Origin of the sequence: Flavobacterium amniphilum (assembly GCF_023634845.1) — a bacterium.
In the GTDB taxonomy this organism is placed as follows: Bacteria; Bacteroidota; Bacteroidia; order Flavobacteriales; family Flavobacteriaceae; genus Flavobacterium; species Flavobacterium amniphilum.
In genome coordinates this window covers 54,694-106,075 of record NZ_JAMLJL010000014.1, presented here as the reverse complement: position 1 = coordinate 106,075, position 51,382 = coordinate 54,694, and the positions used below count along the sequence as shown (strand labels likewise).

At 37.2% G+C, this 51,382-nt stretch carries 41 protein-coding genes (1 of these 41 cut by a window edge); 20 read left to right on the top strand and 21 right to left on the bottom strand.

Annotation, left to right across the window (positions count from 1 at the left end; all coding sequences use genetic code 11):
- Nucleotides 1-396 precede the first annotated feature (396 nt).
- The 16 genes from NAT51_RS15295 to NAT51_RS15220 all read right to left on the bottom strand — a co-directional run bounded on the left by NAT51_RS15295 (nucleotide 397) and on the right by NAT51_RS15220 (nucleotide 16,966).
- A complete protein-coding gene (locus NAT51_RS15295) occupies nucleotides 397-870 on the bottom strand; it encodes a hypothetical protein (protein WP_250600169.1) in 474 nt (157 codons plus the stop codon).
- Nucleotides 871-876: 6 nt separating this feature from the next.
- Nucleotides 877-4,836 (bottom strand): T6SS effector amidase Tae4 family protein, encoded by a 3,960-nt coding sequence (locus NAT51_RS15290; RefSeq protein WP_250600167.1) that lies wholly within the window; start codon nucleotides 4,834-4,836, stop codon nucleotides 877-879.
- 15 nt (nucleotides 4,837-4,851) lie between these two features.
- Nucleotides 4,852-8,307 (bottom strand): RHS repeat domain-containing protein, encoded by a 3,456-nt coding sequence (locus tag NAT51_RS15285; protein ID WP_250600165.1) that lies wholly within the window; start codon nucleotides 8,305-8,307, stop codon nucleotides 4,852-4,854.
- A gap of 282 nt (nucleotides 8,308-8,589) precedes the next feature.
- Nucleotides 8,590-9,072, bottom strand: coding sequence for a hypothetical protein (locus NAT51_RS15280; protein ID WP_250600163.1), 483 nt, complete (start codon nucleotides 9,070-9,072; stop codon nucleotides 8,590-8,592).
- A 41-nt stretch (nucleotides 9,073-9,113) separates the two neighbouring features.
- The gene (locus tag NAT51_RS15275; protein ID WP_250600161.1) at nucleotides 9,114-9,797 is read right to left on the bottom strand and encodes a hypothetical protein; all 684 of its coding nucleotides are present in this window, start codon (nucleotides 9,795-9,797) and stop codon (nucleotides 9,114-9,116) included.
- 98 nt (nucleotides 9,798-9,895) lie between these two features.
- Complete coding sequence (locus NAT51_RS15270) at nucleotides 9,896-10,696, bottom strand: DUF5984 family protein (protein ID WP_250600159.1); 801 nt, start codon at nucleotides 10,694-10,696, stop codon at nucleotides 9,896-9,898.
- A gap of 18 nt (nucleotides 10,697-10,714) precedes the next feature.
- The gene (locus NAT51_RS15265; RefSeq protein WP_250600157.1) at nucleotides 10,715-11,227 is read right to left on the bottom strand and encodes a hypothetical protein; all 513 of its coding nucleotides are present in this window, start codon (nucleotides 11,225-11,227) and stop codon (nucleotides 10,715-10,717) included.
- A 72-nt stretch (nucleotides 11,228-11,299) separates the two neighbouring features.
- Nucleotides 11,300-11,677, bottom strand: coding sequence for a hypothetical protein (locus NAT51_RS15260; protein WP_250600155.1), 378 nt, complete (start codon nucleotides 11,675-11,677; stop codon nucleotides 11,300-11,302).
- Nucleotides 11,678-11,704: 27 nt separating this feature from the next.
- The gene (locus tag NAT51_RS15255; protein ID WP_250600153.1) at nucleotides 11,705-12,304 is read right to left on the bottom strand and encodes a hypothetical protein; all 600 of its coding nucleotides are present in this window, start codon (nucleotides 12,302-12,304) and stop codon (nucleotides 11,705-11,707) included.
- Between the two features lie 150 nt (nucleotides 12,305-12,454).
- Nucleotides 12,455-13,006: an HD domain-containing protein gene (locus NAT51_RS15250; RefSeq protein ID WP_250600151.1), complete on the bottom strand. Its 552-nt coding sequence runs from the start codon at nucleotides 13,004-13,006 to the stop codon at nucleotides 12,455-12,457.
- A 174-nt stretch (nucleotides 13,007-13,180) separates the two neighbouring features.
- On the bottom strand, nucleotides 13,181-13,846 hold the full coding sequence (locus NAT51_RS15245; protein WP_250600149.1) for a hypothetical protein: 666 nt from the start codon (nucleotides 13,844-13,846) through the stop codon (nucleotides 13,181-13,183).
- 107 nt (nucleotides 13,847-13,953) lie between these two features.
- A complete protein-coding gene (locus NAT51_RS15240) occupies nucleotides 13,954-14,418 on the bottom strand; it encodes a hypothetical protein (RefSeq protein WP_250600147.1) in 465 nt (154 codons plus the stop codon).
- Between the two features lie 347 nt (nucleotides 14,419-14,765).
- A complete protein-coding gene (locus tag NAT51_RS15235) occupies nucleotides 14,766-15,278 on the bottom strand; it encodes a DinB family protein (RefSeq protein ID WP_250600145.1) in 513 nt (170 codons plus the stop codon).
- 60 nt (nucleotides 15,279-15,338) lie between these two features.
- The gene (locus NAT51_RS15230) at nucleotides 15,339-15,851 is read right to left on the bottom strand and encodes a hypothetical protein (RefSeq protein ID WP_250600143.1); all 513 of its coding nucleotides are present in this window, start codon (nucleotides 15,849-15,851) and stop codon (nucleotides 15,339-15,341) included.
- A gap of 127 nt (nucleotides 15,852-15,978) precedes the next feature.
- A complete protein-coding gene (locus NAT51_RS15225) occupies nucleotides 15,979-16,506 on the bottom strand; it encodes a hypothetical protein (protein ID WP_250600141.1) in 528 nt (175 codons plus the stop codon).
- Complete coding sequence (locus NAT51_RS15220) at nucleotides 16,499-16,966, bottom strand: N-acetyltransferase (RefSeq protein WP_250600140.1); 468 nt, start codon at nucleotides 16,964-16,966, stop codon at nucleotides 16,499-16,501. Before NAT51_RS15220 ends, NAT51_RS15225 begins: the two co-directional genes overlap by 8 nt.
- A gap of 900 nt (nucleotides 16,967-17,866) precedes the next feature.
- On the opposite strand from NAT51_RS15220, the gene guaA reads away from it, so the two are divergent.
- The 8 genes from guaA to proC all read left to right on the top strand — a co-directional run bounded on the left by guaA (nucleotide 17,867) and on the right by proC (nucleotide 28,855).
- The gene (guaA, locus tag NAT51_RS15215; protein ID WP_250600138.1) at nucleotides 17,867-19,396 is read left to right on the top strand and encodes a glutamine-hydrolyzing GMP synthase; all 1,530 of its coding nucleotides are present in this window, start codon (nucleotides 17,867-17,869) and stop codon (nucleotides 19,394-19,396) included.
- A gap of 109 nt (nucleotides 19,397-19,505) precedes the next feature.
- Complete coding sequence (locus NAT51_RS15210; RefSeq protein ID WP_250600136.1) at nucleotides 19,506-21,410, top strand: LysM peptidoglycan-binding domain-containing protein; 1,905 nt, start codon at nucleotides 19,506-19,508, stop codon at nucleotides 21,408-21,410.
- A 39-nt stretch (nucleotides 21,411-21,449) separates the two neighbouring features.
- Complete coding sequence (locus NAT51_RS15205) at nucleotides 21,450-23,441, top strand: PBP1 and LysM peptidoglycan-binding domain-containing protein (protein WP_250600134.1); 1,992 nt, start codon at nucleotides 21,450-21,452, stop codon at nucleotides 23,439-23,441.
- Nucleotides 23,441-23,845, top strand: coding sequence for an OsmC family protein (locus tag NAT51_RS15200; protein WP_250600132.1), 405 nt, complete (start codon nucleotides 23,441-23,443; stop codon nucleotides 23,843-23,845). The genes NAT51_RS15205 and NAT51_RS15200 overlap by 1 nt, the downstream gene beginning before the upstream one ends.
- A gap of 44 nt (nucleotides 23,846-23,889) precedes the next feature.
- The gene (locus NAT51_RS15195; protein WP_262921819.1) at nucleotides 23,890-24,117 is read left to right on the top strand and encodes a DUF3820 family protein; all 228 of its coding nucleotides are present in this window, start codon (nucleotides 23,890-23,892) and stop codon (nucleotides 24,115-24,117) included.
- Between the two features lie 190 nt (nucleotides 24,118-24,307).
- Entirely contained in the window at nucleotides 24,308-25,924 is a 1,617-nt protein-coding gene (locus NAT51_RS15190; RefSeq protein WP_250600130.1) for a CTP synthase, read from the top strand.
- A gap of 158 nt (nucleotides 25,925-26,082) precedes the next feature.
- Nucleotides 26,083-27,960 carry a membrane protein insertase YidC gene (yidC, locus tag NAT51_RS15185; RefSeq protein ID WP_250600128.1) on the top strand — a complete coding sequence of 626 codons (1,878 nt, stop codon included), beginning with the start codon at nucleotides 26,083-26,085 and terminating at the stop codon, nucleotides 27,958-27,960.
- Nucleotides 27,961-28,054: 94 nt separating this feature from the next.
- Entirely contained in the window at nucleotides 28,055-28,855 is an 801-nt protein-coding gene (gene proC / locus NAT51_RS15180) for a pyrroline-5-carboxylate reductase (RefSeq protein WP_250600126.1), read from the top strand.
- A gap of 279 nt (nucleotides 28,856-29,134) precedes the next feature.
- Here the strand turns inward: proC and NAT51_RS15175 are convergent, their stop codons facing one another.
- The gene (locus tag NAT51_RS15175) at nucleotides 29,135-31,465 is read right to left on the bottom strand and encodes a TonB-dependent receptor domain-containing protein (RefSeq protein ID WP_250600124.1); all 2,331 of its coding nucleotides are present in this window, start codon (nucleotides 31,463-31,465) and stop codon (nucleotides 29,135-29,137) included.
- Nucleotides 31,466-31,727: 262 nt separating this feature from the next.
- On the opposite strand from NAT51_RS15175, the gene NAT51_RS15170 reads away from it, so the two are divergent.
- The 9 genes from NAT51_RS15170 to pafA all read left to right on the top strand — a co-directional run bounded on the left by NAT51_RS15170 (nucleotide 31,728) and on the right by pafA (nucleotide 45,145).
- Nucleotides 31,728-32,744, top strand: coding sequence for a sensor histidine kinase (locus tag NAT51_RS15170; RefSeq protein ID WP_250600122.1), 1,017 nt, complete (start codon nucleotides 31,728-31,730; stop codon nucleotides 32,742-32,744).
- Nucleotides 32,734-33,447: a LytR/AlgR family response regulator transcription factor gene (locus tag NAT51_RS15165; protein ID WP_250600120.1), complete on the top strand. Its 714-nt coding sequence runs from the start codon at nucleotides 32,734-32,736 to the stop codon at nucleotides 33,445-33,447. Before NAT51_RS15170 ends, NAT51_RS15165 begins: the two co-directional genes overlap by 11 nt.
- Before the next feature lie 210 nt (nucleotides 33,448-33,657).
- Nucleotides 33,658-34,371 carry a toxin-antitoxin system YwqK family antitoxin gene (locus NAT51_RS15160; RefSeq protein WP_250600118.1) on the top strand — a complete coding sequence of 238 codons (714 nt, stop codon included), beginning with the start codon at nucleotides 33,658-33,660 and terminating at the stop codon, nucleotides 34,369-34,371.
- Nucleotides 34,372-34,430: 59 nt separating this feature from the next.
- The gene (locus tag NAT51_RS15155; protein ID WP_250600116.1) at nucleotides 34,431-39,176 is read left to right on the top strand and encodes a PKD domain-containing protein; all 4,746 of its coding nucleotides are present in this window, start codon (nucleotides 34,431-34,433) and stop codon (nucleotides 39,174-39,176) included.
- Nucleotides 39,177-39,287: 111 nt separating this feature from the next.
- Nucleotides 39,288-40,475, top strand: coding sequence for a tRNA 2-thiouridine(34) synthase MnmA (gene mnmA, locus NAT51_RS15150; RefSeq protein ID WP_250600114.1), 1,188 nt, complete (start codon nucleotides 39,288-39,290; stop codon nucleotides 40,473-40,475).
- 62 nt (nucleotides 40,476-40,537) lie between these two features.
- A complete protein-coding gene (locus NAT51_RS15145) occupies nucleotides 40,538-42,151 on the top strand; it encodes a S8 family serine peptidase (protein WP_250600112.1) in 1,614 nt (537 codons plus the stop codon).
- A gap of 3 nt (nucleotides 42,152-42,154) precedes the next feature.
- Nucleotides 42,155-43,093, top strand: coding sequence for an NAD(P)H-dependent flavin oxidoreductase (locus tag NAT51_RS15140; RefSeq protein WP_250600110.1), 939 nt, complete (start codon nucleotides 42,155-42,157; stop codon nucleotides 43,091-43,093).
- A gap of 7 nt (nucleotides 43,094-43,100) precedes the next feature.
- Nucleotides 43,101-43,505 carry a hypothetical protein gene (locus NAT51_RS15135; protein WP_250600108.1) on the top strand — a complete coding sequence of 135 codons (405 nt, stop codon included), beginning with the start codon at nucleotides 43,101-43,103 and terminating at the stop codon, nucleotides 43,503-43,505.
- The gene (pafA, locus tag NAT51_RS15130) at nucleotides 43,505-45,145 is read left to right on the top strand and encodes an alkaline phosphatase PafA (protein ID WP_250600171.1); all 1,641 of its coding nucleotides are present in this window, start codon (nucleotides 43,505-43,507) and stop codon (nucleotides 45,143-45,145) included. The genes NAT51_RS15135 and pafA overlap by 1 nt, the downstream gene beginning before the upstream one ends.
- Before the next feature lie 28 nt (nucleotides 45,146-45,173).
- On the opposite strand, the gene NAT51_RS15125 is transcribed toward pafA, so the two are convergent.
- The 3 genes from NAT51_RS15125 to NAT51_RS15115 form a co-directional block, all read right to left on the bottom strand.
- A complete protein-coding gene (locus tag NAT51_RS15125) occupies nucleotides 45,174-45,599 on the bottom strand; it encodes an SRPBCC family protein (protein WP_250600106.1) in 426 nt (141 codons plus the stop codon).
- Nucleotides 45,600-45,746: 147 nt separating this feature from the next.
- On the bottom strand, nucleotides 45,747-46,952 hold the full coding sequence (gene lysA, locus NAT51_RS15120; protein WP_250600104.1) for a diaminopimelate decarboxylase: 1,206 nt from the start codon (nucleotides 46,950-46,952) through the stop codon (nucleotides 45,747-45,749).
- A gap of 98 nt (nucleotides 46,953-47,050) precedes the next feature.
- Nucleotides 47,051-47,455 carry a hypothetical protein gene (locus NAT51_RS15115; protein WP_250600102.1) on the bottom strand — a complete coding sequence of 135 codons (405 nt, stop codon included), beginning with the start codon at nucleotides 47,453-47,455 and terminating at the stop codon, nucleotides 47,051-47,053.
- 171 nt (nucleotides 47,456-47,626) lie between these two features.
- Between NAT51_RS15115 and sucC the strand changes: the two genes are divergently transcribed.
- Nucleotides 47,627-48,820 carry an ADP-forming succinate--CoA ligase subunit beta gene (sucC, locus tag NAT51_RS15110; protein WP_250600100.1) on the top strand — a complete coding sequence of 398 codons (1,194 nt, stop codon included), beginning with the start codon at nucleotides 47,627-47,629 and terminating at the stop codon, nucleotides 48,818-48,820.
- 309 nt (nucleotides 48,821-49,129) lie between these two features.
- On the top strand, nucleotides 49,130-49,465 hold the full coding sequence (locus tag NAT51_RS15105) for a hypothetical protein (RefSeq protein WP_250600098.1): 336 nt from the start codon (nucleotides 49,130-49,132) through the stop codon (nucleotides 49,463-49,465).
- 52 nt (nucleotides 49,466-49,517) lie between these two features.
- On the opposite strand, the gene nhaA is transcribed toward NAT51_RS15105, so the two are convergent.
- A complete protein-coding gene (gene nhaA, locus NAT51_RS15100) occupies nucleotides 49,518-50,660 on the bottom strand; it encodes a Na+/H+ antiporter NhaA (RefSeq protein WP_250600096.1) in 1,143 nt (380 codons plus the stop codon).
- 57 nt (nucleotides 50,661-50,717) lie between these two features.
- Here nhaA and NAT51_RS15095 point away from each other — a divergent pair, with 57 nt between their 5' ends.
- A protein-coding gene (locus NAT51_RS15095) for an ion channel (protein ID WP_250600094.1) crosses the window boundary here: on the top strand, nucleotides 50,718-51,382 show its 5' portion. 292 nt of this gene lie beyond the right edge of the window; the window shows 665 of its 957 coding nt (coding positions 1-665); the start codon lies at nucleotides 50,718-50,720; its stop codon lies beyond the right edge, outside the window.

Below are 51,382 nucleotides of genomic sequence, written 5' to 3'. Positions count from 1 at the left end.
ATGCCAATCCATAATTGGGGATTAATACTTAATCAGTTCTTAACGATATTTGAAAAAAGGGTTCAACTTTAAGTAAAAAGTCAAACCCCGTTATTTTTAAACTTACACACTTTTTGGGATAGTGTCATATCTATAAATTTGCATCTTAATTTTTTAATTAAAGTTGTTTTTTATCATAGAATGCGCTATCTGGATTAAGTAATTAATTCAGGCAATTTCATTGCACCTGTAACTTTTGTACTCTTAAAACTTCTTAAGTAATGTGTCAATCAATTATAAAACTTACATTTCAATAATTCGCTCTTACATTAAAAATCAAACGGCACTGATAACAAGTTGCTTAATCTAAGTACGGAATGCAAATCCGCACTATCTGATCATGTTAATACTTATTAGCTAATCTTTCTCTAAATATTCTTTAGCATCTTTAATATTTTTAAATTCATATTCATCAACCCTATTTATAAAATAAATGTTTTCTTTTTTATCTTTCTCAATTATTTCTAAAAGCAATTTTTGTCCAGATTTAGAAATATAAATTGTTGCTTTAGATAATCTTTCCGCTAACTCTCTTGAGTTGTATTTTAAGTTAACATAATACTGCAAATTAAGTAGTTGATATTTTTCTTTATTACCGTCAATTATTTTTTTAGTTTTTATTGGATTTATTTCTCCTCTATACGTCAAAATACGAGGGTTTTTACCAAATGATTCAAAACCTTCAATTGGTATTAAATGCTTATAACTGCTAGTATCTTTAGTTTTTATGGCTTTTACATATTCTTCAGGCAACCATGCATCAAAATTATTTTGACTAGAGCATCTTAAATTAGAAAATACTATAAGTATTATTAAAAAATTTTTTTTCATGTCTATTTATTTTATAGGCCAAAACCATATTTCACTTCCTAAGTAATATCCTGAACCAGTTGCACCAGCATTAAACAAATCGATGTGTCCTATACCACCTGGTGGTGGGACGATGTAGATAATTCCAGTACTATCCATATAGTCGCGTTCAAATGCTTCTTGTGACATTATTTTGGGTTTACCGAAATTTTGCCAAGTCCAATCAGCAAGTCCTTTTGATGAACGTGGATAACCTTCTGATGTTCTATTTACTTTTGGATATGAATTCATCTTTATTCCAGATTTCATATAAGTATATCCAACTCTTATGGCGCATTGATTTGGGTATGGGTCTTTACTTGGATGTGCATGCGATCCATTTACATCTTTTGGATAATTATTCCATAATGTGGAAAAGGACGGAAAAACCTGAAGTCCCATACTTTTATCACTCACCCACGTTTTAGATTTAGTTTGACTAATTACTACAGTGTTTAAATGGTTCAATGCATTACCGCCATTCCATTTTGCTGTTTTTTCTGTACCATAACTAGTTGTTGTTGTTGTAACCCAATGGCCATTATCTCTCACAAAACCACCCACTGACGACCCGTTACCAAAGATTTCACCTAAATTCATACTGTTTCCATTACCATCAGAATACGTTACATTAAAGCCCCAACCACCACCACCGGCACCGGAGGTTGAGCTAGTATAACTTAATGATTGATTTCCTTCAGTGGTCGCAAACGTGTTCATGTAATCAATCAAATCATTCCAGGTTGAAGAGGATAATAAACCACTTGGGTCATTAGCTATAACAGGGTTGTTTAATGCAAAATGGTAAGGAGTTGCCATAGGTGTACTCTCCGCCAATAAATCAATACAGTTAAAACGCCCCAATGCAGCATCGTATTGTCTGAAATCCATTTCAGTCACGTTAAGCCCTTCAAAAACTTCTGATTCTTTTCCGTTAAATTTAAATTTGTTGGCAGTTCCATTTCCTAACGAAGTTACTACATTATTGTACCCTTTGTGTTTAACTCCAAAAGGATAATAATGGTTTTCTTCAACTATTTCTAATACGGATCCATTCTTGGTATAGTTTAAACGGACATTACCCAAATGGTCTTTATACTGGTATACATATTTGTAAGTTCCTGCATTCACATCCACATAGCCTTCAGGTTGTGAAAAACTTCGCAGAACAGGGCTGCTGCCGGTTTGTTCGTAAATGTAATTACCGGCATAGTAAGTTGTTGCTATTGTAGAGCCGTTAGTGATTTTTTTACTTAGTTTAGTTCCACCGGCATTGTATACAAACTCTATAAATTTATTGGTTCCGCTAAAGGTTATTTTCAGCGGTTGGTTTAAGTAGTTGTAACTAATGCTGGTTATCGCTTTATTAATATCTGTAATTAAATTTCCGTTGTTGTCATAGGTATAATCAGTTGTTGCCGTTACATCTTTAAAACCTTCGGTTTTATTGCCCGCATCATCTACTTTGACTAATTGGTTCCCTTGGTAGGTATAAGTCAGATTATCCAACCACTGGTCAAAAACATTGGCATTGGTATACCCTGATCGCTGTAAAATGGTAATATTACCGTTTTTATCATAATTTAAAGACTCATTGTGCGTGTTAGACGTTGTGGTAGCTCCAACTGTACTGGAAAACTGCGCTTGTTTTAATCGGTCAAGATTGTCGTAAGTATAATTATACTGCTTAAGACCAGTGTCGCTGTTGGCCGTTCTCCATAAGGTCTGGCTTATGTTGCCGTTGTACAATGCCGTTGCGGCTGCAGTGGGTTTGTTATACTTGATTTCAAAGGCAAACAAATCGCTGCCCATGGCATTGGCATCGTTTATTTTAGTTAGCCATCCGCGTACATTGAAACTGTAATCCACGGTTTGCAATCCTGCTGTTAAAGCATGGGTGGCTGCATCTGCTCCTCCCACTTTTTTCTGAATTAGTTGCCCTAAATCATCATACTTATTAGAAGCAATGACTTCAAGGGAGTTTGATCCAATCTTTTGGGTATGTTTCAGCAAACGCAAACGGTGGTCATACGTAAAATAATCATACGTAGTAAGGTTTGTGGTTACTAATGCTTTATTGTGCACCGTTTTGGTTTCAATAAGGGTACCGGTAAAATCATCCAGCTTTGCTTCCAGGACATCGCTGGTTTGTAAGTAATTATCTTTACCACTGGTCCAAATTGCTCTTGCCTTGGCATCATAAGCCACAACAGTGGTTGCCCAGTTTGTAGTGTCTAAAGTTCTGACTTTAGAGCCGGTAGTTAAGCCTTTGGTTATGGTGGTTACAGGTTGACTATATACCGGAGCAGTAGGAACTGCAATCCCGTCTTTATCAAAATTGTAATCATCATAGTAGTTAACGGATAACAATTCAATATTAGTGTCAGGGAAGACCGCATTGCTGTAATGTAAATTTGTCCCATTCATGGCAACAGGCGTAGGTATTTTGCTTTCAAACAATACAGGAGTCGTTGCATTATCCCGTATTTGCTGGATGGCTGCTCTTGTGGTATTAATATTGTCAGTGTGCACACCTGTATAAGCAACACGGCCATAGTTGTCGTATTTGACAAACAACCATTTATTGTTTGCTTTAAGGTTTGCATCTTGTGATAGGATAGGTCTGTTCAAGTTGTCATACACAAAGATTTCCAGAGCTTTTCCCGGTATTTTCTTTTCTACCGCTCTGTTTTTAGCATCATAATGGTACTCATAACACAAATCAGGTAACAATGTTGTGGCCAATGGTGCCAGTGTTGATGGAGTCGGCAGCATAACAGTAAGAGCCATGGTAACGGGAGTACCAATCGGCATGGCAATCATTGCTATATCAGTAATAATAAGCTGGTTGTTTTTTATGGCTACTTCAAAATTATAACTCCCGTTAGTGATATACCCTAAAAGGCAATCAGGGACTGTTGTCGTCAGGGTTGCAATGATTCCCGGTTTTAAAGTTCTTCCTTTTGAGGTGGTAAAATTAAAAGCAAGACTTAGTTGGTTTATTCCTGTCTGACTGATGGTAGCTGCTGTTGCAGTAGGAACAAAAGGGGAAGTCACCAAACTGCTGTAAGGGATATTTTGTGAAAAATTAGTATAAGTTGCTGTCGGGGTAACCACCAATCCATCAGTGGCTTTTGGCGATAGAACAAACGTCAGGTTACCGTAATCATCATAGATGTTATACAAATTGTGAGGGGTTGCAACGCCTCCAATGCTGTCGAAAGTCCGGACTAATATAGTCTTGCCTTCTTTGTCCTTGTAGGTTTCGGTTGTGTTTAGTTTACCGTCTGCAGCCTTCCAGTTCTCATTTTTGGTAATGGTAAGATACAGTTCATTTCTTTTGTAATACCCAAGATAACTGATCGTTGGTTTCATGAAATCACCACCGGTAAAAACAACATCAAATGCATAAACATCATTGTCAATATTTGATTTATATTCCATTTTCACAGTATGATCAGTATCGTCAAAGCCTACTTTCCAGTCACTGCCGGGGGCACCTTGTTTTAAGACATTGCCAATAGGCGATTTTTCAAAAACAGTTTCTGAATAAGGATTTACTCCGTTAGGAAAATCCTGTGAGTATTTGCTTTGATAATAAGGAGCTATATTGTTTACTGCAGTACTGTTGTAATTCAGTGGGCTGGTTAGTGTCGCTGCGTAAGGTAAATACGATTTGGTTTGCGCACCGGTATAATTGTCATATTCATAATGGGAAACAATACTTTGTTTATTTTCACCGGCTTCTACGGCAATGTTTTGCATAGGCCGGCCCATTTTGTCATAATAGGTAACCTGCTGCAATTTATAATCGCTGCTCAAACTACCCTGAAAACCATCCTGTACTGCTTTAGTATAAGTGGTTTGGTACAGGTAATTCTCAGTAGGGGTTTGACCATAAGTAAGTAAAGGTAAAAGCGCTATAAGGAGGATATATATTTTTTTCATTGTATGGCTTACTTATTAGTTGTTTAATAAATTGTATTTGTACTCTTCCATGATGTTACCTTCGTTGTCTTTGATCATTTTCAAACGCTTGCAGTCATCATACACATAGGTCGTTTTCCGTCCTCTTGCATCGGTAACCGAGTCTAATTGCCCAGTTGGGTTATAAACATAAGTGGTTATTTGTGCATTGGGTACTAAACTGCGTAAAGCGTTTAATTGGGCTTCAAAAGCATTCATGGTAGTTTGGTCAACTACACCATCAGATGCTGATTTTAATGATAATAGAGTTGCTGAAGGAATTGCAGCATAAGCGACATTTGGCAATTCTGCAATAACGGCCTGATTTTTATAGCCATAAAGCGTCGTTTTTTTGAATTGGTTTTCCTGGGTTACTTCTACCGGATTACCGCTTGCATCATATTCCGATACAAAGACATTACTGAACAATGGACTGTTTGCTTTTGCTTCTTGTTGGGTATAAGGGAAAACTTTACCCGAAAAGTTTTTAAAAATACTTCTTTGAGTGAACAATAATTTATCGGTACCTGAATTGTCTTTACTGTAATTTTCGACTTGGATAGGAGAACTGATATTGTTTTGGCTTTCTAAAACACTATAATTTGCCGCATCTGGTGCTAACAAGCCGGATAACAGGGAAATATTTGAGGCTACAGGGTAATACAAACGTTTGGTCAGGGTTTTTCCTTTACTGTCTGTTGTGATTATTTTAGAAGGCAATCCTCTTAAAGCAGTATACTCAAAATTGGTTTTCGTTTTAATTGCATCAGGAAGAACCGGATTTGTAGTCACTAATACAGGGATGGTGTAGGTTTTTGAATTGATTTCTTTTAAGTTGTTTCGGTAAGAAAAAGTACTGTATTGACCAATGCATGGAATATCATCAAAAGGACTTATATTTCCCTGATAAGTGGTAGCCACAACAAAATTCTTTATTTCATGATCTATGGTAAGATCATAAATAAACTCTTTGTCTTCCTTTACGAAGAGACCGGTGCCCTTTTTTTCTAAAATAACTTCTCTCAATAAAGTTCCGTTAAATTGGTTTTTATTATTGGTACTGCATGACCCGAATTCTTCCTCATCAGGGTTGAAAAAATCGGATTGGGCAAACTTGTAGAAAAGAGAAATTTCATCGTTTTTTTCTATTTTAAAATGCTTTTCAATACCTCCCAGTTCAAATGCATCCCCACCAAAACTGGTGGTTACATACCGGTATTCTATTTGGTTGTCTGATCCACCGAATATATGCGCAAAAGGATTGGCAATTAAACTCACTGCATCATAAGATTCAGGAGCATTTTGTATGGAACATCCATAGGTGTCCCAACTCGTATCCAGTTTAGGCTCTGTGATAACCACACCGCTGTCATCGTTGTTTTTACCAATATCCTTGGCTTTTTTATAATAATAGCGTTTGGTTTTTACCTGTTGTGTACCGGATAATTCCGTAATTCTTTTAATTCGTATGCCGGAAGCAGGCAAATATTCACTGGCTTCAAATTCCAGGAATGCATCTGCACTGACATTGTGTGAGTTATTGTGGGTCAATACTAAAGAAAAAGAATATTTATGGTCTTTCTTTAAATTAAACTCATGTGGACTTGTAAAACTTCCCGGTATTTCATTATAAGGATACTTGATAGGCCACTCTTGTATATTTGTTGTTAAGTCAGTAACTGTGAAGGTAACATAGTCAGGATAGGGTTGACCGTACCAAGCAGAATTTGTATGTGCAGTATTATCTGTTTTATTTAAAATCACTTTCAATTTACAATCTTTATAAATGGTAACAGGAGGAAAGCCTGTTGTTAAAGGTCCTTCTGCCGCAATATCATCAGCTAAAGCATATGGGTTTTGTGGAGGTGCAGGAGTATTGTCTGCTCCTACATTATAATTATCTGCGTTTTTGGTTTCATAAACCGCAGGCGACTGATGCGGGACAGCTTCCTGTATGATTTTTTGGTAAACTCTTAAATGTACATTTTTTACCGTATTGGCTTTTGCATAAGGTCTCTCATACTCAAAACTGGTATAACCTCCGCTCGGATAATACATTTTTTTAAGAACTCCTTTTGTGGCATACTCAAAATTAGGGTCTCTTACTGTTAAATCATTTGTAGTTTGATAGGCACTATAATAATCATGGTCTATAAAGCTGGCATTTGAGGCACCGTTATAATACCCCATTAAGTCCACATTATACGAAAAACGGCTTGGTAATTCTTCCGGACTGTTATACTCCATTTTATAAACTTCACATTTGGGGTCTGTACCTAAATTACTGTTGTTTACAGATACTTTTTCCAGGAAAAACCGATGTTTTAACGCATTGGTAGGAGCAGGCAACAAATAATCCAAAGTGATGTTTTTTACATTTTGACTGATTAAAGTATTATAAACCTGAATGTTTTTCAATATCCTGTCATCGTACTGCGGGGTTGGTATTACGCCATCTGAAGGCAATACTAGCGGATCGGAATTAAACTTGATTTCTATGTTTGAATTTAAAGAGTATATCCTTTTGATTTTCTTTGAGTTATGAATGGAACCATGAAAAACTGAATTTTGTAACCCTTTTAAGTAATCTTTTATATCAGTGCAAGCTTCATTTACGGGTTTAGTTGAAATATTCTCTCTTTGTTGCTCAAAAAGAATAAAATCTTTCACACCATCATCATGATAATCGATTAGAATCTGATCTCCATAATTGTTTTCAATTTTATATAAGTAAAAAGCGGTTGTAGCTAATGGCGTAACTGTCTGGAGTATTTGACTGTTGTCAGCCATCCAGCTAGGTCCTATTTTTCTGGTTTTAATTAAAGTACTTGTATTCTCAGAAGCATTTGCACCTCCAAAGAAATATTTTACCCCGGTAGGGGTTGTAATCACAATTGTATTGGTATTGGTGGCTGATAAACCTCCTAAAAACTCAATTCTTAATTCACTGTCATTATTGGTTAAACGGGGTGTAAGGTTTTTGTCCAAATAAAAACTCCCGGAATAGCCCGGAAATGAAAAGCTGAAAATATCGACACGGTAATCTCTGGTATCTCCGGGCGCTAAAATATAATCTTCGGAATGAAGCAAAGCCGGATCTCCTAAATCTTCCAAAAACAATCGTACTGATGCTTTCTCATCAGGATAACCGTTTACAATTCTTGTAATCACTCCTCCGGCATTCAAATTCCAGTTTGTCCCCACCCAATTGGATTGCTGGGCTACTTTTAAGCCGTTACCAACGTAAGATAAAGAAACCGGTACTTGTAATTTCCCTACCTGGTAATTGCAGACAGGTATCGAGGAGGTTACCCTTCCAGATGATTCATTGACGTTTACATCGCTGAATTTGGTAGTCTGAAAGGCAGAACTGGAAGGTAAACTTGTAAGTTGGGCAAATAAAGAATTTGCAACAAATTGCATAAGTAATACTACTATTATCTTCTTTTTCATAAGAAATTTGAATTTTTTTTGGAATAGGGGCAAAAGTAGGAATATATGTATTAATACCAAATGATTGGACATCTTGGATTTATTATAATACAGAGCTGCTTTCGTGTTATAATGTTAATGGATACTCAGTGTTTGTGGTAAGTAATTGATTGAGAGGGTTTGTTGTTAGTGCCGGGGAATCGTATAGTTATAACAGCAGTCGTGATGAGTTTTATTTCTACGAAAGAAATTACTTACAGATATTCAAATTGCTTTTTGATTGGTAGTATTCTGAAGGCACTGTCAGGCCTTAATCTGAGTTGGTTTTACCTGTAATAAGCCGGTGAATTTTCCAAAAACCAAACGGAATGACCTTTCAAAGAAGGAACCGAGAAATACGAATCGCAACAATCCCAGAAACATTAGTAAGGGCACAAGCATTCCAAAACCTCCCGGAAAACCAATTTTAAAGGCATTGTAAGAAATACCTCCCAGCGCAAGTATAGACAGTATTGAGATTAAAATTTTGAACGGTTTGTTTACTTCCGCAACAAGAGTAACAGAGTCATCCGAAAAATTACCCCGCAATACGGTAAATGCACCAATGCCAATTTCAGAGCTTATTATCTCAAACCGGTTTCCGTTTATTCGTCCAATGAATTTTTTATCAGTGGTTTGGGTCGAAAGACTGTCAGATAGCATTGTGTTCAATTTCAATAATTCGATACTCTTTTCAGGACTGTCCTTTAATTCAATTGTATAATTCTTGGTTGGAAATAGTTGCATGGGCTTCTTTTTTATCAACACAATACATGTTAACGATAGTATTATGTTACAGTATGGATTTCAGATTTATTTTTTTTTACCCTGTTTTTGTTTTTACCGGACAAATAGTAAAGAACTAAATTGTCTTTCTGGACTACCATTGAATCCATCTGGCCATAAATTTGAGAATTAGCATCAGAAATGTCAACAGTCAGCTCTTTACTGTTGGAAAAGTTATGAATAATCAATTTTCCAAATTCCTCATCTTGTATGTGGGTAATAAGGTTTGGATTGTTTTTTACTTCCTGGCTATAACTATATTGTTCGGTTGGTCTGTCTTTATCCGTAAAAACAAAAACTCTTGAATAACAGGGTCCGCCACAGGGAAAACCCACTACAGTGTATAAATCATTACAATATGAAATCTTTGACATCTTAGGTCTTACATCCAGTATTTTTACGATTTTACTTTTTCCGTCTTTTGATGTGATGGTCAGTTTGTATGCATCAGTATCCCGATTGGGTATTTCTTCAAGTACTGATATAAATTTGATGCTCTCACGATTGTACAGGCTATCCAAAAACCTTTTCTCAGATTCGATAATGTCCTGTTGCATTGATTGTGTTGTACTATCCTTGTTAGCCTGAGACGTAGCATTGTCCTGAGCAGATAAAGTATCTTCTGTTTTTGAACTCTTCTGACAACTCAGAAATAATACCAATAGAAATGTGAAATATAGTTTCATTCTGGAGTTTTTAAATTAAGGATAACATTTCAATGGTTTTATAAAGTTTCGTAACCTTTCCGTCAAGACAGAACCAAATATACAAAAAGATGCTTCCGTTATTTTAGGTCGTTTTTCATTCGTTTGTGCAATTCTTCAATTGCTGGCCAATCTGTTTCGCTTGTGGTTTCATAGCTAAGAAAAGACAAGCTTTGTTCAAACTCTGATTTTCGGTCTTCGTGTTCTTCAGCAAGTAGTATTTTGTCCACTTGTATGTCTCCCCAGTTTTTGGCAAGCGCTAATTCTATCTGCTTGTCCATACTTTTAAAAAACTGTTCACCAAAAGCTTTTACTCCATTGGCAAAGTCTGCATAGTTCATTTCGATACTTCCGTCTTTGGCCGTCCACAAACTAATTCCGTTTTCTAAAGTATGCTCTATGTCCCAGACAATCCGTATTTTTTCGTTATGTCTGAAAAAAGACAAATGGGGCCCGCCAACCAGATGTGCAGAATCAAACGTTCTTTCCAGTCTCCATGTGGTTAACTTGTCATATTGGTCAAAATGAAAATCACTGATTCCGTTTTCCTCAGTGTCATGAAGATCATACCATTGTTGGACATCCTCTTTAAAAAGCGCTATGTTTTCTGTCAGCCTGTAAAGATAATCAGGCAATGACTGACTGATTTTTTCAAAAAGGGCTGTGAAATCTACCAGAAACCGGACGATATAATAATCGTTGTAGGGAGTTGCTTTATCTCCGAAATACTGTATGGCTTCTTTTGTGTATTCATAAATCGTCTGCTCGCCAAATGTGAGCCACAAATCGCCTTCTGTCATCCAGAACCAACTTAAAAGCAAGTTTGGTTCCTGTCCGACAGGAGTTATTTCATCGAATTTTTTAAGTTGAAAATGGATCATAATCGTTTCTGTGTAATTTTAGCCTTCATCTCCAAACCATAAAACTCCAATCTTTTTCTCGGTAACAATAATGAAACCGTAATCATACCAATAAGAGTAGCTGATGCCTGAATAACCCACTAAATCCAATTCTTTCTCGTATGAATTTTTAGAAGTGGATTTTGTCCAACCGGAATTTGTGTAAACTGTTTTACTTCCTTCCAGTTCATGTAAGAAAAGATTCAAATATTCCTCCCCTTTGCTCCATGACATAAAATGCTCATTGTATTGTGTTTCTTTTATAATTCCTGAAATCATCATGTTTAGGGAGTCTGTGTAGGGTGTTTTTCGAATATACTCTGCATCAAATTTTTCAGGGTCAAAGAAGTCAAATTCTGATATGTTATCAAAAAAATCCCGGATAGGATCTGTTCCGGTGGCTCTTTCAAAAATATGACAGAAAACAGTACCTATTTCTGCACCATAATCAGTTACGTAATTTGATTCTATATTTTCTGTAAACTCCTGTAGATTCAACATATGCTCATTCAAAAAATATATTTAATAATCGAAATGGAAATGAATTCAAATATATAAAAGGTTTTGGTGATCATCCCAATTTTATTAAACCGGTGTTTTGGATTCAGTCTTTCTGTTGAAAATGTTAAGCAAGATGAATACGATATAGGTAATGATAAAAATCCAAAGTGGAATTTTAAATGCCGGATAATCAAACTTTTCAATTGGAACTTGTGCTATTCTGCTTAGTATCGGCGCCAGCATAAACAGAAAGCTGATAAGGGTTATCGGGATGCTGTTTTTCCATTTGCTTAGATTTAATCCAATTCCGATAAGCCCAAGTATTGCAAATAATTGATCAATATTACCAAAATGCAATGAGGTGAAAATTAACCAAAAGAAAAAAGGCAGGCCAATCATTTCTCCCATAAGAATGATGGATAAATAGGCTAGTATTGCTATTGACCGGATTATATTTTTCATAATTCGTAAAAGGGTTGTTGTGTTAAGTTAAAACTGCCCTGTTTTAAAATTATTCTGATTGTCTATGCTTTCTTTCCAGCTTTTGCAGATTGAACCTCCGCAATCCGTTTCCGGAGTATCATTTACAATACCGTTAACCAGATAGTCAATAGCAGCCAAAACTTTTTTCCCTGCCATCCTTTTTGTCGTTCCGCCCCTTGCAGAGTGGTGTTCAATCGGGCTGAGTGCAGCATAGTTTATGTTTATACCGTCATTTAGTATTTGTTTGCTTCTGTTTTCGAAATTGAAATCGGAATACGATAATGAAACTAAAATTTGCGGACTGACCCATGAACCTTTCTCAATTCTTTGCCAAAATAAATCTGATATATCTTGGGAATTTTCCTTTTTCAGCATCAATAAAACAATTGAAGCTACAATATGCAATCTCCAGTTTTCATCGTTAAGTAATAATTGGAGGTCTTTTTTTACGATAGATACCGGGTTTTTTCTCAGAATTGCTTCTAATTTGGTAATACTGAGTTTTAAATTGAACTCCTTTGGTTCGTCACTGGAACTTCTGAAGCTTAAAAAAGGTAAGTGATTGGGTTGTCCGTCCCAAAAGTTTCTGTAAATGCCTAACTCCATTCTTTAGTGATTAATTGTGTACAAATCCAACGGTTTTAGGGGCTGGGAGAGATCCCAAACCATTCCGGCAGGACTGTGTCAAATATACGAAAAGATAATCCCGTTAAATACAATAAACCGATAGGATGATTTCTTTAAAATCGCTGTCTTTTATACTTCCGGAACACAATACCTCGAATACTCATCAATTTTCGCTTTCAGTCTGTTTTCCAGATAAGTATTGGCACCCTTTAATTCCTCAAGAATCTGAATGGCTTCTTTTTGGTATTCCAGTCTTTTTTCAAAACTCCAATGGGAAGGGGGAGATTGTAAATTAGTGATCCGGTCAGCTAATTTTACGGCCCCGACTTCTTTGGATAATTCTTTAATGCGTTTTAAACTGTCTTTCATTTTTTCCGCTTTAGGAATATCATTCCTTTTGGTCAGGGCAGAGACAGCATTGGCAACCTCTAAACTAAACGTTTCTGTCAGTTCTTCAAATGTCGTGTTGGTGTCTTCTAAAGTGTCATGAAGCAAAGCGACTTGTATGGCAAATTCAATCCCAAATTGTTCTGTTTCCTGCGAAGCGATTAAAATCTCCATCGCCACATTGCTCAAATGCACCACATAAGGCAAATTTGTTCCGGGAATGGTCTGGTTGTTTTCAGCATGTTTCCCGGCAGCAAATTTTAAGGTATCCTGATATATACTTTGTGTTTTCATTTTTTTCATTTTTTTTGTCCGGAGAATATCGCTGCTAACATACCTCCGGCTTTAAGTTGTAGAAGATTTTCGTTTCCAAACTTTTCCCTCAGGAATGAAACCAAAGAGACAAAAGAACCGTTTCATTAAGCCCAAAACCTGCCACATTACCAAACTGCGTTATGGACCCGGTTTTTATCGATTTAAATTCCCAATTGTAAATCCGGCAAATAGTATTCCGCTTACAAGCGCTATGAAATAAACAAACTTTTTGATGTCCTCAAAGTTTCTGTTTTCTTTCAGGATTATTTTTCGGAATTTCCCGGAGACTATTGTTAATATTGAACTTGCAAATAGTAACCCAACGGCTGAAATTATTCCAATCCCAATGGGCGAACCTTCGGTTTTGTCACTTAAAAAAAAAGGGATAATATCTGAAAGGAAAAGTAAATTCCAGGCAACAACGAAAAATACGGCAGCCGGTTTTTTTATAGGAAATCCACCTTCATTCTGCTTTTTCAGAATTTCTAAATCATCAGCACTTATGGTACTGTTTGTATTTTGCAGAAATCCGGTTTTTTCAATTGCACTGAGTACTGAATTCGGATTTTTAAAAGTCCAAAAAATCACTTCTGAATTATAATTTTCAACTCTATGGTTTATCTTTATGCCGTTTCCGATAATTGGAATCGAAGTATACGGTTTTATCGAAATGATATCTTTGGGTTGAAATACTAAATTTCCAACAATCGAAGCATTTATTTTTAATATTTCCCTGTCAACATACAAATCAGCAAAAGGGAAAGTTGCATTAGCCATTCCAATTCTTGCCCCACCGGTCAAAGTGAATTTTTCATTCATATTTTCTTCTTGTTTTCTTTGATAATTATTTCAGTTTTTTGTCGCATAAAACTTGACCTGCAACGTTTCGTGGCATGGTGCAGTAGTGATGCTAAAGGATTGTTTCTTTAATCATAACTTCCGTGTAAGCGTTCTGATTTTTTAAAAGTAAAATTATTGATTTCAAATTCACTTCCTCCGGTATTTGTATATTCCAGCTTTTTGCCATTTCGAATCACGAAAAAATCTATAACATTAATTCTCAAACTGCCATTTTTCCAGGATGCAGGACGAATGGCAATTATTGAAACTAGTTTTTGGGTTTTAAATAATGTGAAAAGATCTTCCTGGGTTACAATTTTAATAGTTTTTCCAGAAATTATATTTGGAATTTGATTAGTTGTATATTCATTTTTTTCAACGTAAAATACTTCAGGTCTTTTAAGTTTAGGATTATTACTGTAAAATTCCTCCTTATCTGAAAGATGAGTTTTTAAAGCCTTATAATAAACATTTGTACTGTCAATTTCTTGCGAATACAATTTAATGAAGCAAAAAAGAAATAGTAATATTAGAAATGTTGTTTGTTTCATTATTCTCTTTTTAGCATTACTGCTAACATTTTATTGCTTGGCACAGTAGCGTTGCCATCTGGCAGTTTATTTTCGCTTAAAGATAAAGTTTTTTCATGAAGAGATAAGAAGTTGAAAGCAAAACCAGATAGCGCAGATTTACTTCGTAAGTTCGCTACGCTCGAGTGTAATCCGTGCTTCATACTCACAAATAATAAAATACCACCACCAAACAATCCTTAAAATACATAATTTCCGGTATCCCAACCCTGACAGCGGTTAAATTTTATCTAAGAGTTTAAGGTTCTAAGAAGTCTAAAAATCAGACAATCTGATAATCCAACAATCTGATAATCTAAAAAAACAAACTACAAATACCTTTCTTTGATAACATTAATATGATGGAGTATATGTCCCATCATGATCAATCCTAATGCTCTTGCGCTGAAAGGATGCGTGACACCGTTACCCAGAAAAAGGCTTTGCTCTTCAGTGATGTTTTGGAAAAGGAAAACGGAATTTGCTCTCACAATACCAAATTCTTCCAAAAGACTTTCCATGCTTCGGGAAGTAACATCAATATTGGAGGCATATAAATTGTCGTCCATACTGTGTAAAGGTGTAGTGTTGTCTCCTCTAAGACAAACCAGTGTTCTGTAGGCAAAAACTCTTTCAGTATCAATAATATGCATCAATACTTCTTTGATTGTCCATTTGTCAGGGCCGTATTTATAATGGTGTTTTTCAATGGGGATAGTACTGAAAAAATCGGCCGTCAATTGAGTGTTTTTATGAAAAATTTCATGGAAGTCTCCGGTATCGGTTAAGTGAATGTAATGTTGGAAATAGGGATGGTATTCTGTAGTTTCAGGTCTTTTCATGGTGTTGTTTGTTGTGTTTTTTAATCTGATTAAACAAGCTGTTTTGTCAGTAACCGTAGATTATTTCTTAGTATTTTCCTGTATAACTAACTTCAATGAATTAATATAGTCGGTATCAAATTCAATAACTCTGATTTTGTTGAGGTTAAAATTCATTTCACCCTCAAACTGACCTTCAGTTCCCAGAAAATCAATAATCAGTTCTTTCTCATTCAGTTCAAGGAGTTTACCGGGATAAACCGCTTTATCTGACTTCTTCGCAATCTGGAAAATTTCATATCGCTGTGATATGAAATTAATAATGGAAGGCAAATCTCTTAGAGGGATAACATCTTCTGCACTTGTCTTCAGGCCTTTAAGTTTAATCACTCTTTCTGTAAACTCATGATCTTCATCCTGAATAATCGATTGCACATTTTTGTTTTTCAAAATCGTGTAACCGTCAATGATAAAATCGACCGGGTTGTTTTTCAGTAAGATCCAGTCTTCAGTCCAGTCGATCAGAAAACCGGTAAAGACTTCTTTCTTGTCTTCAAATACTATTGATATTAATTGGCGTAAGTATTTCTCCATAGGTTTTTAATTTAACGCAGTTTGCGCTAGGGCTAATGTAGCAAAGAGTTGTCAAGCAGGAAAGAAGGTTACTTTGATCTTGAAATTCTATGAAATAAATAAGCTGTTGTTAATGTAATTCTTACCTTTAAACTAATTCGGTAAGTTTAACTTCTTTTTCGATTTTAGGTCTCCAGGTATCCTGATCTGACATTGTATCGCATAATTTTTCATGCAAATAAACCTGATACCAAGTTTTCTTGTGAAACTCACCAACATGAGCGAAGGCTTTTTCAGAGTGTATCATGAGCTTCAAAATAAATTCTTCTTTTGGAGGTCTGTGATTATTGATAACTTTGCTTAAAGAATTTGCGCTAATGTTTATGTCTTTCGCAAAATCACTTCGTTTAGCATATATGGTATCAACATAATATTTCAGGAACTGTGTGAAATGGTTCTGATTATCATAAACAGGTTTTTTTAGATAATCTTCCATTTTCAATTTTAATTGCATGAGTTTTGCACGAAGAATTTGCTCTTTTGGTAGATTCTTCATTCTTTCCAAACGAGCCTGCATCAAGGCAATTGAATCTTGTTCTCTTTCCTTTTCTGAGTTGTATCTTGAGTCAACTCCAAACTCAGAATCATTGTTGTTTATGTTTTTTTTATTAATCATGGTCGTATAAATTAATGAGAGCTACTATTTCAGGAACTTCTATGCTTAAAGTCATACCAGTTACATTCATTTTATATTTATTGATATAATGTTGTGCGATTGAACTTTTAGGTTTTAGTGATACACATGCTAACTCTCCAAAATCTGCTACTGCAATTTTTGAAACATATGCAATTAGGTTTCCTGCAATTTTTTCGTAAACTTTTTCTCCTCCATAATTTTCTATTGATACAGTAAGAAGTCTGATGTGAATTCTCCATTCAGATGGAATTCTTTCTATTGAAATCAATCCTTGGATATCATTCTGCCCTTTTATTATTAATTTGTATAATTCTTGTTCTTTTTCCTCTTTCCAGTTAAAAAAATAACGAGTTTCTGATAATGATTCGTAATCTGTATCTGCAACAGGCAAGATTTCTATAGGATAAACATTTCCTGTTGGAACTTCGATAATAGTCATAAAACAAATGTAATAAAAAGTTTCCGTTTTTTGGAAAGTTTATGATATTTATTTCCTAAAAATGGAAAGTTAGATAAACGGAATTTACTTGGTCTGTCCGCTTCGCTCGAGTGTAATCCTGATGGTGCGGATTTGCAATCCGTGTCCACAAATTTTTTAAACTAAACCTTCCCGTCAGGACGGAAGCAAAATATACAAAAGGTTAACCAGGAAGCCTTATCCGTGATCCCAACCCTTTCAGCGGTTAAAAAAATCCAATAATCAATTAATCTAAAATAGTACCCCAACTGCACAATAAAGTTATACCATTCCGGTTTGCCGGTTAAACAACATAGGGGGTATAGCGTATATATAGCGTATATATAGCGTATATATAGCGTATATATAGCGTATTAAAGTAGTATTAAAGTAGTATTAAAGTAGTATTAAAGTAGTATCAAAGTAGTATCAAAGTAGTATCAAAGTAGTATCAAAGTAGTATCAAAGTAGTATCAAAGTAGTATCAAAGTAGTATCAAAGTAGTATCAAAGTAGTATCAAAGTAATATCAAAGTAATATCAAAGTAATATCAAAGTAATATCAAAGTAATATCAAATAGCCGACGGTGGCTGAGCGGAGTCGAAGCCAAGTAGTATATGAGTGTGGTTATATTGTTAGATCACCTGATTATAGGGCTTCTTAGATTATGAGATTTATTTCATCAGTTCGCTAACGCTCGTGTCTCCTTCGTCGAAATGACAAAACATGAAAGTCTATCAATCCAATAATCTGATAATCTGTTAATCTAAGAAGTCTAAGCAAGTCTAAAGATCAAAGTAGTCTAATAATCTAAAAATCCGACAATCTGAAAATCTAAAAAGAAATCTTTTTCCAGTCTGCCGGAAATTTCTATTTTTGCACATGCAACACAACGTCCTTATTTTAGATTTTGGGTCTCAGTATACACAGCTGATTGCCCGCCGGGTTCGCGAATTAAATATCTTCTGCGAAATATTTCCTTACAATCATTTCCCGGATGATTTATCAAGTTACAAAGCCGTAATTCTTTCAGGTAGCCCGTTCTCGGTTCGTGCCGAAGATGCTCCACACCCTGATTTATCACAAATCAGAGGGAAAATGCCATTACTGGCCGTATGCTACGGTGCGCAGTATTTAGCACATTTCTCAGGTGGGGAAGTAGCACCGTCCAATATCCGTGAATACGGAAGAGCCAACCTGTCTTTTATCAAGGAAGACGAATTGTTCTTCGACGATGTTAACCTGAACAGCCAGGTATGGATGAGCCACAGTGATACGATCAAAGCATTACCAACAGGCGGTGTGCGTCTGGCTTCTACAAAAGATGTGGAAAATGCAGCCTACCGTATTGAAGGCGAAACCACTTTTGCCATTCAGTTCCACCCTGAAGTATACCACTCGGAAGACGGTAAACAAATGCTGGAGAACTTTTTAGTGAAAATTGCCGAAGTACCGCAAAACTTTACGCCCGGAGCTTTCGTTGAAGACATTGTAGCCGAAATGAAAGAGAAAATCAAAGACGATAAAGTGGTCTTGGGACTTTCAGGAGGAGTAGATTCGACGGTTGCGGCTGTATTATTAAACAAAGCCATTGGCAAAAACCTATACTGTATTTTCGTTAACAACGGATTATTACGTAAAAACGAATTCCAGAGTGTACTGAAACAATACGAAGGAATGGGATTAAACGTAAAAGGAGTAGATGCTTCCGAACGTTTCCTTTCTGAATTGGCAGGAGTTGATGATCCTGAAACCAAACGTAAAATCATCGGCCGTGTGTTCATCGAAGTATTTGATGATGAAGCAAACAAACTGGAAGATGTAAAGTTCCTGGCACAAGGAACCATCTATCCCGATGTAATCGAATCGGTTTCGGTAAAAGGGCCTTCGGCTACCATCAAATCGCACCATAACGTAGGTGGATTGCCTGACTTTATGAAGTTGCAGGTGGTTGAGCCGTTACGCATGTTGTTCAAGGATGAGGTGAGAAGAGTAGGTAAAACCTTGGGTATCGATGATGAGTTGTTAGGCCGTCACCCATTCCCTGGTCCCGGACTATCCATCCGTATCTTAGGGGATATCACACCGGAGAAGGTGCAAATCCTTCAGGATGTAGATGCTATTTTCATCAACGGATTGAAAGAGCATGGCTTATACGACAAAGTATGGCAGGCCGGTGCTATTTTATTGCCGGTAAACAGTGTGGGTGTTATGGGTGATGAGCGTACATACGAGAAAGTGGTGGCACTGCGTGCAGTAGAATCCACTGATGGTATGACTGCTGATTGGGTACACCTTCCATATGACTTCTTAATGAAGATTTCCAACGAGATTATCAATAAAGTGAAAGGGGTAAACCGTGTGGTGTATGACATCAGCTCGAAACCGCCTGCAACGATCGAGTGGGAATAAATAAAAGCATAATAAAATGTTAAAAAAGCCGTTACAGTAAATATATTTGTAACGGCTTTTTTGTGTAAATTGGGTCGTGCCAAATAAAGAAACCAAAAACAAACTAAACATGAAACACTTTTTACTCCTATTTTTAGGAATGAGTCAACTTGTTCTGGCCCAACAGGAAAAATCATTCAAACATACTGTCACAACTAACGAAACAATCACCCAGATTGCCAAGAAATACAATATTTCCGAGAAGGAAATCCTGAAACTCAATCCCGGTGCCGAGAACGGACTGCAGGAGAACACCCAACTCCTGATTCCCAACAATAATTCGATTTCGTATCTGCTAAAGAAAAGCGATATTAAAGCAGTTGAATACAAAAAGCACCAGGTCTTGTCCAAAGAAACACTGTATGGTATTTCGCGCCAGCACAATGTAACCATTGAGGCTCTACAGAATGCTAATCCTGATCTTCTCACTGTAGGCCTTAAGGAAGGACAAACGCTGAACATCCCGGAAGGGAATGAGGTTGCAGCTCCTAAAAAAGAAACGGTTTTAAACGGTAATGTGCACGAAGTACAGCCTAAGGAAACCTTGTTCAGTATCGCGCGTTTGTATAATGTATCGGTAAAGGATTTGGATGCACTCAATGCTGAGGTTTTAAAGGAAGGCTTAAAGATCGGTATGAAAATAGCCATCCCGAATAAAAAGAAAACCATCAGCGGTCAGGCACGTATCATTAACAATGAAACAATATTCCATGTAGTACAGGCCAAAGAAACAAAATATTCGATTTCTAAAAAGTATGGCATAACTATTGAACAGTTGGAATTGCAAAACCCTGAAATTATTAACGGTTTAACGGAAGGAAATAAGCTGGCTATCAATAAGTCTATGTTAAAGGCAAAGAATGAGAACGAAGAGCTGATGATTGCACTGGCAGAGAAACAGGCAGTGGTGGAAAAGTCAAAAGCACAGAATGCCAAGATTGAAGACCTGGAAGACCGCCTGACCGTCCAAAAGGAACTGAATAAGAAAATGATTACGCTTAACAAGCTGAATATTAATTTGAATGCCATCGATGAAACCAAAACAGGCTCGGTAGAGAAACTGAGACTGATATTGGATGCCAATAAAAAGATCCAGGATGTGTTAATTGGTAAATTGGACTCTTTGGCTTCAACCATGGAACGCGATTTGGCCGATTTGAAAGAGAAGGATGTAGAGACTTTGGAAGAATCTAAAAAACTGGAGAAAGAATCGTATCAGAATATCATTGAAACCGATAAGCTGATTACCGGCCTGAAAAGGGACTTGGCAGAAAACCGCAAGATTTATTCGGGTATCATGCAAAAGGTACACCGCATAACGGTTCAGGAAAACCAGGAGTACAAGAAGAAAGTTAGGGCTAATTTGTCGGATAAGGACTTGGCTTCCATTGAGGAGATTAATAAGTTGAGTGAGAGTCAATTGGCAAACGAAAAGAAGAACGACGCGCTTTTGGCTAAAGTGGAAACCATTGATGCAGAGAAAAAGAATGAGTTGAAACGCAAAATATCGAAAGCAACGTTCTATGGTTCAGAGGCAAGGGAATATGACGATAAACTGGCGCAGGTGAAATTGCAACGCTACCAGAAAACGGTTGAGGAAAGTAAGAAAGATGTGGCTACAACAACTGAAGCACCTGAAGCTACCGAAATACGCAAGCAATTGAATGAGAATGTTGTCGATGAAAAGAACCCGACTAAAATTGAGGTTATCCGCAATTTAAAGGGTCTTGAAGATGGATTTTATATAGTGGCCAAGGTTTTTGAAGCAGCAGCAGAACGCGATGCATTTGCAATTCAACTGACAGATGCAGGGGAAACCAAAACGAGTTTCTTCTATAACGTGAATACTTTGTCTTACTATGTGTACACTAAAATATTCCAAACTGCCGACGAAGCCATCTATGAATACAAAACAAAAGTTAATAATCCGTTATTTGAACATTTATTTATTGTACAAATCAGTAAGGAACAATAAATTTGTGGGCACTTAAGGCAGATTTAAAAATAAAAGAAAATGAAAAGATTGATTTGGTTAATGGTATTGGGAATGCAATTGTCTTTTGCACAGAATGTTATAAGATATAAAGTGGAAAAGGGCGAAACCGTTACGCAGATAGCCAAGAAATATAATGTCGCCCCAAAAGATATTTACAAGCTAAACCCTGATGCCCAAAAAGGTGTTCCGGAAAATACACTTTTGGTTATCGAACTACCGAATAAGACGAAAGCGGCACCGGAAACCAAGAAGAAAGCTGAAGCTGCAACCGTGGTTACTCACGAAGTACAGCCAAAGGAAACCTGGTATAGCCTGTCTAAAATGTATGGGACTACTGTAGAAGACTTGCAGAAGAACAATCCGCAGGTTAAAGAAGGTTTAAATCCGGGGGAAGTTTTAACCGTAAACGTTCCGAAAGGATTCAAACTCCCGAAAGAAGCCAAAAAACAGGAAGCAAAGAAACAGGAGCCTAAAAAGCAGGAGCCGGTATTCCATGTGGTGTTGGCTAAAGAAACCAAATACGGTATTGCTACTAAGTATGGTATTTCGATTGAGGAACTGGAAAAGAAGAATCCTGAAATCGTTAACGGCTTACAAATTGGACAAACGTTGTTAATAAGGGGAGAGAGACCAAAGGTTGAAGCACCAAAGGTGGAAACTCCTAAGGTTGAGACCCCGAAAGTAGAACAGCCGGTTGCACCTAAACCACAAGGTCAGGGTATCGCAGTAGTTGAAAAAACACTGACAACGATTGGGTATACGGTACAACCGAAAGAAACCCTATACAGTCTGGCAAAACAATTTAACATCAGTCAGGAAGATTTGATTAAAATGAACCCTGAACTGAAAGACGGTGTAAAAGAAGGAATGCTTATCGAAGTGCCTGTAAAACCGGAATTGAAAACAGTTGTTAAAAAAGAACTTTCACCGCTTATCGAAACGATTCAGGTAGGCAGTAAAAAGAAATTGGCTTTGTTGTTGCCTTTCAATATTGCAAAACTGGATCAGGATACCATCAATTCAACTAAATCAAGATTGAAGAAGGATAAGTTTCTGAACATGACACTGGATTTTTATGCCGGCGCTTTAGTGGCTATCGATTCGGCTAAGGCGATGGGATTGAATATTGATGTTACGATTCTGGATTCAGATGAAACAAAATCAACTTCGAATGTGGCTAATTTAATTCAGGATAATAACCTGAAGAATTACAACGCGGTTATCGGCCCTTTTTACCAGAATAATGTTGAAAAAGCAGCTTCTTTGTTAGGAAATGTTCCGGTTATTTCACCACTTTCAAAAGATTATGATAAGAAATTCCCGAACCTGATACAGGCAACCACAATGCCGGATGATATCAAGCAGGCTATGTTTGACTTCATGCGTGGAAAAGGTGGTAATATCATTGCAGTGGTTGATCCTAAAAAAGCTTCGGTAAAACAATACATCGAGGCAAACCATAAAGATGTGAAGTTTGCTGCTTTCAACGCACAGGGCGGTTTGGATGTGGCACAGATGAAGTCTCTTTTTGTAAAGGATAAAATGAACTACGTAGTCATGGAAACTGAAAAGACAAACCTGATTCTGAGTACGACGAGTACCTTAATGGCTTCGCTGAAAGAATTCCAGATTAACTTGGTAATTTTAGGTGAAAATGATGCGCTGGACTTTGAGGAAATCCAAATGAACCGCTTAACTAAATTGAAACTGCATTATCCTTCGGCTTCAAGGCCAAATAAATCGGATGCAGCTACAGATTTTGAGAATGAATACAAAAGAAAAAACCGTGTATTTCCGAATCAGTTTGCAACCCGGGGATTTGATGTTACTTTAGATGTTTTATTACGTCTGAGCCAGGACAAGCCTATCATGGAGACATTCAATGAACTGGCATCCGAACAAGTGGAAAGTGAATTCAATTATGTACAGAATCCTGACGGCGGTTATATGAACAAAGGAGTTCATATCCTGTATTATGATACTGATTTAACAATTAAAGAAGCAAAATAATGGCAACTTCAAAAGTGACTTACTTAGGCGAATTAAGAACTTCGTCCATTCATATCAATTCCGGTTCTGAAATTATCTCTGATGCACCGCTTGACAATAACGGCAAAGGGGAAGCTTTTTCACCAACAGATACTGTTGCCAATGCTTTGGCTTCGTGTATGTTTACCGTTATGGGAATCAAAGCGAACGAAATGAATGTTGATTTTTCAGGTTCTACTGCTGAAGTAACCAAAGTAATGGGAACAGATCCCAGAAGAATCACCGAAATCCATGTAACTTTTCAGATGAACCTGAATGCCGATGATAAAACCAAAACCATTCTGGAACGCACAGCCATGACCTGTCCGGTGTTTTACAGTCTGCACCCGGATATTAAAAAAGAAATTGTTTTTAACTGGAAATAATACATACCAAAAGAGAAAAGGCAAAACTTTTCTCTTTTTTCATTATGACAAATCAAGAGCAACTAATCAAACTCGCGCATGCTAAAATGCCTTTCGGTAAATACGAAGGACGTTATCTTATTGACTTACCTGAGCATTATTTGGTTTGGTATCAGGGTAAAGGTTTTCCCAAAGGCCAGTTGGGCGAACAGTTAAAGTTGGTTTATGAACTGCAATTGAACGGACTCGAAGAGCTCGTCCGCAACATCCGCAGGAACTTTCCCAAGCCGTAATTTTTGTACTAAATAATGCTTGTTTTTGCATTGTTATACAGGTAAATATTTTTTGCAAAATGGCGAGCCAATTTCCAATTAATAATTGTATTTTTGCGCGTTTTTAATTTGCATTATAAACAACAACTAAATTATTCTCCCTGAGCATGGCAAAGGGCAACAACACAAACAAATAACACAACACAACACAATGAATCAGACAAAGTATATTTTTGTTACCGGAGGTGTAACTTCTTCTTTAGGGAAAGGAATTATTGCCGCTTCGTTAGCAAAATTATTGCAGGCGAGAGGTTACCGTACAACAATCCAAAAATTTGACCCTTACATTAACGTAGACCCGGGAACTTTGAATCCTTATGAACACGGAGAATGTTATGTAACAGATGATGGTGCTGAAACAGATTTGGATTTAGGTCACTACGAGCGTTTTCTTAACGTTCCTACATCGCAGGCAAACAATGTTACTACAGGAAGAGTTTACCTTTCAGTGATTGAGAAGGAGAGAAGAGGAGAATTTTTAGGAAAAACAGTTCAGGTAGTTCCGCACATCACAAACGAAATCAAGGAACGCATGCAGTTGCTTGGCCAAAGTGGTGAGTATGATATTGTGATTACCGAAATTGGTGGTACAGTGGGTGACATTGAGTCATTGCCTTATATCGAATCGGTTCGTCAGTTATTATGGGAATTGGGTGATGATAACGGTATTGTAATTCACCTGACACTGGTTCCTTATTTAGCTGCAGCCGGTGAATTGAAAACGAAACCTACTCAGCACTCCGTTAAAACCTTAATGGAAAGCGGTATCAAAGCAGATATCTTAGTTTGCCGTACCGAACATGAATTGTCACAGGACTTACGCCAGAAACTGGCATTATTCTGTAATGTGAAAAAAGAAGCCGTAATCCAGTCGATTGATGCTTCAACCATATACGATGTTCCTAATTTAATGTTGGAAGAAGGCTTGGATAAAGTGGCCTTGAAAAAGCTTGACTTACCCGAAAAAGCGACACCTGATTTAAAGCAATGGAACGAGTTCCTGCACAAACTTAAAAACCCGAAACACGAGATCAATATCGGTTTGATCGGGAAGTATGTTGAATTACAGGATTCATACAAATCAATTCTTGAGGCATTTATCCATGCAGGAGCTGCCAATGAGACTAAAGTAAACGTAATTTCAATCCATTCTGAGTATTTAGATGCCAAAACGGCAGAAGAAAACCTGAAAGGACTGGATGGTATACTTGTTGCTCCGGGATTTGGCGAAAGAGGTATCGAAGGGAAAATCGAAACAGTACGTTATGCCCGCGAAAATAAAATCCCTTTCTTCGGAATCTGTTTAGGAATGCAGATGGCAGTAATCGAATATTCACGTAATGTTTTAGGTCATTCTGATGCTAATTCAACGGAAATGAACCAAAATACTGCACATCCGGTCATCAACCTGATGGAAGAACAGAAAAATATTACCGACAAAGGCGGAACCATGCGCTTAGGAGCCTGGAAATGTCATTTGGAAGAAAATACACTGGCACATAAAATTTACGGTAAATCCGATATTTTAGAGCGCCACCGCCACCGTTACGAATTTAACGGTGCCTATTTGGAAGCATTGCAAAATGCTGGCCTGAAAGCATCAGGGGTAAATCCTGATACCGGACTGGTTGAAGTGATTGAGTTGGATAACCATCCATTCTTTATCGGGGTTCAATACCATCCGGAATATAAAAGTACAGTAGCAAATCCACATCCGATTTTCGTAAAATTCGTGGAAGCAGCCGTACATTATAAAAACAATCAGTAGCCGGAAAGCTGCGGCTTTTCAGTAGTGGTCATTCAATCAGGCTTACTTTTGTAAACTGTTCACGGTACTTTTTGTTTATTTTTGGTAACAAAAATTATAAAAACAGACTAATAATCGCTTACTGCTTAAAGCCTAATGCTTAGAGCAAAATTTGAAAAATGGAACAGAAAAAATTAGATCTTAATTCAATTATCGGATTTACGCTAATCTTCGGAATCATGATGTATATCATGTACACGAACAGGCCAACGGAAGCCGAAATTAAAGCTGAAAAAGCAAAAACGGAGAAAGCGGCAAAAGCCAAAGAACAATCTCAAAAAGCAGCTGTAGCCACGACTGCAGTAACAGATTCTACAAAAGTATCTGCTGCGTTACAGGCTTCATTGGGAAGTTTCGCCTATTCTGCGGCATTGCCTTCAGCTAAAAATGAATTCACTACAATCGAAAATGAATTGGTTGTTTTGAAAATTGCCAATAAAGGTGGTTACATTGTTGATGCGACTTTGAAAAAATATAAATCAATGGACAAGGATGGTAAATTAGTCCAGTTGATTAAAGATAATAATGCCGGACTGAACATTGCTTTGCAAACAAAAGACGGTAAAAAAATCAATACTAAAGACGTTTATTTTGAGCCAACGCTGACTAAAGTTGATGGTAACCAAGTACTTTCGATGAAATTGAAGGCAGGCGAAAACCAATTCCTTGAATATAAATATGCATTGAAACCAAATGACTATATGTTGGATTTCGACGTGCGTTCGCAAGGTTTGGCTTCTGTTTTAAATACTGGAAATCCTGCAAACCTTCAATGGAATTTAAAAACGTTCCGTAACGAGAAAAGTATTGCTTATGAAAATACTTTAACGGAAGCAGTGTACGAATTTGAAGAAGGTAAAGATGATTACCTGAACCAGTCACAAGATGAGAAAACTGTCGAAGGATTAACCTATATTGCTTATAAGCAGCATTTTTTCACTTCAATCTTATTGACAAAAACACCTATCAATAAGGCAAAGGTTTCTTCTGAAAATTTAATCAAGGATTCTGAAAAAGATACCATTTTTACAAAATCATTCAAGTCTGAATTACCGTTGGCATTCAATAACGGTGAATTGGATTATAAAATGAACTGGTATTATGGTCCTGCCGATTATAAAACATTGAATGCTTACGACAGAAACCTGGATGAAATCATACCTTTCGGATGGGGAATCTTCGGATGGATCAATAAATACATTTTCGTTCCTTTATTCGGATTTTTAAGTAACTTCCTGGCTTATGGTATCGCGATTATCTTATTTACGGTAATCATTAAATTGGCCATGGCTCCTATTACATACAAATCATTCCTGTCTCAGGCAAAAATGAAAGTATTGCGTCCGGAGTTGAATGAAATCAATGATAAATTCAAAGATCCTGTAAAACGTCAGCAGGAAACAATGAAGTTGTATAACAAAGCGGGTGTTAATCCAATGGCGGGTTGTATTCCGGCCTTGATCCAAATGCCGTTCATGTTTGCATCGTTCAAATATTTCCCTTCTGCAATCGAATTGAGACAGCAGGGATTCTTATGGGCAAAAGATTTATCGTCTTATGACTCGATTTTCAAATTACCGTTCCATATTCCGTTGTATGGTGACCACGTAAGTTTATTCCCAATCTTGGCTGCCATCGCGATTTTCTTCTATATGAAGTATACTACGGGTGACCAGCAAATGGCTGCGCCAACGCAGGAAGGTATGCCGGATATGGGTAAAATCATGAAGATGATGATTTATATTTCTCCGGTAATGATGTTGATTTTCTTCAACAACTACGGTTCAGGTTTGAGTTTGTACAACTTGTTTTCCAATATCATGACATTGGGAATCATGTTCTACATCAAAAACTATGTGGTTAATGATCAGAAAATCCACGCACAAATCCAGGAAAATAAATTAAAAGAGCCTAAAAAACCCAGCAAGTTCCAGCAAAAATTACAAGATGCTATGGAACAGGCGGAAGCGCAGAAAAATGCGAAAGGAAAAAAATAAGTAAATAAAATTCCTAAAAATTTAATCCCTGTTTTGATTCTTGTAAAAGTATCAAAGCAGGGATTTTTCTTTGTTTAACATTAAAAAGAGTAGTATGAAAATTGCCATTATCGGTTTCGGAAATTTAGGCAAAACATTTGCCAGTAGTTTTATCAAGTCAAGGTTTATCAAAAGCGAAGACATCCATGTCGTAACCCGAACGCTGCCCAAACCTGAAATGACTTTAGGTATTCCGATGGTTAATTTTCAAAATATTCCTTCATCTGAAATAACCGGAATGGATATCCTGATCCTGGCAACCAAGCCACAGGATTTTGATGTGGTGGCCAAAGGTTTAAACGGGTTAATTTCGGAAGAGCAAATGGTACTTTCGGTTATGGCTGGTGTTTCCATTGAAAAAATAAAAGACAAACTGAATGTCAAAAAAGTCATCCGCTCGATGCCGAATTTAGGAACACAAATCGGATTGGGAATGACGGTTTTTTCCGCTTCTGCCGAAACAGACCGCAAAGATTTGTTTATCATTCAGAACCTGATCAATACCACCGGTAAATCTATCTATGCTGAAGATGAATCGCTAATCAATCCTGCAACAGCCGTATCGGGAAGCGGACCGGCGTATGTTTTCTATTTTATGAATGCGATGATCAAGGCAGCAGAGAAATTTGGTTTTACTTCATCAGAAGCCGAAGTTTTGGTGCACCAGACTTTTCTTGGTGCCATCAATTTGCAAAGCGCCAGTGATTTGTCCAATGAAGAACTAATCGTTAAAGTGGCTTCAAAAGGCGGAACAACTGAAAGCGCTCTGAAAGTTTTTAACGCGCATGATCTTGATAAAATAATTGCAGATGGAATGCGTAGTGCGAATCGACGCGCAATCGAATTAGGAGCATAATATTAAAACTCATTTGCAATGTGGTTTTGAAGTAATCGTCAGTTCGAGTGATTTTAGTGAAACTAAATTGTATCAGGAGTTTTTTTTTCTGTAGCAAAATTGTTTTTTGAAATAAAAACTGCTACAGAAAAAGTGTGATAAATTTTTTGTGATAATTTTTTTTATCACAAAAAATTTATCACAAAGTTGTGGCAAAATAATTACCGATTTTGTTTTTGCCACAGCTTAAATTTTAAATCTTCAAAAAAAAGCCGCTCATTACTGAACGGCTTTTGTATTTTATTCCGGTAAGCGGTCGCGGTCTGTTTTCTTTCGGTTGAATTTGTATGTAAATGTCACCGAAGCTCTTGTGCCGGTAAAACGTCTTTCGCCATCGATCGTGTAATTATTTCCGCTGATGAAATCCTTGCTGATACGGCTGTCAAAAATGTTATCGACTTTAAACGTCAACGATGCTTTTTCTTTCCAGAACTCTTTGGCAACCGCCATATCGGCCCAAAGCTGTTCCTGTGAATCAATCTGGCCGCTTTTACGTGCGCCTATGATGTTGAAATTGTTTTGAACTGTCCACGATTTGAATTTGATACGCGAATTCAGTTTGGATGTCCACGAATGGTCAGATACAGTAAACAATCCTTTCTGGTCGAATTTGTAGAAATTGAAATCACTTGACAGGAACCACCATTTGTAAGGTGTGAATGTTGCGTTGACTTCGAAACCATAGCGGTTTTCGGTACCAAGGTTCACCGGTTTTTCAATTAAATAATCATCTGCATTTCGGGTCACGGTAATATCAAATAAATTTACGGTGTGTTGGTGGTATACTGACGGATTTACCGTGAATTTTTCCCATTTGTATAAAGTTCCCAGCTCATAAGAATCGATATACATCGGATTCAGATCTGGATTACCGATGCGGATGTTTCTTCGGTCGGCTATACCACCAAACGGATTTAACTGATAGAATGACGGGCGGTCAATCCTGCGGCTGTAACTTAGTTGTAAATTGAAATTGTTTTTGAATTCATACGTCAGATGCACGGTTGGAAATAACTTGGTGTAATTCTTGTCGGTTTTAAATTCATCTTTCAAATCGCTGCTTCCGGTATTGAAATGTTCGGCTCTTAAGCCCAATTGGTACTGGAACTTTTTAAATCCGTTTGAATATTGCGAATACACCCCAAAAATACGTTCGTCATAGTGTAATAAATTCGTCAGACTGTCAATTTGCACTGCGTTGTCCAAAACCACATAATCACTGTTGATTCTTCTGATTTCACCTTTAATGCCCACATCAAATTTTGATTTTTCGGTCAGCGGAAATGAAATATCCGATTGGAAAACCACATCTTTACTGCTTTCAATGTCACGGCTTTTTAATGTTTTTACAGATGGGCTTGGCATTTCGGTTGTTTCGGTAATCAATTCATTTTCATCGTCATTCCAAAAATCATACTGAATATTTGCGGTTAATTTTTTTCCTTTTTTTTCAAATGTTTTGACATAATTCAGTTCGATCTGATTGGATATCTGCGGTTCTTTGTAATTTTCGCGGGCGCGTATGGATTGCGTCAGGTTTTTATCGGCATCCAAATAATCGAAGTTATACTGCACATCATTTTTACTGGTGCTGTTGCGGTAATAATAACTCAGCGTCAACGTATTGAAATTGTTGATGTAATAATCACTTCCTAAATATAGATTGAAACGGTTGAAGTTCCGGTTACGGTCGGTTTTCTGGTCGATAAATCCGGTTACCACATCGTTTTCAAAATTGGTACGGAACAATTTATCATTTCCGACAACCGAAACCCTTCCGTAGCGGATATCAGTGAAAACATTGAATTTTTCCTTTTTGTAATTCATGTTGACACCAAGCGAATTATTATTCGGCAAACCTGCAGTCGCAGTAACAGAACTTCCAAAACCATTGACTTTGTTTTTCTTTAATATGATATTGATAATCCCTGAAGCTCCTTGTGCATCATATTGTGCCGATGGATTGGTAATCACTTCCACACGCTCGATGGTTTCGGCCGGAATTTGCTCTAAGCCGTTATTTTGGGTCATCACCGAAGGTTTCCCGTTAATTAAAATACGCACGCTCGAATTACCTCTCAAACTCACGGCTCCAAGTGCATTCACGCTTACCGAAGGGACATTGTTCAGGATATCATTGGCTGAACCGCCTTTTGAAATCAAATCTTTCCCAACGTTGAATATTTTTTTGTCCAGACGGGTTTCTATCGAAGATTTTTCTGAAACGACCGCGACTTCGTCAAGAACTTTGACTGTTTTTTCTTCCAGGAATATTTTTCCCAGGCTTTTATTTTCTGATAGTTGTATTTTGTTGAGAATTACCGGATGGAAATCTAAAAAGTTGAAATGTAAATGGTAGTTTCCCGGTTTTATTTTGACTTCAAAATTTCCTTTTACATCCGAAGTAGTTTCCTGGATGATAGCATTCGTTTCGGCATCGAGAAAGGCAACACTGGCAAATTCGATGGGTTTCTGACTGGTTTTTTCCAAGACAGAACCTTTTACCACAATATCCTGTGCAAAAAGTAATGTGGGAATGAGTAATGCGATGGCATAAAGTAATTGTTTCATTTTTTTCGTTTTTTAATCGAAGTCAAAATTGGTTATTTTTTTGTTCTCGGTTTTTTACGGTAGATGAATACAGTAAAAATACAGATGTTTAGGTACTTTTTTTAATTCGGGTGTTGGTAATGTATATTCGTGTTTAATTTCAGCCAATTGGTCGATTGTAAGACGAGTAAAGTCGGCTTTTGGTTACATTTGGCACAGATATAAATTTATGGATATACAGATTTTTAATCGTTATAGGATAGTAAAGCACATTTTATTTTGGATGGCTTACATAGCTATTGGTGTTTTTAATGATTATTCTAATTTTGACGATCACGGTTTTGTGGAAATAGTGGTTTATCATGCTAATGATGCATTTTTCGGAGCTATAATGGCTTATCTCGTTGCGTACTGTTTCTTAACCGAAAAATTTCTCAAAAGAGGTTATCTGTTTACGGGTTTTTGTCTTTTAGTATCGGCTTATTTTCTTGCTGCCTTTTGCCGGTTGTCTACTGTGCACTTGGCCGAACCGTTGGTGAGAACACCTCCTTTCACGCAAGAGACACCTTGGGAGATATTTACCGATTTAAAGTACATCGCTTTCAAGTACGGTCCGTCAGTCATCACAGCTGCTTTTATATTTTTTATAGCCAAGTTTTTTTCGGATCATTCTAAAGAAAGGGAGAAACGTTTGCTTTTAAGCAAAGAAAAAAGTGATGCCGAGCTTAAAATGCTCCGGGCTCAACTCAATCCACATTTTTTATTCAATACACTTAATAATATTTATTCATTGTCTGTTGATAATTCTCCGAAGACTTCTTCGGCGATAGGGAAATTGTCTGAAATTTTGGATTATGTTTTGTACAAGTGCAATACAGATTTTGTTCCTGTATCTTCCGAAATGCAATTAATTGAGGATTATATCGAATTGGAAAAACTGCGTTATGACGACCGTTTGGAAGTACAAGTGTCTTCTTCTGTTTTGATGGAGAATCAAGTTCCACCGTTGATTTTTCTTTCATTGGTTGAAAACGCTTTCAAACACGGAGCTGGGGAAGACAGCGGCTCGCCAAAGATTTGGATTACACTTCAAAGTGAAAAAGTACAAGTGGTTTTCAGTGTGGTCAACACATATGTAAATTCGGTAGAGAACCATACAAAGGAATCTATCGGTCTGGTTAATATCAATAAGCAGTTACAGCTTTTATATGGTGAAATGTATTCTTTGGTAACAGAAAAAGAGAATGGGTTATTTAGTGTAACTTTGGTTTTGAAAAATAAAATTCAGGATGAAAATTAAATGCCTTGTTGTAGATGATGAACCTTTGGCAGTAAGGTTAATAGAGAACCATATTGCCAAAATAGATGCTTTGGAAGTTGTGGCCACTGCAAATAGTGCACTGAAAGCATTTGAGATTTTGAATACACAGGAAGTTGATTTACTTTTTCTGGATATTAAAATGCCCAATATTACCGGTATCGATTTTTTGAAAAGCCTCAAGAATCCACCTAAGACAATTTTTACAACCGCTTATCGTGATTTTGCCATTGAAAGTTACGAATTGGAAGTAGTTGACTATCTGTTGAAACCCATTACATTCGAACGTTTTTTTAAATCGGTTGACCGGTTTTTGAGAGAATCGGTACCAATAAAAAAGAGCGTCGTTGAAAAACAGCCTGAAGAAAATTATATTTTGTTGAAATCTGCAGGGAAGAATTATAAAATTGATTTGGACGATATTGTGTATGTCGAAAGCATAAAAGATTATATAAAAGTACACAAGCAGGACGGAACCAATCTGACCTCGAAATATAAAATCGGTAACCTGGAGTCCGAATTACCTTTCGGAAGTTTCATCCGGATTCATCGTTCGTTTATCATCAATACTTCTAAAATAACGGCTTTTTCAAATACAGATATTGAAGTTTCAGGTATTGAGCTGCCAATTGGTGTCAGTCATAAAGAAGAAGTAGATCTCTTTTTGGAAAAAATTAAAAAATAGTAAACGTCCTTCGTGGCGTTTTTTTTTGTGTTTAATTGGTTAGTTGTTAATTCTTTATGTTTTTTGGTAAAAGCCAATTGAGGCAAAACATGCGTCAAGAGTTTGTTAACGGTCAGTTATTTATAATTTCTAAATAGTAACTTTGGCAAAAATTTTGCAGATACAATTAAAAATAAAAACCAAAGTTATAATAAGTAAAGATATACGAAGATGAAAATCAATAAACAGTTAATTGCATTTTCCATTTTTATGCTGCCTTTGATAGGTCAGGCTCAGGAAAAGTTGAATCAATTAGATGCCAAAGGAGAGCGTCACGGATTGTGGAAAGGACATTACGATGACTCAAAATTGTTACGCTATGAAGGGAATTTTGATCATGGTAAAGAAAAAGGACTTTTTACTTATTATGCGAACAGTGACAAAAAAATTGTGATGGCTACCCGTGATTTTAATGGAACTGGAGGAGCATACACAATCTTTTATGATGAAAACAAATTAAAGGTTTCCGAAGGAAATATCGTTAATAAGCTGCGTCAGGGAATCTGGAAGTATTATCATAAAGGATTGAAAACCGTAATGAGTACCGAAAACTATGTAAATGATAAATTAGAAGGTATCCGCAAAGTATATTATACCAATGGAACATTAGGTGAAGAGATACCTTATAAGAATGGTTTGAAAGACGGTTTGTCAAAAAAATACAACAAAGACGGTAAGCTTATTGAAGAAATGGTTTTTGTTGCCGGACAAATGCAGGGGAGTTATAAAGTGTATGATGAGTTTGGGAATTTAGTGATCTCAGGTAATTTTAAGGATGATAAGAAAAAAGGAATCTGGAAATATTATCAAAGTGGAAAATTGGTTCGTGAAATGAACGCTGACACCATAAACGGATATAAAAAACCGAGTTTGCAAAAAAAATAAGTATAACTACTTGATTTTCTGTAGTATTTTTTTTATTAACTTTAGTAAAAAAATAAACTATGGGGAAACTAATTACTTTATTTAAAAGCGCATCTTATGTGTTTTTAACGTTTGTTTTGTTATTCTCAAATGAAAGCTGGTCACAGTCCGATTGTTCGAGTGCTGTGGTAGTTTGTGGGAATACGCAGTCCTTTAACCCTAGCGGTGTGGGTACCAAATTGGAACAACTCGCTTGTGGGGGAATTGAACACAACAGTATCTGGATTGCCTTTCAGGCAAAAGCCAGTGGTAAGCTGAATTTTGTTATTAGGCCATTTACGCCGGCCGGTTTACCTAGTGCTTCTGATTTTGATTGGAGTTTATATGCGCTGGCAGGCCCTCCAGGGGTGGGTAATTGCGATGCTAAAACCCAATTGAGTTGTAACTTTGCCGGTACAGCCACGGTATATGGTATACCGGGAGCTACAGGAATGGCTTCACCTCCTTATGCCGCGACATCATTTAATCCGGGTATCGATGTGGTAAGCGGTAATTGGTACATGCTTATTGTAGATCAATTCAGTAACAGTACTCCGCTGTTGTTCAGTGTGCAGTTTACCGACAATCCGGAAAGTCCGAATTTAAATTCGACACCGGGGATTTTTGACAACAAGCCTAACTTTACCATTACGAATTCTTCGGCTTGCGCCGGATCATTTTCGTTCAATAACAGTTCTGCTTCAACTTTTACACCTAATACATATCAATGGGATTTTGGTGACGGATCGACGTCGACGGTTGCAAATCCAAATCATACGTATGTGACACAGGGAACATATTATGCAACTTTGACTGCAACGGATAATAATGGTTGCAAATCAGATATAAGAAAAAGAGTGGTGTTCAATGATTCGCCACCCACTTTGAGTACAGCCGGAATTTTTCTGACACCTTCCTGTACTGATAGTAATGGGGGGTCTATAATAGTAACGGAAATTGGAGCAACCACAACAGGTGTTACAGGAGGAACTCCTCCTTATATGTATGAGCTGGTTTCTCCTTCTGCAATGATCAGGCCTTCCCAGGCATCCAATACATTTATTGGGTTACAGCCGGGAGGATATACTGTTAAAGTTACTGATGCCTGTGGAAAAGCGGCTACAGTTGCAGTAACGGTAGCACAAACAGCTACCAATACTACAATCGGTTTGGGAATCCAGAACATTCAATCGGCTTGTAATGGTTCGCCTACCGGAACTGCGACGATTTTTGCCAATGGAACGGTGCCTCCTTATACAATGGCTCTAGTTAACAGCTCGCCAGTATTGGTTAGTGCACAACCGGCTCTTTTAAGAGATCCTGTAACAGCAACGTACTTTACAACTTTTACAGGATTATTGCCTGGCGTTTATACAGTTGAAGCAACCGATGCCTGTGGCAAGAAAAGAAGAGCTACATTTACGGTAACTGCAAGTACCTTACCGATTGCCAATACAGTTGCCAGTCCTTCATGTGCCGGTACACCTACAGGAACATTAACGGTTACTGCAACGGCGGCAACAGGTTTAAGTGGCGCAGGTTCTCCGGGATCTTATCAGTATGCTTTAATTGCACCTTCTGCTATAACACGACCGTTTCAAGCCAGTTCAGTCTTTGAAAATCTATTGCCCGGCTCTTATACAGTTGCCGTAAGGGATGCGTGTAATAATATAGGAACAGCTACTGCTACGATTGCTGCGGCTGGGGCACCTACTTTCGGAACAGCATTTACAACAACATCCTGTCCGAATGGAGCCACAGGAACTATTGAAGCGCAAATCGCAACTGCCGGTGGAGGATCTCCTTACAATTTTGAGTTGATTGCACCGTCACCGGTGATCAGACCAATGCAAACAAGTAACATGTTTGACAATTTGCCTCCGGGTGCTTATACAATAAGACTTACGGATGCATGTGGAAATCAGGTAACCAGTAGTGTAACCATTAATGCAGCAAGTGCACCTTCATTCACTACATCTACGGTAGCAAGTTGTGGCAGTTCTGCTAACGGAACTATAACAGTTGCACCAAATGCTGCCAGTATAGGTCCTTTTACATTTGAATTAATTAGTCCGGGCGGTGCTATCAGGCCAATTCAGGGCAGTAATGTAGCTAACTCTACAAGTACAGTATTTACAGGTCTTAATCAAGGATCATACACAGTAAGAATGTATGACGCCTGTGGAGTTCCGGTTACAAATGTTGCGACAGTTGCAGGACCGACAGCTTTAGCTTTTGCTGCAGGCTCGACTGCTGTTCCATCCTGCTCGGCTTCTTCTACCGGGCAAATTACAGTGGCACAGCCAACAACTGGTTCAGCTCCTTATATGTATGAGTTAATAGCTCCTTCTCCTGCTATAGCTGCTCCGCAATCAAGCCGTATTTTTAATAATTTACCTGTCGGAAGTTATACAATACGTGTTACAGATGCCTGTGGAACACAGGTTACAATTGGAGCTCCGTTGGCTTTGGCAGCAGCAACTGCACCAACATTATCGGTAACGAATACTTCAAGTTGTGCAGCCAGTACAGGTACAATTACTTGTTTGGCAACAACTGCAAACCAAGGGGGAGGGACATATTTATATGCTTTAATAGCTCCTTCTCCGGTTACAAGACCTAATCAGTCATCACCAATTTTTACAGGATTACCGGCTGGTGCCTATACCATTCAAATTACGGATCAATGTGGAGTTACAGGTACAACAACATCAACTATTACTGCAGCGGGTGCTTTTACACCTGCAGCAGGAGGATCTGTGGTATCGTGTAACGGTTTGAGTTATAATGCACAGATTATTGTGACTACTCCACAAAACTTTACGCCTGGTGGACCTATCCCAACAGGAAGTGGCGGAGGACCATATACCTTTGCATTATATGATTCGGCCAATACAGTACAGATTGTTCCACCTCAATCCAGTAACATTTTTACAATAGTTTCCCCTGTAGCCGGAACACCAACACATACTGTAAGGGTAACTGATGTTTGCGGAAACACATCAACAGTTACAGTGACTGTTAATAACCCAACAGCTTTGACTGCTGCAGGATTAACAGCAACTACAGCTTCTTGTTCAGCCAGTAATACAGGTGTTATAAGAGTAAGTACTGCAGCAACGGGAGGATTGACACCTTATTCATATACATTGATTGATGCGGTTACTACAGCTGTTGTTGCCGGTCCTCAAACTTCTATTGTGTTTAACGGAGTTCCTGCCAATGGTACTAATGGGTATCTGGTGCGCACAACAGATGCTTGTGGTAATGTAATCAACAGTGCAGCACCGTTATTGTTCCCGGCAGCTGCTACACCAACAGCAACTACGGCAACTTTGGCATCTTGTGCAGCAGGATCAACGGGTAGAATCACAGTTACTCCGGGTACAGGCGCAACACTGGCCGGAGGTACATTTACGTATGCTTTGTATGATGCTGGAAATACAGTTGTTGTGGCAGGAACACAATCAAGTCCTGTATTCAATAATGTTGCTGCAGGATCATATACCGTTAGAATTACTGATCGTTGTGGAACTGTTGGAACAACTGCCGTAACCGTAACAAGTACAGTTACTGCGCTAACCGCAGCAGGAACAGCAACCGGATCTTGTACAACTGGAAATAATGGTGTTATTACAGGTTCATCAACCGGTGGATCTTTACCAATCATGTATTCTTTGGTAAATCAACCTACAATGACCGTTATTGCCGGACCTCAGTCAAGTAATATTTTTACTGGACTGGCAGCCGGTACTTATATCGTAAGAACTACTGATGCTTGTGGTACCAGTGCAGATTCTGCCAATATAGTTTTGGGTAATTTAACAACCAGTCCAACAATAACTACCAGTATTGCAATCGATTGCTCTGGCTCTGCAATTATCTCCGGATTTGGTGCCGGTGGTGCCGGTGGACCTTACACTTATGCAATGTGTAGTGGTGCAGGATGTTCTTCATTCGGAGCATATGGTGCGTCAAGCACATTCACAGTAAATACTAGCGGAACTTATAGAATAAGTGTGCAAGACAGATGTGGCAACGCGGTGTCTTCTTCGGATATAGTGGTTAATATACCAGTCAAAGGGGTTATCACTAATGTTAATCTGAATGTATCATGTGGACCAACATCGGTTACACCGGTGCTTTCAAACGTACCAAATACACCTTATTACAGTGTTGATGGCTCTAATTTCGGACCAACAATCGGAGTATTGGGTATTGGTACACACACTTTAATTGTGTCGGATTATAATGCAGGTACTTACGGATGTGCCAGTGACCCTTATGTGTTCTCGATTAATTCGGTAGCACCTACAGGAACTTCACCTCAGTCTATACCAACAACAGGAACACTTGCTGATATCGTAGTTACAGGTACAGGAATCATTTGGTATGCTTCTGCTTCAGATGCGGCTAATGCAATTAATCCGTTACCGATGTCAACTACAGTGTCGAATAATACAACGTATTATGCAACACAAACCATTGGTGGATGTGCCAGTACAACAAGCTTAGCGGTATTGGTTAATACATTCCTGAGCAATGACGGATTCAATATGAGTGCATTCACATATTATCCAAATCCGGTTGAAGGTGTATTGAAATTATCATATACTGACAGACTTACAAATGTTATTGTTTATAACGTGATTGGAAAACAGGTATTTGAAAAATCTTTAAATAATAATCTTGAAGAAATAAATATGACCGGATTTGCCGATGGTGTTTATTTTATGAAAGTTTTTGCCGGTGATGTTTCAACAACCATCAAAGTGGTCAAAAATTAATCGATTATTTTAAACTTTTGTTAAAAGCCACCTCTAAAGGGTGGCTTTTATATTTGTTGTGAAATTGTAACAATAAATATATTTACCTTTGCATCCTAAAAATAATTTCTCATGAAACGTGTAGTTGTTGGTTTATCAGGTGGAGTCGATTCAAGTGTTGCTGCTTATTTATTGAAGGAGCAGGGCTATGAAGTGATTGGCCTGTTTATGAAAAACTGGCACGATGATTCGGTAACTATTTCAAATGAATGTCCTTGGTTAGAGGATAGTAATGATGCGTTACTGGTTGCCCAAAAATTAGGTATTCCCTTCCAAACAATTGATCTGAGCGAGCAATACAAAGAGAAAATTGTGGATTACATGTTCAGTGAATATAAGAAAGGACGTACGCCTAATCCTGATGTTTTGTGTAACCGCGAAATTAAATTTGACGTGTTCATGAAAATCGCCCTGTCTCTTGGTGCGGATTATGTGGCTACCGGACACTATTGCCGTAAAGGTGAAATTGAAGTGGATGGTAAACCCATGTACCAATTATTGGCTGGTGTTGATGGGAATAAAGACCAATCGTATTTTTTATGCCAGTTGTCGCAGGATCAATTAGCAAAAGCATTATTCCCTATTGGTGAACTGACTAAGCCGGAAGTAAGGGAAATTGCTGCAAAAATGGAATTGATTACAGCTGAAAAGAAAGATTCACAAGGACTTTGTTTTATCGGAAAAGTACGTTTGCCCGAGTTTTTGCAACAACAGTTACAACCTAAAGACGGTTTGATTTATGAAGTCAACGCTGAAAACGAATTATACGGCCAAAAACCGGTTAATTTTGATTCGGTTGAAGAAAAATTAAAATTTGAAGCATCAAATATTCATTATTCACCTGAGTATGCTAAGCAGGTTGGAAAACACCAGGGAGCTCATTACTATACCATCGGTCAGCGTAAAGGATTAAATGTGGGAGGAACTAAAGAGCCGTTGTTTATTATTGCAACTGATATTGAAACAAACACAATTTATACAGGTCAGGGAAGTAATCATCCCGGATTGTTTAAAAAAGCGTTGTTTGTGGCTAAAGATGAAATTCATTGGATTCGTCCCGACTTAAGTCTGAAGTCAGGAGAAACCATGAAAGTAAAAGCCCGTATCAGATACCGTCAGGAATTGCAGGAAGCTACACTTTATCAATTTGATTATGGGATGTATGTGGAATTTGAAAAACCGCAATCTGCTATTACTCAAGGACAATTTGTTTCTTGGCATTCAGGTGAAGAACTAATTGGTTCAGGGGTAATATCTTAAAAATTTTGCGTTTGTAAAGGCGCATTGTTTATCTTTGGTTAACCAAAAAAAACAAATTAACCATGAAACAAACTGTATTATTTTTATTATTTGCTTTCGGATCAGCTTTCGGACAAACGGAGGATGCCTGGGTGTATTTTGCTGATAAACCTAACGCGCAGGCCTTTTTTGATAACCCTCTTTCTGAACTGACCCAAAGATCTTTGGACAGAAGAACTACCCAAAATATCGCATTGGACAGTAAAGACGCTCCTTTGCATCAGGCTTATGTAAACCAGATTACGGCAGCAACCGGAATTACTGTTATGGCCAAATCTAAATGGTTAAATGCATTGCACATCCGCGGAACCCAAGCCAATATAGCAGCATTGGGGAATCTGGCTTTTGTAAACAGAATTCAATATGCAAACCATTCATTGAATCCGGGAGGAAGGATGAATGCTGAAGTAGGCAAGCCTGCTAAAGTAAATAAATGGTTGGATACACAGGAAAATTTCACCTATGGAAATTCTGCAACTCAGGTTCAAATGTTGAATTGCCACATTTTGCACCAGCAAAGCCATACAGGAGAAGGTAAAATCATTGCAATTATGGATGCAGGTTTTCCCGGGGTTAATACTGCTGCGCCTTTTCAGAGATTGCGAACAAACGGATTAATATTGGGGGGATATGATTTCGTAAATAATTCAACGAATTTTTATACAGGTAATAATCACGGCACCAATGTGTTGTCGACTATGGGGGGATATGCGACAAATTTAGTCGGTACAGCACCTGATGCACATTATTATTTGTTTATCACAGAAGATATCAATAATGAAGAACCTCTGGAATTAAGCAACTGGGTTGAAGCGGCAGAAGAAGCAGATAGGTTAGGAGTTGATGTAATCAATACTTCTTTAGGCTATTTCTCATTCGATAATCCTGCTTATAGTTATACTTATGCCAAAATGAACGGTCAGACATCTGTGGCTTCAAGAGCCGTTGATATCGCTTTTTCAAGAGGAATGATATGTGTAACTTCGGCTGGTAATGAAGGTTCAACTGCCGAACCTCACGTTGGAACTCCTGCTGATGCTTTATCGAATGTTACCGTTGGATCTGTTAATTCATCGAAAGTTAAGTCGGGATTCAGCTCGATTGGTCCAACATTCGACGGAAGAATCAAACCTGATTTGATGGCAATGGGTACAGCTTCGGTTATTTCTACTCCTACAGGAACCATTACAACTGCAAACGGAACTTCATTTTCGGGACCAATTTTGGCAGGTGCAATTACTTCTTTCTGGTCAGCTTATCCAAATAAAAAAAATACAGAAATTGTACAGTTGGTGAGAAGTTCAGCCGACAGATATGCATCACCTAATAATAATTATGGTTACGGTATCCCTGATTTTCAGAAAGCCATGACTACAGTTTTATCTGCGGATGAATTCGAAATGGAAAAAATCAGTTTTTATCCTAATCCGGTTAAAGATGTTCTGACTTTAGATATTCCGGAAAAATTTATTGATTCGGAAATTGCAATTTATAACGCTTTCGGTCAAAAAGTTAAAGAAGAGAAATTAGCAACAGGAAATACAAAAATCCAGTTGAGTGGATTGAATGCAGGTGTTTATTTTTATACAATCCAAAATTCTGTTTTAAACACTTCAGGAAAATTAATTAAACAATAGTGAATGAATAAAATCACCCAACTTTTTAATATACAATACCCTATCGTTCAGGGTGGAATGATTTGGAACAGTGGCTACAAGTTGGCAAGTGCCGTAAGTAATGCCGGAGGATTAGGTTTAATTGGTGCCGGTTCGATGTATCCGCATATTTTACGTGAGCATATTCAGAAATGTAAAAAAGCTACTGATAAACCTTTTGGGGTAAATGTGCCAATGCTATACCCTAATATTGAAGAAATTATGCAGATTTTGGTGGAGGAAGAAGTGAGAATTGTATTTACTTCTGCCGGTAACCCAAAAACCTGGACTTCTTTTTTGAAAGAAAAGGGAATTACCGTGGTACATGTTGTCAGCAGTTCTAAATTTGCATTAAAAGCACAGGAAGCCGGTGTTGATGCAGTTGTGGCTGAAGGTTTTGAAGCCGGAGGGCATAATGGCCGTGAAGAAACAACCACATTGACTTTGATTCCGATGGTGCGGGAAAAAATCAATATTCCGTTAATTGCAGCAGGAGGAATTGCTACCGGTAGAGGAATGCTGGCGGCAATGGTTTTAGGTGCCGATGGTGTTCAGATGGGAAGCCGTTTTGCTGCTTCGGTTGAAAGTTCTGCCCATGATGACTTTAAGAAAACCATCATAGATCTTGAAGAAGGAGGTACACATTTAACCTTGAAAGAATTAGCGCCAGTGCGTTTAATCAAAAATAAATTTTACAACGATGTTCAGGAGTTGTATGCGAAATGCCCAACGACTGATGAGCTGAAGGAACTTTTGGGCAGAGCCCGTGCCAAGCGTGGAATGTTTGAAGGTGATCTTGTGGAAGGTGAATTGGAAATCGGACAGATTGCCGGCTTGATAAACGATATTAAACCGGTTGCCGATATTGTTGATGAAGTTATTGCCGAATTTGAATTGGCCAAAAAAGAAGTGACAACATTTTAAGTAGATTATGAAGATAGATTTTAAAATAATTTTATTCTTACTGTTTTTCGGAACATTTGCGAAGGCTCAAACCTATCGTTTTGAGGTTTCTGCAGTAAGTATGTCGGTAAAAGATAAAGGTAAATGGAGTAGCTTTACACCGTTCAAAGAAGCGAAAATTATCGCCAATCTGAATACCCAAAAAAATTACATTGCTGTTTATTCAGAAATTGAACAGTATTTTAAGATTGTTAAATACTACGATAAAAAGGAAGAAGACGGAAAAGAAATTGTAGGTTTTGATTGTGTTGACCAAAATGCAGAACCTTGTTTTCTTGAAATCCAAACCCGTAAAAAAGAGAATATGAGTCAATTGTACATCAATTACCCTGACAGGATTTTTGTGTACAATATGCGATATGTGAAGAAATGATGAGAAAGATTACTGTATTACTGTCGTTATTAGTTGTGGGATACGCTAATGCGCAAAAGGCATCGGGAAAGAAAGATGTACAAGAGCCTAAAAAGCCAAAATTAGTTGTTGGAATTGTGGTTGACCAAATGAAAATGGAATATCTGTATCGTTTTGCGGATGATTTTTCAGACAACGGATTCAAGTTGTTGATGAAGGATGGTTATACATTCCATAATATGCATTACAATTATATGCCAACATACACCGCGCCTGGTCATGCGTCTGTCTATACCGGAACAACACCAGCAGTTCACGGTATTGTAGGAAATGAATGGTACCACAGAACATTGGGTAAAGATGTTTATTGTACAGATGACGAATCGGTAAAAACGGTAGGTAACGGAGCAGAGACAGAAGGGAAAATGTCTCCTAAAAATCTTCAGGCATCCACTATTACAGATGAATTGCGTTTAGCGACAAATTTTAAAGGGAAAGTAATCGGAATGAGTCTTAAAGACCGTGGAGCAATCCTTCCGGCCGGACATTTTGCCAATTGGGCTTTCTGGTACAGTAAGACAGGATCATTTATTTCCAGTACATTTTATGGTGAAAACCTTCCGGCTTGGGTTAATGAATTCAACAATGAAAAGAATTATGAAAAATACGCTGCAGCGGGGTGGAATTTACTGAAAGACAAATCAGTTTATAATGAAAGTTTACCTGATGACAATCCGTATGAAGGGAAATTATATAAAAAAGCACCTTTCTTTCCGTATAATATGAAAGAAATGATGGATGCAAATGATCCCGGAGTTTTAAGAGCAAGTCCGCAAGGGAATAATTTATTGGCAGATTTTGCCAAAAGAGCTATTGCCAAAGAAGAATTAGGGAAAGATGATATTACTGATTTTTTGACGGTTAGTTTTTCGTCAACGGATTATGTAGGACATAATTTCGGACCGAGATCTATCGAATTACAGGATACTTATCTGCGTTTGGACCAGACAATTGCTGAATTTCTGCAATATCTGGATACTACTGTCGGAAAAGGGAATTACATGATTTTCCTGACCGCTGATCATGCGGGTGCTGAAAATGTTACACATCTGAAAGATAATAAGTATGATGTGGAAAGTATCAGCGAGAAAAACGTTGAACAGTCAATCGCTGAATTCTCCAAAACGTATTTCGGTGATGATTTGTTATTGAACTATTCTAATTACAACGTGTTTATCAATAAAACCAAAATCAAAGAAAAAGGATTGGAATTGATTCGGGTAAAACAGGCTTTTAAAGACTTTTTAATAACACAGAAACATATCAAACGTGTTTATACTGAAGAAGAAATTTTAGCATCTACCGGAGCCGATTATTATTTGAATTTTATGGCTAAAGGTTTTGATGCAACCCAAAATGGAGATCTGATTGTATTGGATAAGCCGGGTTATATCGAGTATTACGGAACGGGTACTTCGCACGGGACCCCTTATTCATATGATACACATGTTCCTTGTTTGTTTTATGGATGGAATGTCAAAAAAGGAGAAAGTCATGATAAGAAAGAAATTACCCAAATTGCGCCTACATTGGCCCAAAAATTAAAAATAACTTTTCCAAACGGTACAGAGGCAAAAGTTCTGTCTGAGGTTTTAGAATAAAAAAAAAGCATCCATTGGATGCTTTTTTTTATATATGGTTTTCAGCGACTTCTTTCAGTAATTGTAAAATTGGATTTTCATCTTCATTTGGTTCCTCCTGAATGGCATCGGGGCGGTTGTCTTCCTGTATGATTTCCAGAATTGTCTTTCCGTCTTCTTCGGTCAGGATATACTTCATGATGAAATAATTTTCAGGCTTGTCTTCTTTGTCCGGGCCAGGAGCAAATAAACTGTATTGCAATGATACGTTGGGAATGAATTCCAGAACTTTTCCCCATTGTTTAAAGATGTTTCCTTCCCATTTTGTAATGAATTCAATAGGAGATCCGATTTGCCATGTAGTAATTAGATCACTTCCGAATTGCCATAATTTGACTTTTTCGGGTGTTGTGATAGTTTGCCAGACATTGTAAGCAGATGCATTTAAGGTTATGACCGAAATATTAGTTGCCATTTTTTATTGGTTAAGTTATATGTGATTCTTAATTTGGAACAACTAAAATAAGTAATTTTTGTAAGATTTTTCTTTTTAAGTAAAAAAAATCAGCCTCTACACTTATGAAAAAGGTAAAGGCCGATAATCAAAGAAAAATTAGCTTTTTTACAAATCGATTTCGATTTGGTTTTTTAATAAATCCTCAAAAGTTTCCCTTTGGCGGATGAGTTGTGCTTTGCCGTCTTTCCAAAGGATTTCGGCTGGTTTATAGCGTGAGTTATAATTGGATGACATACTGAAACAGTATGCACCTGCATTTCTGAAACTTAAAATATCACCTTCTTTAATTTCGGCAATTCTACGGTTTGTAGCAAAAGTATCGGTTTCACAGATGTATCCTACAACCGAATAGAAGCGCTCTTTTCCTTTCGGATGCGAAATGTTTTCAATATAGTGTTCCGAACCGTAAAACATTGGACGGATCAAATGATTGAATCCGGTGTCGATTCCTGCAAATACAGTTGATGTAGTTTGTTTTACCACATTTACTTTGGCTAAAAAATAACCAGCTTCACTTACCAGAAATTTACCCGGTTCAAAAGCTAAAGTCAATTCGCGTCCGTATTCTTTTTCGAAAGCCAGAAAACGGCGGGTTAATTTTTTTCCTAATTCTTCCACATTGGTTTCGATGTCCCCTTTTTTGTAAGGCACTTTGAATCCGCTTCCGAAATCAATGAAATCCAGTTCTTTGAAGTGTTTAGCGGTATCGAATAAAATTTCGGCAGCGTATAAAAACACTTCAATATCTAAAATGTCTGAACCGGTATGCATGTGGATACCGTTGATGTGCATTCCTGTGTTTTCGACAATTCTCAAAATATGAGGCAATTGATGTATTGATATGCCAAATTTACTATCAATATGTCCCACAGAAATATTTGAATTTCCACCGGCCATTACATGTGGGTTGATACGGATACAAACCGGAGTTTTTGGGTGTTTTGCGCCAAATTGCTCCAATATGGATAAATTATCAATATTGATTTGAACACCTAATGCTGCTACTTGCTCAATTTCATCCATCGAAACACCATTAGGTGTGTAAATAATGTTTTGTGGATCAAAACCTGCATGTAGTCCTAATTGTACTTCCTGGATAGAAACGGTGTCCAGACCTGATCCTAACTGTTTAAAAAGTTTTAAAATGGAAACATTGGATAAAGCTTTTACTGCATAGTTGATGCGTAACTTCTCCACCTTTGAAAATGCATTGGTTAACCGGTGATACTGAGTTGCAATTTTTTCGGCATCATATACATATACTGGTGATCCGAATTCCTGTGCGATTTGTAATAACTGATTTGATTCCATTTCTTAATTTTTTTGCAAAACTAAAGTTACAAAATCTGAATCACAAATAAATACACAAAATATGTAAAAATAAAACAAAATGTTTTAAATATAACAAATTATAATTTTACTAATTTTATCAAAACACCATCGGAAGCCAGTTGATTGATGTAAAGTTCATTGTTGTAAGTATAATAACAGCCTAAATCCATTTCGTTTATTGTAATGGTTTCGGTACAATCCGCGCCTACTTCAGCATGTTGTAATGCATAAGCATAAGTTCCGGTTTCGAAAACATCATATTCGTGTTCGGTATCATTATTTACAACGTTTACATTGTTTTCCCCGAAAGTCCATTTGATTTTTCCTGCCGGATAATTATTTTCAATTCCAATAATTGTACCTGATACTTTTACTAATGACCAGGTTCCTTTTAATGTGCTGTTTGCATCATCATCTATGTCGTCACAGGCAGAAAAATTCAACACTGAAAATAGAAGCAGGGAAAGTGATAGTGTTTTCATACAGATTATTTTTTTAGTTGTTTTAAACTATGGATGTTATAAATAGGTAATGGTTGCGCTTTTTTGTACAGAATAATATTGCGTTGATGAAATAAAAGTGTTGACTACTGCATTTATTGTTAAGGAATTTATTATTTTTGTGGCACTTTTAAATAAGTCAAAATCTTTATTATGAATTTACACGAGTATCAAGGAAAACAAATATTAGCTAGCTACGGAGTGCGCGTGCAACGTGGTTATGTGGCAAATAACGCTGAAGAAGCGGTTGCAAAAGCGAAACAACTTACAGCTGAAACAGGTACGGGTTGGCATGTAATTAAAGCTCAGATTCACGCTGGTGGACGTGGAAAAGGCGGAGGAGTTAAATTGGCTAAAAACTTAGACCAGGTTAAGGAAATCGCTGAACAAATCATCGGTATGGATTTGATTACACCTCAAACACCTCCAACAGGTAAAAGAGTTCACAAAGTTTTGGTTGCAGAAGATGTGTACTATCCTGGAGAAAGTGAAACTAAAGAATTTTACATGTCGGTTTTATTGAACCGTGGTAAAGGACGTAATATGATTATGTATTCTACTGAAGGTGGAATGGATATCGAAGAAGTAGCTGAACACACACCAGACTTAATCTTTACTGAAGAAATCGATCCTGCTGTAGGATTACAAGGTTTCCAGGCAAGAAGAATTGCTTTCAACTTAGGTTTATCAGGTGAAGCTTTCAAAGAAATGGTGAAATTCGTTGCTGCTTTATACAATGCTTACATCGGATCTGACTCTTCTATGTTTGAAATCAACCCGGTGTTAAAAACATCTGACAATAAAATCATGGCAGTTGATGCTAAAGTATCATTGGATGATAACGCTTTATTCCGTCATACAGATTTAGCAGAAATGCGTGATATTACTGAAGAGCGTCCAATTGAGGTTGAAGCTAAAGAAGCTGGATTAAACTATGTTGATCTTGACGGAACTGTTGGTTGTATGGTTAACGGTGCAGGCTTAGCTATGGCTACGATGGACTTAATCAAATATGCAGGTTATGAGCCGGCTAACTTCCTTGATGTAGGAGGAACTGCTGATGCTAAACGTGTTGAAACTGCTTTCCGTATTATCTTGAAAGATCCTAACGTAAAAGCTATTTTGATCAATATCTTCGGAGGAATCGTTCGTTGTGACCGTGTTGCCCAAGGTGTGGTTGATGCATACAAAAACATGGGTGATGCTATTAAAGTGCCAATCATCGTTCGTTTACAAGGAACAAATGCAGAAATTGCTAAAGAATTAATTGATAATTCAGGTATGCCAATTTTATCTGCAGTTCAATTCCAAGAAGCAGCTGATCAGGTAAAAGCAGCTTTGTCTTAAGAAATTAAATTTTTTTAAATAGAAAAACCCAGGCTTAGGCTTGGGTTTTTTGTTTGTTAAAAGTTAAGCTAGTTTTAAATAAGTCGCAATGTTAGGATAATGTTTTGTGTTATTTTTGATGATTTTTATGTTTTTAACATTGAATTTAAATAATAATTCAATGTTTTTTGTTTTTTGTAAAATGTTATCAATTTTTGCTTAAGTGATTGATTTCTAATATTATCATTGGATTAAGTTGTGCGTTAAGGCTATGTTTAAAGGATTCGGTGCTATAATTTTGCTTCAGAATCAAATAAAAAAAAACACACAATGAAAAACACATTTAAATTTTCAGTTTTAGTATTCTTAATGAGTACAAGTATGGTATTTGCTAAAGAAATTAAACCGGTTGAGGATTTTCCGAGAGCAATAAAGGAAATTATGACTTATTTTGAAAAAGCGACTGAGGATGTTGCTTTTGATGAGCAAAAATCAGTGAAAGTAATCTTTACAGTAAATTCAGATAACGAAATCATCGTTTTGGATGTAAGAACAACAGACGGAGAGTTTAAAGGTTTTGTTAAAAGTACATTGAACTCTAAAACCATTGATACAGGTGATTTAATTCCCGGTAAACAATACGCATTCAAAGTTGTAGTAAAATAAATTGAAGGTTAATTAAATGAGAGCTCCTAAAGATGATTTAGGAGCTTTTTTTTTAGTCTGTGATCGGTTTTCTTAGCATGGATTTTAAAATGACTAAGCCCAATATACCGGCTGTCAAAGAAGCTAAAATGATATATAATTTGGAGCTGTTAATGATTTCTGAATCGGTAAATGCCAAAAGTGTCACAAAAATAGACATGGTAAAACCTATTCCTCCTAAAATTCCTGTTCCAAAAACTGTTGGCCATGTTAAACCCTTAGTAAGTTCAGCTACTTTCAGTTTTACGGCTATATATGAGAATGAAAAGATGCCTATTGGTTTTCCAAGTACTAAGCCCAGGATTATACCAACTGCATAAGAAGGTAAATTACTTCCGTTATTGATTTTTAATGCTATTGCGGTATTGGCCAAAGCAAAAATTGGTAAAATAATAAAAGCAACAGGTTTGTGAAGTTTATGTTCCAGTTGATAAGATATGGATTTCTTTTCTCCTCTTTGAAACGGGATGGCAAAAGCAAGTAAAACACCTGTAATGGTTGCATGAACTCCTGAATGAAGCATGAAGTACCACATAGTGATCCCTAAAATCAAGTAAGGCCATAATTTGTATACTTTCATCCGATTTAAAATAAGTAAAAACACCAAAATACCCAATGAGATTGAAAGATTGACTAAATTTAATTCCTTGGAATAGAAAATGGCAATGACAATAATAGCGCCAAGATCATCGATAACAGCTAATGCGGTTAAAAAGATTTTTAAAGCAGTTGGGACTTTATTTCCTAATAATGACAGAATACCAATCGCAAAAGCAATGTCAGTTGCCATCGGGATCCCTATTCCGTTTTGGTAAGGTGTGTTGTGGTTGAAAAGATAATAGACAAGTGCGGGAACGACCATTCCGCCTAAAGCTCCCATTATGGGTAGCATGGCATTCCGGATATTGGATAATTCCCCGATGTAAATTTCACGTTCCAGTTCAAGTCCAATCAATAAAAAGAAAACCGCCATCAAGCCGTCATTGATATAATGTTCCAATGACATTCCTCCAATTTTGATATGCCAGAAGCTTTGATAGCTTTCGCTTAGAGTAGAATTGGCTAAAAATATTGAAATGCAAGTACAGATGATTAAAATAATTCCGCCGGCTTTTTCACTTTCAAAAAAAGAAGTAAACAATTTTGTGGTTTTCATTTTAGTTTTTTAGAGAGAAAATTATGTCTAAATTTACAATAATTTTAGAGAACACTTATGTCGGTTTTAAAGAAAGGATCAAAGAAATTTAAGAATAACAAACACACCGGATTTGGTACAAATGCTGCTAATTACGGAGGCCGTTTTATCAATAAGGACGGAAGTGCCAATGTCAAAAAATCAGGTATTGGACTCATTGAAAGAACAAGTTGGTATCATACAATGCTTAATATCCCAAGATGGAAATTTATGCTTACCATTTTTGTTTTTTATGTGGTGGTCAATTTTCTGTTCGCTTCCGTATATTGTTTTATCGGTGTTGAACATCTTAATGGAATTTCGGCGGCTACTGCTGCAGAAAAATTCGGTCAGGCTTTTTTCTTCAGTGCTCAGACCTTCACAACGGTAGGATATGGTCATATCAGCCCAACAGGTTTCTGGGCCAGTTTTGTGGCTTCGGTTGAAGCATTGTTCGGATTGTTGAGTTTTGCAATAGCAACCGGATTATTTTACGGAAGATTCAGCAAACCGAAAGCACATATTCTTTTTTCGGAAAATGCCATCATTGCACCTTTTCAGGGAGGTAAAGCCTTGATGCTCCGTATTTCTCCTTATAAAAACACGAATCTGACGGAAGCGGAAGCTAAAGTTACCTTAGGGATGAGGGTTAAAGAAAATGGACAGGAGTTTAACCGGTTTTTTATTTTGGATTTGGAATATGA

What these genes read in the sequence shown, in the direction of transcription:
- NAT51_RS15295 (WP_250600169.1), bottom strand. Translation starts at nt 870, where the DNA reads ATGAAAAAAAATTTTTTAATAATACTTATAGTATTTTCTAATTTAAGA.
- NAT51_RS15290 (WP_250600167.1), bottom strand. Translation starts at nt 4,836, where the DNA reads ATGAAAAAAATATATATCCTCCTTATAGCGCTTTTACCTTTACTTACT.
- NAT51_RS15285 (WP_250600165.1), bottom strand. Translation starts at nt 8,307, where the DNA reads ATGAAAAAGAAGATAATAGTAGTATTACTTATGCAATTTGTTGCAAAT.
- NAT51_RS15280 (WP_250600163.1), bottom strand. Translation starts at nt 9,072, where the DNA reads ATGCAACTATTTCCAACCAAGAATTATACAATTGAATTAAAGGACAGT.
- NAT51_RS15275 (WP_250600161.1), bottom strand. Translation starts at nt 9,797, where the DNA reads ATGAAACTATATTTCACATTTCTATTGGTATTATTTCTGAGTTGTCAG.
- NAT51_RS15270 (WP_250600159.1), bottom strand. Translation starts at nt 10,696, where the DNA reads ATGATCCATTTTCAACTTAAAAAATTCGATGAAATAACTCCTGTCGGA.
- NAT51_RS15260 (WP_250600155.1), bottom strand. Translation starts at nt 11,677, where the DNA reads ATGAAAAATATAATCCGGTCAATAGCAATACTAGCCTATTTATCCATC.
- NAT51_RS15255 (WP_250600153.1), bottom strand. Translation starts at nt 12,304, where the DNA reads ATGGAGTTAGGCATTTACAGAAACTTTTGGGACGGACAACCCAATCAC.
- NAT51_RS15250 (WP_250600151.1), bottom strand. Translation starts at nt 13,006, where the DNA reads ATGAAAACACAAAGTATATATCAGGATACCTTAAAATTTGCTGCCGGG.
- NAT51_RS15245 (WP_250600149.1), bottom strand. Translation starts at nt 13,846, where the DNA reads ATGAATGAAAAATTCACTTTGACCGGTGGGGCAAGAATTGGAATGGCT.
- NAT51_RS15240 (WP_250600147.1), bottom strand. Translation starts at nt 14,418, where the DNA reads ATGAAACAAACAACATTTCTAATATTACTATTTCTTTTTTGCTTCATT.
- NAT51_RS15235 (WP_250600145.1), bottom strand. Translation starts at nt 15,278, where the DNA reads ATGAAAAGACCTGAAACTACAGAATACCATCCCTATTTCCAACATTAC.
- NAT51_RS15230 (WP_250600143.1), bottom strand. Translation starts at nt 15,851, where the DNA reads ATGGAGAAATACTTACGCCAATTAATATCAATAGTATTTGAAGACAAG.
- NAT51_RS15225 (WP_250600141.1), bottom strand. Translation starts at nt 16,506, where the DNA reads ATGATTAATAAAAAAAACATAAACAACAATGATTCTGAGTTTGGAGTT.
- NAT51_RS15220 (WP_250600140.1), bottom strand. Translation starts at nt 16,966, where the DNA reads ATGACTATTATCGAAGTTCCAACAGGAAATGTTTATCCTATAGAAATC.
- guaA (WP_250600138.1), top strand. Translation starts at nt 17,867, where the DNA reads ATGCAACACAACGTCCTTATTTTAGATTTTGGGTCTCAGTATACACAG.
- NAT51_RS15210 (WP_250600136.1), top strand. Translation starts at nt 19,506, where the DNA reads ATGAAACACTTTTTACTCCTATTTTTAGGAATGAGTCAACTTGTTCTG.
- NAT51_RS15205 (WP_250600134.1), top strand. Translation starts at nt 21,450, where the DNA reads ATGAAAAGATTGATTTGGTTAATGGTATTGGGAATGCAATTGTCTTTT.
- NAT51_RS15200 (WP_250600132.1), top strand. Translation starts at nt 23,441, where the DNA reads ATGGCAACTTCAAAAGTGACTTACTTAGGCGAATTAAGAACTTCGTCC.
- NAT51_RS15195 (WP_262921819.1), top strand. Translation starts at nt 23,890, where the DNA reads ATGACAAATCAAGAGCAACTAATCAAACTCGCGCATGCTAAAATGCCT.
- NAT51_RS15190 (WP_250600130.1), top strand. Translation starts at nt 24,308, where the DNA reads ATGAATCAGACAAAGTATATTTTTGTTACCGGAGGTGTAACTTCTTCT.
- yidC (WP_250600128.1), top strand. Translation starts at nt 26,083, where the DNA reads ATGGAACAGAAAAAATTAGATCTTAATTCAATTATCGGATTTACGCTA.
- proC (WP_250600126.1), top strand. Translation starts at nt 28,055, where the DNA reads ATGAAAATTGCCATTATCGGTTTCGGAAATTTAGGCAAAACATTTGCC.
- NAT51_RS15175 (WP_250600124.1), bottom strand. Translation starts at nt 31,465, where the DNA reads ATGAAACAATTACTTTATGCCATCGCATTACTCATTCCCACATTACTT.
- NAT51_RS15170 (WP_250600122.1), top strand. Translation starts at nt 31,728, where the DNA reads ATGGCTTACATAGCTATTGGTGTTTTTAATGATTATTCTAATTTTGAC.
- NAT51_RS15165 (WP_250600120.1), top strand. Translation starts at nt 32,734, where the DNA reads ATGAAAATTAAATGCCTTGTTGTAGATGATGAACCTTTGGCAGTAAGG.
- NAT51_RS15160 (WP_250600118.1), top strand. Translation starts at nt 33,658, where the DNA reads ATGAAAATCAATAAACAGTTAATTGCATTTTCCATTTTTATGCTGCCT.
- NAT51_RS15155 (WP_250600116.1), top strand. Translation starts at nt 34,431, where the DNA reads ATGGGGAAACTAATTACTTTATTTAAAAGCGCATCTTATGTGTTTTTA.
- mnmA (WP_250600114.1), top strand. Translation starts at nt 39,288, where the DNA reads ATGAAACGTGTAGTTGTTGGTTTATCAGGTGGAGTCGATTCAAGTGTT.
- NAT51_RS15145 (WP_250600112.1), top strand. Translation starts at nt 40,538, where the DNA reads ATGAAACAAACTGTATTATTTTTATTATTTGCTTTCGGATCAGCTTTC.
- NAT51_RS15140 (WP_250600110.1), top strand. Translation starts at nt 42,155, where the DNA reads ATGAATAAAATCACCCAACTTTTTAATATACAATACCCTATCGTTCAG.
- NAT51_RS15135 (WP_250600108.1), top strand. Translation starts at nt 43,101, where the DNA reads ATGAAGATAGATTTTAAAATAATTTTATTCTTACTGTTTTTCGGAACA.
- pafA (WP_250600171.1), top strand. Translation starts at nt 43,505, where the DNA reads ATGAGAAAGATTACTGTATTACTGTCGTTATTAGTTGTGGGATACGCT.
- NAT51_RS15125 (WP_250600106.1), bottom strand. Translation starts at nt 45,599, where the DNA reads ATGGCAACTAATATTTCGGTCATAACCTTAAATGCATCTGCTTACAAT.
- lysA (WP_250600104.1), bottom strand. Translation starts at nt 46,952, where the DNA reads ATGGAATCAAATCAGTTATTACAAATCGCACAGGAATTCGGATCACCA.
- NAT51_RS15115 (WP_250600102.1), bottom strand. Translation starts at nt 47,455, where the DNA reads ATGAAAACACTATCACTTTCCCTGCTTCTATTTTCAGTGTTGAATTTT.
- sucC (WP_250600100.1), top strand. Translation starts at nt 47,627, where the DNA reads ATGAATTTACACGAGTATCAAGGAAAACAAATATTAGCTAGCTACGGA.
- NAT51_RS15105 (WP_250600098.1), top strand. Translation starts at nt 49,130, where the DNA reads ATGAAAAACACATTTAAATTTTCAGTTTTAGTATTCTTAATGAGTACA.
- nhaA (WP_250600096.1), bottom strand. Translation starts at nt 50,660, where the DNA reads ATGAAAACCACAAAATTGTTTACTTCTTTTTTTGAAAGTGAAAAAGCC.